At 57.6% G+C, this 57671-nt stretch carries 49 protein-coding genes and 4 pseudogenes (1 of these 53 running past the window's edge); 25 read left to right on the plus strand and 28 right to left on the minus strand.

Annotation, left to right across the window (positions count from 1 at the left end; translation table 11 throughout):
- A pseudogene (locus tag AC1DRN_RS19910) lies at positions 1–137 on the minus strand (IS4 family transposase); the annotation flags it as partial.
- A gap of 712 nt (positions 138–849) precedes the next feature.
- Here AC1DRN_RS19910 and AC1DRN_RS19915 point away from each other — a divergent pair.
- The 3 genes from AC1DRN_RS19915 to AC1DRN_RS19925 all read left to right on the plus strand — a co-directional run bounded on the left by AC1DRN_RS19915 (position 850) and on the right by AC1DRN_RS19925 (position 5815).
- The gene (locus AC1DRN_RS19915; RefSeq protein WP_457266028.1) at positions 850–2307 is read left to right on the plus strand and encodes an NAD-dependent succinate-semialdehyde dehydrogenase; all 1458 of its coding nucleotides are present in this window, start codon (positions 850–852) and stop codon (positions 2305–2307) included.
- A 41-nt stretch (positions 2308–2348) separates the two neighbouring features.
- On the plus strand, positions 2349–3428 hold the full coding sequence (locus AC1DRN_RS19920; protein ID WP_223458813.1) for a tartrate dehydrogenase: 1080 nt from the start codon (positions 2349–2351) through the stop codon (positions 3426–3428).
- Positions 3429–3688: 260 nt separating this feature from the next.
- The gene (locus AC1DRN_RS19925; protein ID WP_457266029.1) at positions 3689–5815 is read left to right on the plus strand and encodes a TonB-dependent siderophore receptor; all 2127 of its coding nucleotides are present in this window, start codon (positions 3689–3691) and stop codon (positions 5813–5815) included.
- Positions 5816–5866: 51 nt separating this feature from the next.
- Here the strand turns inward: AC1DRN_RS19925 and tatA are convergent, their stop codons facing one another.
- From tatA to AC1DRN_RS19945, 4 genes are all read right to left on the minus strand, one after another.
- On the minus strand, positions 5867–6091 hold the full coding sequence (gene tatA, locus AC1DRN_RS19930; protein ID WP_457266030.1) for a twin-arginine translocase TatA/TatE family subunit: 225 nt from the start codon (positions 6089–6091) through the stop codon (positions 5867–5869).
- 84 nt (positions 6092–6175) lie between these two features.
- Entirely contained in the window at positions 6176–6883 is a 708-nt protein-coding gene (locus AC1DRN_RS19935) for a cupin domain-containing protein (RefSeq protein ID WP_457266031.1), read from the minus strand.
- A 57-nt stretch (positions 6884–6940) separates the two neighbouring features.
- Positions 6941–7798, minus strand: a complete 858-nt coding sequence (locus tag AC1DRN_RS19940) for a GNAT family N-acetyltransferase (RefSeq protein ID WP_457266032.1) — start codon at positions 7796–7798, stop codon at positions 6941–6943.
- Between the two features lie 413 nt (positions 7799–8211).
- Complete coding sequence (locus tag AC1DRN_RS19945) at positions 8212–9138, minus strand: 2-hydroxyacid dehydrogenase (RefSeq protein WP_223458824.1); 927 nt, start codon at positions 9136–9138, stop codon at positions 8212–8214.
- A gap of 287 nt (positions 9139–9425) precedes the next feature.
- Here AC1DRN_RS19945 and gabT point away from each other — a divergent pair, with 287 nt between their 5' ends.
- The 3 genes from gabT (at position 9426) to AC1DRN_RS19960 (ending at position 12007) form a co-directional block, all read left to right on the plus strand.
- Positions 9426–10718, plus strand: a complete 1293-nt coding sequence (gene gabT / locus AC1DRN_RS19950; RefSeq protein WP_457266033.1) for a 4-aminobutyrate--2-oxoglutarate transaminase — start codon at positions 9426–9428, stop codon at positions 10716–10718.
- Between the two features lie 93 nt (positions 10719–10811).
- Complete coding sequence (locus AC1DRN_RS19955; RefSeq protein ID WP_223458828.1) at positions 10812–11468, plus strand: HAD family hydrolase; 657 nt, start codon at positions 10812–10814, stop codon at positions 11466–11468.
- Between the two features lie 47 nt (positions 11469–11515).
- The gene (locus tag AC1DRN_RS19960) at positions 11516–12007 is read left to right on the plus strand and encodes an Lrp/AsnC family transcriptional regulator (protein ID WP_108219348.1); all 492 of its coding nucleotides are present in this window, start codon (positions 11516–11518) and stop codon (positions 12005–12007) included.
- An 18-nt stretch (positions 12008–12025) separates the two neighbouring features.
- On the opposite strand, the gene AC1DRN_RS19965 is transcribed toward AC1DRN_RS19960, so the two are convergent.
- The 4 genes from AC1DRN_RS19965 to AC1DRN_RS19980 form a co-directional block, all read right to left on the minus strand.
- The gene (locus tag AC1DRN_RS19965) at positions 12026–13219 is read right to left on the minus strand and encodes an MFS transporter (RefSeq protein WP_457266034.1); all 1194 of its coding nucleotides are present in this window, start codon (positions 13217–13219) and stop codon (positions 12026–12028) included.
- A 127-nt stretch (positions 13220–13346) separates the two neighbouring features.
- Positions 13347–13889, minus strand: coding sequence for a histidine phosphatase family protein (locus AC1DRN_RS19970; protein WP_223458994.1), 543 nt, complete (start codon positions 13887–13889; stop codon positions 13347–13349).
- Between the two features lie 170 nt (positions 13890–14059).
- Positions 14060–15127 carry an SDR family oxidoreductase gene (locus tag AC1DRN_RS19975; RefSeq protein WP_457266035.1) on the minus strand — a complete coding sequence of 356 codons (1068 nt, stop codon included), beginning with the start codon at positions 15125–15127 and terminating at the stop codon, positions 14060–14062.
- Positions 15128–15130: 3 nt separating this feature from the next.
- Positions 15131–15550, minus strand: a complete 420-nt coding sequence (locus AC1DRN_RS19980) for an ester cyclase (protein ID WP_457266036.1) — start codon at positions 15548–15550, stop codon at positions 15131–15133.
- Between the two features lie 117 nt (positions 15551–15667).
- Between AC1DRN_RS19980 and AC1DRN_RS19985 the strand changes: the two genes are divergently transcribed.
- From AC1DRN_RS19985 to AC1DRN_RS19995, 3 genes are all read left to right on the plus strand, one after another.
- Positions 15668–16585, plus strand: coding sequence for a LysR family transcriptional regulator (locus AC1DRN_RS19985; RefSeq protein WP_457266037.1), 918 nt, complete (start codon positions 15668–15670; stop codon positions 16583–16585).
- 91 nt (positions 16586–16676) lie between these two features.
- Positions 16677–17219, plus strand: a complete 543-nt coding sequence (locus tag AC1DRN_RS19990; protein ID WP_457266038.1) for a DinB family protein — start codon at positions 16677–16679, stop codon at positions 17217–17219.
- A gap of 332 nt (positions 17220–17551) precedes the next feature.
- Positions 17552–18088, plus strand: coding sequence for an NADPH-dependent FMN reductase (locus AC1DRN_RS19995; RefSeq protein ID WP_223458840.1), 537 nt, complete (start codon positions 17552–17554; stop codon positions 18086–18088).
- Here AC1DRN_RS19995 and AC1DRN_RS20000 read toward each other — a convergent pair.
- Together AC1DRN_RS20000 and tnpB are read right to left on the minus strand one after the other, a co-directional pair.
- Positions 18088–18324: pseudogene (locus AC1DRN_RS20000) on the minus strand (IS66 family transposase); the annotation flags it as partial. The gene AC1DRN_RS19995 and the pseudogene AC1DRN_RS20000 sit on opposite strands and share 1 nt — an antisense overlap.
- Positions 18260–18616 (minus strand): IS66 family insertion sequence element accessory protein TnpB, encoded by a 357-nt coding sequence (tnpB, locus tag AC1DRN_RS20005; RefSeq protein WP_317851113.1) that lies wholly within the window; start codon positions 18614–18616, stop codon positions 18260–18262. The gene tnpB and the pseudogene AC1DRN_RS20000, both read right to left, overlap by 65 nt.
- 400 nt (positions 18617–19016) lie before the next feature.
- On the opposite strand from tnpB, the gene AC1DRN_RS20010 reads away from it, so the two are divergent.
- On the plus strand, positions 19017–20201 hold the full coding sequence (locus AC1DRN_RS20010) for a CBM20 domain-containing protein (protein ID WP_223458842.1): 1185 nt from the start codon (positions 19017–19019) through the stop codon (positions 20199–20201).
- Between the two features lie 208 nt (positions 20202–20409).
- Here AC1DRN_RS20010 and AC1DRN_RS20015 read toward each other — a convergent pair whose 3' ends face one another.
- Positions 20410–20685 carry a DUF2798 domain-containing protein gene (locus AC1DRN_RS20015; protein ID WP_223458844.1) on the minus strand — a complete coding sequence of 92 codons (276 nt, stop codon included), beginning with the start codon at positions 20683–20685 and terminating at the stop codon, positions 20410–20412.
- Between the two features lie 131 nt (positions 20686–20816).
- Here AC1DRN_RS20015 and AC1DRN_RS20020 point away from each other — a divergent pair, with 131 nt between their 5' ends.
- The 4 genes from AC1DRN_RS20020 to AC1DRN_RS20035 all read left to right on the plus strand — a co-directional run bounded on the left by AC1DRN_RS20020 (position 20817) and on the right by AC1DRN_RS20035 (position 28445).
- The gene (locus tag AC1DRN_RS20020; protein ID WP_223458847.1) at positions 20817–21758 is read left to right on the plus strand and encodes a LysR family transcriptional regulator; all 942 of its coding nucleotides are present in this window, start codon (positions 20817–20819) and stop codon (positions 21756–21758) included.
- A 426-nt stretch (positions 21759–22184) separates the two neighbouring features.
- On the plus strand, positions 22185–22664 hold the full coding sequence (locus AC1DRN_RS20025; protein ID WP_457266039.1) for a GNAT family N-acetyltransferase: 480 nt from the start codon (positions 22185–22187) through the stop codon (positions 22662–22664).
- Between the two features lie 200 nt (positions 22665–22864).
- On the plus strand, positions 22865–24022 hold the full coding sequence (locus AC1DRN_RS20030) for a response regulator (RefSeq protein WP_223458849.1): 1158 nt from the start codon (positions 22865–22867) through the stop codon (positions 24020–24022).
- Between the two features lie 43 nt (positions 24023–24065).
- Entirely contained in the window at positions 24066–28445 is a 4380-nt protein-coding gene (locus AC1DRN_RS20035) for a response regulator (protein WP_223458850.1), read from the plus strand.
- A 387-nt stretch (positions 28446–28832) separates the two neighbouring features.
- On the opposite strand, the gene AC1DRN_RS20040 is transcribed toward AC1DRN_RS20035, so the two are convergent.
- The 12 genes and pseudogenes from AC1DRN_RS20040 to AC1DRN_RS20095 all read right to left on the minus strand — a co-directional run bounded on the left by AC1DRN_RS20040 (position 28833) and on the right by AC1DRN_RS20095 (position 41362).
- The gene (locus tag AC1DRN_RS20040; protein ID WP_223458852.1) at positions 28833–29132 is read right to left on the minus strand and encodes a hypothetical protein; all 300 of its coding nucleotides are present in this window, start codon (positions 29130–29132) and stop codon (positions 28833–28835) included.
- 142 nt (positions 29133–29274) lie between these two features.
- The gene (locus AC1DRN_RS20045; RefSeq protein WP_457266041.1) at positions 29275–29622 is read right to left on the minus strand and encodes a hypothetical protein; all 348 of its coding nucleotides are present in this window, start codon (positions 29620–29622) and stop codon (positions 29275–29277) included.
- Positions 29589–30098, minus strand: coding sequence for a response regulator (locus AC1DRN_RS20050; protein ID WP_477786782.1), 510 nt, complete (start codon positions 30096–30098; stop codon positions 29589–29591). Before AC1DRN_RS20050 ends, AC1DRN_RS20045 begins: the two co-directional genes overlap by 34 nt.
- Before the next feature lie 363 nt (positions 30099–30461).
- The gene (locus AC1DRN_RS20055; RefSeq protein ID WP_457266162.1) at positions 30462–30833 is read right to left on the minus strand and encodes a LuxR C-terminal-related transcriptional regulator; all 372 of its coding nucleotides are present in this window, start codon (positions 30831–30833) and stop codon (positions 30462–30464) included.
- Between the two features lie 11 nt (positions 30834–30844).
- Positions 30845–31087 (minus strand): annotated as a pseudogene (locus AC1DRN_RS20060) (transposase); the annotation flags it as partial.
- A gap of 34 nt (positions 31088–31121) precedes the next feature.
- On the minus strand, positions 31122–31751 hold the full coding sequence (locus AC1DRN_RS20065) for a LysE family translocator (protein ID WP_457266161.1): 630 nt from the start codon (positions 31749–31751) through the stop codon (positions 31122–31124).
- Positions 31752–31983: 232 nt separating this feature from the next.
- Positions 31984–35085: an efflux RND transporter permease subunit gene (locus tag AC1DRN_RS20070; RefSeq protein ID WP_223458862.1), complete on the minus strand. Its 3102-nt coding sequence runs from the start codon at positions 35083–35085 to the stop codon at positions 31984–31986.
- Positions 35082–35285 carry a hypothetical protein gene (locus AC1DRN_RS20075; RefSeq protein ID WP_457266160.1) on the minus strand — a complete coding sequence of 68 codons (204 nt, stop codon included), beginning with the start codon at positions 35283–35285 and terminating at the stop codon, positions 35082–35084. The genes AC1DRN_RS20070 and AC1DRN_RS20075 overlap by 4 nt, the downstream gene beginning before the upstream one ends.
- A gap of 12 nt (positions 35286–35297) precedes the next feature.
- Positions 35298–36149, minus strand: coding sequence for an efflux RND transporter periplasmic adaptor subunit (locus tag AC1DRN_RS20080; protein WP_457266159.1), 852 nt, complete (start codon positions 36147–36149; stop codon positions 35298–35300).
- Between the two features lie 75 nt (positions 36150–36224).
- On the minus strand, positions 36225–37742 hold the full coding sequence (locus AC1DRN_RS20085) for an efflux transporter outer membrane subunit (protein ID WP_223458999.1): 1518 nt from the start codon (positions 37740–37742) through the stop codon (positions 36225–36227).
- Between the two features lie 117 nt (positions 37743–37859).
- The gene (locus tag AC1DRN_RS20090) at positions 37860–38075 is read right to left on the minus strand and encodes a hypothetical protein (RefSeq protein ID WP_223458866.1); all 216 of its coding nucleotides are present in this window, start codon (positions 38073–38075) and stop codon (positions 37860–37862) included.
- Positions 38076–38464: 389 nt separating this feature from the next.
- Positions 38465–41362 carry an ATP-binding protein gene (locus AC1DRN_RS20095; RefSeq protein ID WP_457266158.1) on the minus strand — a complete coding sequence of 966 codons (2898 nt, stop codon included), beginning with the start codon at positions 41360–41362 and terminating at the stop codon, positions 38465–38467.
- A gap of 276 nt (positions 41363–41638) precedes the next feature.
- Here AC1DRN_RS20095 and mhpA point away from each other — a divergent pair, with 276 nt between their 5' ends.
- On the plus strand, positions 41639–43297 hold the full coding sequence (gene mhpA, locus AC1DRN_RS20100; RefSeq protein WP_457266157.1) for a bifunctional 3-(3-hydroxy-phenyl)propionate/3-hydroxycinnamic acid hydroxylase MhpA: 1659 nt from the start codon (positions 41639–41641) through the stop codon (positions 43295–43297).
- A 2-nt stretch (positions 43298–43299) separates the two neighbouring features.
- On the plus strand, positions 43300–43944 hold the full coding sequence (locus AC1DRN_RS20105) for a TetR/AcrR family transcriptional regulator (RefSeq protein WP_223458873.1): 645 nt from the start codon (positions 43300–43302) through the stop codon (positions 43942–43944).
- Positions 43945–44146: 202 nt separating this feature from the next.
- Here the strand turns inward: AC1DRN_RS20105 and AC1DRN_RS20110 are convergent, their stop codons facing one another.
- Positions 44147–45382 carry an NADH:flavin oxidoreductase/NADH oxidase family protein gene (locus tag AC1DRN_RS20110; protein ID WP_457266164.1) on the minus strand — a complete coding sequence of 412 codons (1236 nt, stop codon included), beginning with the start codon at positions 45380–45382 and terminating at the stop codon, positions 44147–44149.
- Between the two features lie 238 nt (positions 45383–45620).
- Here AC1DRN_RS20110 and AC1DRN_RS20115 point away from each other — a divergent pair, with 238 nt between their 5' ends.
- The 7 genes and pseudogenes from AC1DRN_RS20115 (at position 45621) to AC1DRN_RS20145 (ending at position 52997) form a co-directional block, all read left to right on the plus strand.
- A complete protein-coding gene (locus tag AC1DRN_RS20115; protein ID WP_223458878.1) occupies positions 45621–46235 on the plus strand; it encodes a TetR/AcrR family transcriptional regulator in 615 nt (204 codons plus the stop codon).
- Between the two features lie 85 nt (positions 46236–46320).
- Entirely contained in the window at positions 46321–47412 is a 1092-nt protein-coding gene (locus tag AC1DRN_RS20120; RefSeq protein ID WP_223458879.1) for a VOC family protein, read from the plus strand.
- 175 nt (positions 47413–47587) lie between these two features.
- Entirely contained in the window at positions 47588–48544 is a 957-nt protein-coding gene (locus AC1DRN_RS20125; protein WP_223458881.1) for a fumarylacetoacetate hydrolase family protein, read from the plus strand.
- 2 nt (positions 48545–48546) lie between these two features.
- On the plus strand, positions 48547–50448 hold the full coding sequence (locus tag AC1DRN_RS20130) for an acyl-CoA synthetase (RefSeq protein ID WP_223458883.1): 1902 nt from the start codon (positions 48547–48549) through the stop codon (positions 50446–50448).
- 152 nt (positions 50449–50600) lie between these two features.
- Positions 50601–51920 carry an outer membrane protein transport protein gene (locus tag AC1DRN_RS20135; RefSeq protein WP_223458885.1) on the plus strand — a complete coding sequence of 440 codons (1320 nt, stop codon included), beginning with the start codon at positions 50601–50603 and terminating at the stop codon, positions 51918–51920.
- Positions 51921–52111: 191 nt separating this feature from the next.
- Positions 52112–52294 (plus strand): annotated as a pseudogene (locus AC1DRN_RS20140) (MCP four helix bundle domain-containing protein); the annotation flags it as partial.
- 319 nt (positions 52295–52613) lie between these two features.
- Positions 52614–52997, plus strand: a complete 384-nt coding sequence (locus AC1DRN_RS20145; protein WP_223458888.1) for a c-type cytochrome — start codon at positions 52614–52616, stop codon at positions 52995–52997.
- Positions 52998–53620: 623 nt separating this feature from the next.
- Here the strand turns inward: AC1DRN_RS20145 and AC1DRN_RS20150 are convergent.
- On the minus strand, positions 53621–54238 hold the full coding sequence (locus AC1DRN_RS20150) for a TetR/AcrR family transcriptional regulator (RefSeq protein ID WP_223458890.1): 618 nt from the start codon (positions 54236–54238) through the stop codon (positions 53621–53623).
- Between the two features lie 139 nt (positions 54239–54377).
- On the opposite strand from AC1DRN_RS20150, the gene AC1DRN_RS20155 reads away from it, so the two are divergent.
- Positions 54378–54971 (plus strand): carbonic anhydrase, encoded by a 594-nt coding sequence (locus AC1DRN_RS20155; RefSeq protein ID WP_223458892.1) that lies wholly within the window; start codon positions 54378–54380, stop codon positions 54969–54971.
- Positions 54972–55099: 128 nt separating this feature from the next.
- Here AC1DRN_RS20155 and AC1DRN_RS20160 read toward each other — a convergent pair whose 3' ends face one another.
- Both AC1DRN_RS20160 and AC1DRN_RS20165 read right to left on the minus strand, forming a co-directional pair.
- Positions 55100–55399: a DUF1330 domain-containing protein gene (locus AC1DRN_RS20160; RefSeq protein ID WP_223458894.1), complete on the minus strand. Its 300-nt coding sequence runs from the start codon at positions 55397–55399 to the stop codon at positions 55100–55102.
- Between the two features lie 199 nt (positions 55400–55598).
- A complete protein-coding gene (locus AC1DRN_RS20165; protein WP_223458896.1) occupies positions 55599–56402 on the minus strand; it encodes an HD domain-containing protein in 804 nt (267 codons plus the stop codon).
- A 604-nt stretch (positions 56403–57006) separates the two neighbouring features.
- Between AC1DRN_RS20165 and AC1DRN_RS20170 the strand changes: the two genes are divergently transcribed.
- A protein-coding gene (locus AC1DRN_RS20170) for an NmrA family NAD(P)-binding protein (protein ID WP_223458898.1) crosses the window boundary here: on the plus strand, positions 57007–57671 show its 5' portion. The gene runs 217 nt beyond the window's last position; 665 of the gene's 882 nt are visible here — the first part of the coding sequence; the start codon lies at positions 57007–57009; its stop codon lies beyond the right edge, outside the window.

Below are 57671 nucleotides of genomic sequence, written 5' to 3' on the forward strand. Positions count from 1 at the left end.
CCCAATGAAACAAGGGACATCAGCTCAACGATGGTCGAAAACAACAGCTCACGCGGGTACTGGCGTTGACGGTGTTCTTCAAACACCTGATCAACCCATTCGGCAGGAACAGCCTGCTCCAGTATCAATTTCGTCATGACACTGGCCGGTGTCTTTTTTTCAAACCGCGCTAGAACTTCTGCCCACATCGTTTTCGTCACCCTGACTGGTTTTTAGGGGATTCTAAACGAAGACCTTGAAAGGGCTGGCCCTTACGGCGGGTCACTTGGAAAAGCGCCAAGTAACCAAGCGCTCTTGCCCCTTTCGTTCGGTGCCTCGCCTAGGCTCGGCATGCCCTCGCTCCGGTCCTGCTCCGTGGGCCCGCCGCGATCGGCCATCCATGGCCGTGCGCGGCTAACCCGGCATCCATGCCGGGTTGCCCACTGCGCAGAACCTCCACTCGGCCTCTCGAGGGGGCGGTGCATCAAGATCAAAAGCTGCAGGCGAGCTAACGCTCGGCCTGTTGGGTGGTGAAAAGCAGAGCGGATGTGTTCTGATTTTTTGTGGGGTTGGCTTGTCGGGTCGCCGCATCGCTGCGATGGCGGCCTGTCAGCCGATCAATCTTCTCCGGATGTACCCAGTCCAACTGTGGGAGCCTGCTCGCGAAGCTGTTGATCTTGGCCTGCGAACTGAACGGCATCGTCAAGCACTACATCGTCTGACCGCGACAGTATCCATCACCCCACCAACAGTAGAGCCTGCCGTCGAATGCCGATTTTCAGCGTTCGAAGGCTGTCGGGGCGGCGCTTTCAGCATCCTCGTCTGTGGCGACACAATAGACTGAAGGCTGTCTCGGAACAGGACTCGACCATGCTCAACAATCGCCTGAAAGACCCCAGCCTGCTGGTAGAACTCGCTTACATCGACGGTCAGTGGATCAGCGCCGACAACGCCGCCACCCTGGACGTTATCGACCCGGCCAGCGGCCAGTTGCTCGCCCGCGTACCCGCGATGCACGGCAGCGAAACCCGACGCGCCATCGAAGCTGCCGAACGCGCCTGGCCGGCCTGGCGCGCACGCCCGGCGGCAGAACGGGCGGCGCTGCTGGAGCGCTGGTATCAGGCGATGATCGACAACCTGGACGATCTTGCGTTGATCATGACCTGCGAGCAAGGCAAGCCACTCAACGAAGCCAAGGGCGAGATCCGCTATGGCGCCAGTTTCGTCAAATGGTTCGCCGAAGAAGCCCGCCGGGTTTACGGCGAAACCATCCCGGCACCCGGCGGCGACCGCCGCTTGCTCACGCTTAAACAGCCGGTTGGCGTCTGCGCCGCGATCACCCCATGGAACTTCCCCAACGCGATGATCACCCGCAAATGCGCGCCGGCCCTGGCCGCCGGGTGCCCGGTCATCGTCAAACCCTCGGATCTGACTCCGCTGTCCGCCCTGGCTCTGGCGGTGCTTGCCGAGCGCGTCGGCATTCCGGCCGGGGTGTTCAACGTAGTGACCGGTATGCCCGTCGGCATCGGTGAAGAACTGACCGGCAACCCGACGGTGCGCAAAATCTCCTTTACCGGTTCCACCGCTGTCGGTCGGCTGCTGATGCGTCAGAGCGCCGAACACATCAAGCGCCTGAGCCTGGAACTGGGCGGTAACGCGCCATTCATTGTGTTCGACGACGCTGATCTGGAACAGGCAGTGGCCGGCATCATGCTCAGCAAGTTCCGCAACGCTGGCCAGACCTGCGTTTGCGCCAACCGGATCCTGGTGCAGGAGGGTATTTATGAGCGCTTCGCCCAGCGCTTGGTGGAGGAGGTGGGCAAACTCAAGGTCGGCAATGGCCTGGACGCAGATTCCACCATCGGCCCACTGATCAATGCAGCGGCGGTGAGCAAGGTCGCTCGACATATCGACGACGCTTTGAGTCAGGGAGCCCGTCTGCTCTGTGGCGGCGTCCCCGAGGGCGACAGCCAGTTCGTCCAGCCGACGGTGCTCGGTGAGGCCCATGCCGGGATGCTGCTGGCCAACGAAGAAACCTTCGGCCCGGTCGCACCGCTGATGCGCTTTACCAGTGAAGAAGAAGCGCTGGCCCTGGCCAATGCCACGCCTTATGGTTTGGGCGCTTATTTCTTCACCCAGGACTTGCGCCGTTCATGGCGGTTCGGCGAGGCGCTGGAGTTTGGCATGATCGGTCTAAACACCGGGCTCATCTCCATGGAAGTCGCCCCATTCGGCGGTATCAAACAATCGGGTCTGGGTCGTGAAGGCAGTAAGTACGGCCTGGATGAATACCTGGAAATCAAAGCCTTCCACATCGGTGGGCTGTGATCCGGTCACCGTTTGAACAGGACATTGAGGAGCCACGATTGATGAGTAAAACATTCAGAATCGCCGCGATTGCCGGCGATGGTATCGGCAAGGAAGTCTTGCCTGAAGGGCTGCGGGTACTGGAGCAGGCCGCGAAGAAATGGCAGCTGGATTTGAGCATCGAAGTGCTCGACTGGGCGCACTGCGATTACTACCTGGAACACGGGCAAATGATGCCCGCTGACTGGTTCGAACAACTCAAGGGTTTCGACGCGATTTACTTTGGCGCCGTGGGCTGGCCGGACAAAGTGCCGGATCACATTTCCCTGTGGGGTTCGCTGCTGAAGTTCCGCCGTGACTTCGACCAATACGTGAACATCCGTCCGGTGCGGTTGTTTCCCGGTGTGCCGTGTCCGCTGGCCGGACGCGAAGCCGGGGATATCGATTTCGTGGTGATCCGCGAAAACACCGAGGGCGAGTATTCCTCGGTCGGCGGCAAGATGTTCGAAGGCACCGAGCATGAGTTCGTGCTGCAGGAGTCAGTGTTCACCCGGCGCGGTGTGGACCGGATTCTCAAGTTCGCCTTCGATCTGGCCCAGACCCGGCCGCGCAAACGTCTGACCGCGGCCACCAAGTCCAACGGCATTTCCATCAGCATGCCGTACTGGGATGAACGCACGGCGTTAATGGCACAGCAGTACCCGGACGTCACTTGGGACAAGCAACACATCGACATTCTCTGTGCGCGCTTCGTGCTGCAGCCAGATCGTTTCGATGTGGTGGTGGCGTCGAATTTGTTCGGCGACATTCTGTCCGACCTGGGACCGGCCTGCGCCGGTACCATCGGCATCGCCCCCTCGGCCAACCTCGATCCGGAGCGGCGCTTTCCCTCGCTGTTCGAACCGGTCCATGGCTCGGCGCCGGATATCTATGGGCAGAACATCGCCAACCCGATTGCGATGATCTGGTCCGGTGCCTTGATGCTGGATTTCCTGGGCAATGGCGATCAGCGTTACCGTGCGGCCCATGACGGTATTCTCAAGGCCATCGAGCAGGTCATCTCCGAGGGACCGATCACCCCAGATCTGGGCGGGCAGGGCTCGACCCAGGATGTCGGTATGGCAATCGCCGCGGCGCTTTAAATCCGGATAACAACAGGTCGGCTGGAAAGCTCCACTCACTCTTGTGTCTCACCCTTTTAGCCCGTCCACACTGCGGGCTTTTTTTGATTCGACCTTGGTTCCCGAAGCGATGTGTTCCGGGATTGCTTGTAAAACCGCAGGCAGCGTTCAGAAAATATAAATGCGAATACGTATCAAAAGCTGATGATGCGATATACCATACGCCGCGAATTATTGGCACGTATGCCGTCCCATTTGGCTATTTTCTCAAGGTTTCTTCGATGCGTCGTACTCTGGTTTCTATCTGTGTGCTTCAGGCGTTTTCCGCTTCCTCCTGGGCGGAGCAAGTCACAACCGATAAAACCAGTCTGGAGTTGCAAGCGACAGACATCGTTGGCACGGCTGACTTTGAAACGGCGTTGGGGCCGGTTGATGGATATCGTGCGACGCGTTCGGCCAGTGCAACGCGTACCGACACCTCGATCCACGAAATACCACAATCCATCACTGTGGTGCCCAGGGATGTCGTGGAGGACATCAGTGCCACCCGGTTGCAGGACGCGCTCGATTACGCCGGCGGGGTGGGGCGGGCCAATAACTTCGGTGGCCAGGGCTTGACCACGTTTACCGTGCGTGGCTTTACCACTGGCGAGTTCTACCGCAACGGCTTCCCGATCAACCGTGGTTATCCGAACATGCCGGATGCGAACACCATCGAGCGACTGGAAGTACTGCGAGGGCCGGCGACCATGCTCTATGGCCGAGGCGATCCAGGCGGCACATTCAACGTCATCTCCAAACAACCCTTGGCCATGCCAACGGTGACGCTGGGTAGCCAACTCGATGACCATGGAATGAAGCGTGGCACGCTGGACGCCTCCGGCCCGTTGGATGAAGAAGGCCGACTGGCCTATCGCCTGAACGTGGTGGGTGAGGGCGGTGATACCTTCCGCGATCATGTCGAAACCGAACGTTACGGCGTGACGCCGGTGCTTTCCTGGCAGGCCACCGACGACACCAAGGTGATTTTCGAAGGCGACTTCATGCGCAATAACCACCCGCTCGATCGCGGCGTGACCCGCTTTCCGAATCAGATTGGCACCGCGTCCCGCGATACCTTCTTCGGTGAAAAAGACGTTGGCAAATTGCACAACGACAACAACATGGCGCAATTGCGGTTCGAGCATCTGCTGAGCGATAACTGGACGTTGGGCGGCGGATTCCAATGGCTCGACGGCACCCTCGAGGGGAACGCGGTCGAAGCCAACGGTGTGGCCGCGGACGGGCGAACCCTGGGCCGTAACTTCAACTACCGCAAGCTGGAGTGGACGGACAAGGACACCCAACTCAACCTCACCGGACATTTCACCGCAGGCGGTTTCGATCACACCTTGCTGACCGGCGTCGAATATGAGGATTACGACTACCAGGCGATCATCCAGCGCTCCAGTGGGGCTGTGAGTGCGTACCCGATTGATATCTTCAACCCGGTATATGGTCAACCTCGTCCAGCTTTGACCCGAACCCCGACTAACGACAAAGAAAACCTCAAGACCTACGCTGCTTTCGTTCAGGATCAGGTGGCCTTGACCGAACGTTTGAGAGTCTTGGCCGGGGCCCGTTTCGAGCGCTTCGAGCATGACTACGAAACCTTTGTGCCAGGCGGCAGAAGCTGGGATGCCAGCGACAATGCAGTGACGCCGCGCATAGGGGTGACCTATGACCTGACCGACACCGTGGCGATCTATGCCAATACGGCGCGCTCGTTCAAACCCAATACCGGTGCCAGTCGCCAGGGCGGTGGTTTCGAACCGGAAAAGGGCAAATCGTATGAACTGGGTCTCAAGTGGGAAGCGCTGGACAGTCAATTGAGTGTCGACGCGGCGATCTACCACATTGAAAAGCGCAACGTGCTCACCACCGATCCTGTGGACTCGACCTTCAGTGTCGCGGCAGGCGAGGTGCGCAGCCGTGGTCTCGACCTGAACGTCGCCGGCAATCTGACCCCGCAATGGCGAGTGATTGGCGGCTACGCCTATGTCGATGCCGAAGTGACCAAGGACAACGTCATCAAATCCGGCACCCGACTGATGAACATTCCACAGAACAGTTTCAGCCTGCTCAATGTCTACGAGTTCCAGGATGGCGCACTCAAGGGATTGGGTCTTGGGACAGGCCTCAGGTACGTCGATGAGCGCGCAGGACAGACCGCCAATACAGCGTTTTCAATGGGCAGCTACACGGTTGTCGATTTGCTGAGCTACTACAAGGTCAACGACAAAATCAGGCTCAATCTGGATGTAAAAAACCTGACTGACGAAGACTATGAGGAAGGGGCATTCGGCAACGTTTACGCCTATCCAGGGGTGCCGAGAACCGTGCAGGTTGGTATTTCTTACACCCTCTAGGCGATCCAGTGAATCCTGCAGCGGTTCGCTAAAGCCGATATAAATCAGGGGTTAGTATTTTTTTACCGAGCCTTCGAGTGTGCGCGCCTGAGCGTCAATGGGCGGGTCCCTGGACTCCTCGGTGACTGGCGTATCGTCGGCCATGGATTTGCGGAACCCCCTGATCGTGTCACCGAGATCCGACCCCAAGCCTTTCAGGCGCCTGGTTCCGAACAGCATGACCACGATCAACAGGATGATCAGGAGTTTTCCGGTACTGAAGCCACCTAATCCCATTGTCTGTACTCCGCAACTGATTGATCGATTTTGTGGTGGGGCCGGCGGAGGAAAACTCATCTGCCGGCGCTAACGCGGTTCGAGTTACTTGACGACGTAGAACTTGCGTACATAGGCGCTGCTGTTCCAGGCGCATGGTGCGCCTCGGGGCACGAACACTGTATCGCCAGTGTTGACCGTCAGATGTGTCCCGTCCGCCACCTGGAGGGTGACGCTGCCTTCGAGCAAGTGCATCAGTTCATGCAGCATGTGCGGCCTCGCCTTGCGGGTATAGGGTGTCGAGTCCCAGACGCCGATACGCAGGTTGGTCGCTTCTTCGACAAATAAATTGTGCGAGCGACATTGCGGTGCCGGGCTTAGCAGGATTTCTGCATCCGGTGCTGCCGAGGGAGAGAGCAGGGTTAGCTGGGGGAGAGGCGTTAACCCGGGATTGCACGCCTCAACGAGCTGGGTATCGGCGCAGAATGCCCAGAGAGAGTCGGGTTGCGCTTCGACTTGAAGAGATGTGCCCCGGGCAATCACTGCGCTATCACCGGGATTGAGTTGGAGCGTGCCATCCTGGCTCTGCAGGGTGACTTGTCCTGCGTGTACCACGATCATTTCGCTGTAGGGATATTCATCGACGCTGAATTGTCCGCTCGCCTGGACCACGCCGGCAGCTATGTCATCCGTCCCGACATATGCAATGTGCCTGTCGAACGGATCGTTGGCTCCTAGCGAGCCGGGGGTAAATTTTGTTGAAACGGGACTGCCGTCGGCGTGTGCCAGCAGCACTGCAGTGGGCTCTTGCATGAAGGAGTTTCTCCAGAAATATGCGTCGTGTGGCGTTGGATGGATCTGTGGGGTTTGTCAGGCGATGGCCTGAGTCACCAGCGCAAACTGGCGCACTGCGCCGATAGCCTGCGGTGGGGTGCCACGGGCCATTTGCGCAACGGTGTCGACCTGCTTCAGCCCGGCCTCTTCCAGCCAATGGGCCAGTCCGCTATCGGACGATATATCCATGCGCACGAATGCGTCCGGCACTTGGGCCAACAACACCGCGATCAAGTGTTTGGCCTGCTCTGGACTTTCCGCGATGACCGGGCCGATGCAGCGACCACGGCCGAATGGGCGCAGCATGGCGAAGGCACGTAGCTGACCCTCGCGCTCGATACCGACCGAGTGTTCGACACTATCGAACAGCTCATTGAGCACGGCCTGTCTGTTCAGGCCGCTGCCGGCGTTGGCCAGTTCGATTTGATCGCTTCGATCGGCTTCGGTCAGCGGGCGGCAGCGCTCACCGGCTGGCAGATCATTGGGTACTGGAGACAGCGCTTGCCCCTGATGTTGTTGAATATGTCCAAAGTCAATGAATCCCTGACTGGCATAAAGTGGGGCGCCGGCCAGCGTCGCATTGAGCATGGCGGTACGTGAACCGCAAGCCTCAAGTGCCAGTTCCATCAGCTTGCGACCGATACCCTGGCCCTGGTACTCATCACTGACGATCACCAGGCCGATAGTGGCGTAATCTCCCTGCACGCAGGTGAACGCGGTACCTATCAGACGACCTTCATGTTCTACGACAAAACCCTGCGCGATGCGTTGCAACATGGCCCATTCCTCCAGGCGGTGGGGCCATTTCAACTGTACGGACAAGGCGTGGGCCAGCGGCACATCGGCCGGGGTGATGGGGCGATAGGTATATGCAGGGCGTTGCGAGTTGGACATGACAGATCTCCGTAGACGGGGAGCGTGACCGGTCGGATTTCTCCGCTGAAAGTATTGGTATCTCACCTGCTGCGAGGCCTGACAAGAGGCCCCCATTGATTCGGTAGATTCTTTAAGCGACAGCTCTGTACGCCACATTTACTGCTCAAATGAGAAGCAGGATCGGCAGCAAATACTGGATCGGCTTTCAGGATGCAGAGCAAAGCAAAAGGCACTGCTGATGGGGGAAGTTGCTTAAAGAAAGGCGCCCGGATGGGCGCCTCAAGGCTAAGGGAGCGCGGAGCAGACCTTCAACAAAACCGGCCGGTCCACAGATAAAACCGGCCAGGACCAAACGTTACAGAATGCTCAGCGGATACTCGATGATCAGGCGCACCTCGTCGATATCGCTCTCGAACGAGGTCGCGCGTTGCTCAGTAACTTCGCTCGCGGTCAACCTGGCCAAGCATTGATTCACCACGTTGATGCCGGCGGATATTCTCCAGCAACACGCTAAACGCACTTTCCGGTTGGGTCATCGCAGCGATATGCGGTGTCAGCAATATCTGCGGATGGTGCCAGAAGGGATGGTCCGGCGCCGCCGGCTCCTGTTCCAGTACGTCGAGCACCGCCGCGCTGAGCTGGCCGCTGGCCAAAGCCTCCAGCAGATCCTCTTCTATCAGGTGCCCACCCCGGCCCATGTTGACCAAGGCAGCACCCTTGGGCAGGTGCTGGAACAACTGTCGGTTGAGAATCCCTTTAGTCTCCTCGGTCAATGGCAAGACACAAACCACGATGTCGCAACGGCCGAGGAAGGCCGGAAGTTGCTCAGCGCCCGCAAAGCAGTCCACCCCGGCAATGCGATGCTCACTGCGTGCCCAGCCTGACAAGTCGAATCCAAAGGTCTGCAAGGTGGCTAGAATCTGTTGAGCCTGCGTGCCGAGCCCCATCACACCTACCCGACGTTTGGCTGCCGGTTGCAGCAGGTGAGCCTGCCAGCACCGAGCCATTTGTTGCTGGCGATAACGGAGCATATCCCGGTGCAGGCTGAGCACCGCAAAACTGGCGTACTCGCACATGCCCCGGGTGATGCTCGGGTCGAGTAAACGTACCACCGGCAGGGTCGTTGGCAGACGGTCAAGGTCAAGTTGGTCGACCCCGGCCGACAAGGCGAACAGTACCTGCAGGTTTGGCAACAATGTTTCGAGATCGTCCGGCGCCTGCCAGGCTGCCAGGTAGCGAATATCCTTCGGATCGCCGATGTCCGGCCAGGCACGCCATTCGATATCCGGAGCGTGCTCAGCGAATAGGCGTTTCCATTGTTCGCCGCGCACCGGGTCAGCTTTATAGAGCAGGGCCATGGGTAACTTCTCGCTTCAGATTGGGAGTATCCAGCATGCCCGAGTGGCAGAGCAGGATATGTCGAAAGAATCGGCGTAAACGCATAACGTTGCGTTGTATGGGGTGCACGTCGGCAGATTCCATGGGAGCTGGCTACAGCTGAAGGATTCTGCTGTTTACCGGGGTGAAAACAGTCGATCCGAATTTCTCAGAGGCCAAGTTCGGCTTAGACAATTGCGTCGAAAGCTTAACCTTTGGAACACATCGCAGCCGTTTCCCGGTTGCCAGGTTCACTATGGGAGATGCCATGAACAGTAAAGTCGAAGAAACCCCGAGTTTGCTCCGTCAGCGCGATCAATTCGTGCCACGGGGTTTGGTCACGGCACACCCGCTGGTCATCGACCGGGCCCAGGGTTCTGAAGTGTGGGACGTGGACGGGACGCGCTACCTGGACTTCGTCGGCGGCATTGGCGTTTTGAACATCGGTCACAATCACCCGAAGGTGGTCGCGGCAGTGCAGGCCCAATTGCAAAAGATCAGCCATGCTTGCTTCCAGGTGGTGGCCTACAAACCCTACATTGACCTGGTACAGCGCTTGTGCGAGTTGGTGGGTGGCCAAGAAGCCTACAAGGCAGCGCTGTTTACTTCCGGTGCAGAGGCGGTAGAGAACGCGGTGAAGATCGCCCGCGCGCATACCAATCGTTCAGCCGTTATCTCCTTTCGTGGCGGTTTCCATGGGCGTACTTTACTGGGTACGACGCTGACTGGCATGAGCCAACCCTACAAGCAGAACTTCGGGCCCTTCGCTCCAGAAGTCTTCCATACCCCATACCCTAACGCCTATCGCGGTTTCAGCAGCGAGATGGCTTTGCAAGCGCTTAACGAATTGCTGGCGACTCAAGTCGCTCCGGATCGAGTAGCTGCGATCATCATCGAGCCGGTGCAGGGCGACGGAGGCTTCCTTTGCGCGCCGCCGGAATTTCTCCAGGCACTGCGGGCTCTGACCGAACAACATGGCATCGTGCTCATTCTCGATGAAATTCAGACCGGTTTCGGCCGTACCGGCAAATGGTTCGGTTTCCAGCACGCCGGAATTCAACCGGATCTGGTCACAGTCGCCAAGAGCCTGGCCGGTGGTTTGCCAATATCGGGCGTGGTAGGTCGTGCGCACATCATGGACGCGCCATTACCCGGTGGTCTCGGCGGTACCTACGGCGGTAACGCCCTGGCTTGTGCGGCCGCGTTGGCGGTGATCGAAACTTACGAGCAGGATCAGTTGCTCGAGCGTGGTGAGGTATTGGGTGAGCGGCTGCGTCAGGGCCTGCTGCGCTTGCAGGCGCGTCACCCTCGTATTGGTGACGTGCGCGGCACCGGCTTCATGCTGGCAATCGAATTGATCAAAGACGATGAGGCCCGCAGCCCCGATGCAGAACTCACCCAACAACTGATCGATCAGGCCAGGGTTGGTGGGCTGTTGGTGATCAAATGCGGGGTGTACCGAAATGTGCTGCGCTTCCTGGCTCCTCTGGTAACCGAAGAAAATCAGATCGACGAAGCGCTGACAATTCTTGAAGCGGCATTATTACGAGTGTTGGATTAATCTCAGGTCTCGGTTGGCGCAATGTAGCAATGCGCCGACCGAGGGCATTTAGCGCACATGGATTGATGAATGCATCATGGGAGGCTACACACCATGTACCTGACTGATTATCGTGCACTGCTGATCGATTGCGACGAAGTCCTGGTCGATCGGGATTCCGGTATCTGGACGGCCCTGCAACCCTTGCTCGAAGACCATCCGGGCATGCCAGGCAGGGAAGAGGTATTGGCTGATTTTGACGAGGCGGTGCGCACGCTCTACCCACGTTTTTCCGAACTGGGTTTCAGTGGCTTATTGTGCTTTGCTCATCGTCAGCTGGCAGAGCGTTTTGGGCTCAAGGCCAGTTGGGAAGAGGGCATGAGTTTCGCCCGTTCGGCATGCAACTGGTCACTGTTCGAGGACGCGCCCGGTGCCATGTTGTATCTGCGCAAATTCTATCGGCTGCTGGTGTACTGCGATCGAGATGCCGAGGATCGCGAACAGCTCTGCGAGCGTTTGGGGATTGTGCCCGAAGACCTGCATTCCCGAGCCAGTAATCCATTGGAGGACAGCGAGTGGTTGCTGGCCAACAACCTGGAGCCCAAAAATATTCTGCAGATTTCCAGACCTCCTGCGCAGCCGCCAAAATCGGCTGGATTGTGCCTGATCCGCCGTGGCCATGAGAATTATACTCAGGAAAATTCCGCAGATTTTTACATCACTAGCATGGCTGACCTGGTCGCTCAGCATCAGCTATCTTTGCGACGTTGAGTTTGCTAAAACCACTGTCTATCTGAACGGCAATCAAGAGGTACCCGATGGAAGGTTTAATCAAACTAGACCGAATTGATATCAGTATCCTGGTTGAACTTCAAAAAGACGGTCGAATGACCAACGTCAGTCTGGCCGATGCGGTGGGCCTGTCATCCAGTCCATGCTTGCAGCGGGTCAAACGGCTTGAGTCGGCCGGCTATATTTCCGGGTATAGAGCTCATCTAAACCTTGCCAAGATCACCGACTCGGTCACGGTATTTACTGAGATCACGCTCAGCGACCATAAACGAGAGGACTTCGCCAAGTTCGAGTCCAATATTCGTTTGGTCGATGAGGTACTGGAGTGCCATTTAGTCAGCGGCGGTTACGATTACCTGGTGCGTTTCATGACCTGCAGCATTCAGCATTATCAGGAAGTGATCGAAGGGCTGCTGGACAAGAATATCGGTATCTCCAAGTACTTCAGTTACATCGTCATTAAATCCCCAGTACTCAAAGATGGGGTCCCGCTTCGTAGGCTATTGCGCCACCATTAAATGGTTCGCCGACGGCACCTAGCTTGTGCGTTCCTGGATTGAACGCCAGACGCGATGCTCGCTCAATATCAACGTCGCTATGGCAACCAGCACAGGTACAAAGGCAAGCCCACAGATAACGGTCCAACCGTATCGATTCAATATACCTCCCGATGCAAACGAGCCGAGCACCACGGCGCCAAAGACAATGAAATCATTGAGCGCCTGGACACTGTTTCTTTCGCTTGTTTTATGACACTGAAGGACGAGCGCAGAGGCGCCGACAAAACCGAAATTCCAACCAATACCTAGAAGCACCAAACACAGATAAAAGTGGTAGGACTGCACACCGGCAAGCCCGACAGCAATAGAAGCGCCGGTTAACATCAACCCCATCAGCACAACGCGGTTTGCCCCAAAACGGCGGATCAGATTTCCAGTGAAAAAACTGGGTGCGTACATTGCAATGACATGCCACTGCAATGCCAGATTCGATGATTCCAGTGAAAGATCCTCATGCTTCATTGCCAGTGGGGCCGAAGTCATCAGGAAATTCATCAAGGTGTAAGTTATGACGCCATAGAGCATGGCGTTGATGAGTCGAGGCTGCCGAACAATCGCCGCAAGCGGGCGACCTGGAGTACGCACAGCCGCCTCATGGCGTGGCAAATCGACACCTGACAGCACCGCCGCCGAAACCACTGCCATTAATGCGGCTGCAACATAAGTAGCGATAAACAGGTGGGACTCCCATAGGTCCATCGTATAGGTGACCGTCTGCGGACCTAGTACACCCGCCACTAGGCCGGCAGCCATGACGATTGAAAGCGCCCAGGGCTGCCTGTTTTCTGGAACGCATTCTGCGGCGGCGAAACGAAACGTCAGCACCACAGCGGCATAAGCGCCACCAAACAGCATCGCAGCGCAGAAAATGAAGAAGGAAGACAAGTAAATGCCAGTCGCAGCCAGCACTCCCATCAGGATGCCGCACAACGCTCCCAGCATAAATACGAGACTGCGCCCATAGCGCTGCGCAATGGCGCCGGCAGGTAGCGTGCAGCTCGCCATGCCCACGACAAAAATGGAGATAGGCAGCGTCGCCAATGCTTTATCCGGTGCAAGCATGTCTCCCACGATAGCACCGGTTGCATAGACGATGACTGAGTTACCACCCGCCAATGCCTGGGCGGTTGCCAGGCGAAAAATGTTGCTGTTCCCGGATGTGGCTGACACGACTTCTCTCCCATGAATGAATCGTCCCTTAATGCAGCTGCCGCTGCATCGCCAAGACGGTTTACCCGGATGACGATGAACGCAGTGCTGCATTTGACAGGCATCTCTGCCGACCCGTTAGCGCCTCTTACACACCGCCGTACTGATACACGGTCGCACTCCAATACTGGTTGCCGTTACCTTTTTGGCGAGCCCATCCGTCGGCAACCAATTGATTGGCGATCATTCGATTCATAAAGCCATGACCGAGCAGCAGAACCGGTCCATCGCTGGCAAGGGACTGCAATCGTTTGGCTGCCACGCTGGCGCGCATCCTCGCAGTGCCGGCGGATTCGACGTTGCGTGAGTAACCGCACAGCCATAAGACTCGAAGGATAAATGCCCAGGTAAACGGCGATAGTCGTGGCCGTTTCCAATGACCACAAGGCAGTTGTGCTTCGCAGAAAAGTGCGTCGACCAGCGCAGGCTTCAGGCCGAGCGCCTGGACGGAGGTCAGCGCACGAGGCGCGCTGCTTGAAACAATCACCGTGGCGGTTGCGGCGAGTTGCAGACTGGCATGCGGGACCGGGTGCTGGGTAATTTCGGATCGGTCGTATTGCTCGATCCAGTCTTTCATCTCGAGCGCTGAGATCCTGTCGGTTGCGGCCAGTTGTGGCTGGCCGTGACGCATCAGGATGATTTCCCTGTTCACAAATTGACGTCCTTGTTCTGGTGTGTGGTAAATGACCAGCAAGTGCGGTTTCGGGAACTCAAGGTACGCCTCCCGTACCCGCATAAAACCGCACAATGAGGCTCGAGATTATCGGCTTTTGGACTGGACGGTAATCCCGTCTGCGAAAGTCAGTTGTCGACCATGACCGATGAGCTTTTTTTCTTCGAGGCGCGCGCACTGTGGTTTTCAAACCAGCCGTGATCACGGTACCACGCCACGGTGTCAGTGATTGTCAGCTCCAGTGGCCGGAAACTCATGCCAAGCTCCTGCTCGCTCTTGCGGTGGTTGAAGCAGGTGCGGTCCTCCTCTCGTATCAACAGGCGCAACGTAGCCATGCTTAGCAGAATGGGCTTGCCGGTCAGGCGCGCATAGATCTCCTGCACAGCCGCCAAGGTGTAAAGAAGGGGGAGCGGTAGTTGTCGAACGGGTGTCTTTACGCCCGCGATACGTCCTAGAACAGGTACCAGCTGACCCATCGTCATATGCCGGCCCGCCGCGAGATAGCGCTCACCTCGTCGGCCCTGTCTGGCGGCAGCAATCAGCGCCCCTGCCACATCACGGGCATCGACAACGGAGAAGCTGCCAGGGATCAGCCCGGGCAACTTGCCGTTCACGACATCGTTGACCAACTGTCCCGAGGAGGTCGGGCCAATGTCGGCAGGGCCCCACATCCAACCGGGCAGGACCATGCAGGCATGCATCTCGGGATGTGCTTCCAGGAACGACAGGACGACACGGTCGGCGAGGATCTTGCTGCGGTAGTAGTCATCCGCGTCGGCGTCGGCCCGCAGACATGTCTCATCGATGGACGAGCCAGGTGCGCCGTCGAGCACGGCAATGGACGACGTATGGACGAACCGTCGTATACCGGCGCGGTAGGCCTGGTCAAGCAGGCGCCGCGTACCAGACACATTGATCTTTTCGAGTTCTTTCCAGTGGCTGCCACCCTTGTAGTTGTCGCGAAAGAACGCCGCGGTGTGAAACACCGTATCGCAGCCTTGCAGCGATGCCGCGAATGCGTCGACATCGGCCATGTCACCCACGACCAGCTCCACCCCCGGCAGATTGTTGAATTGCTGTTCACCTTTGGCTCTTGAGCGGACCAGGCCTTTGACCGCGTAGCCACGAGCGACCAACTCACGCACCAGGTTGTTGCCCAGCAAGCCGGTTGCTCCAGTAACAAATGCGCTACGCATGGCTCAACCCTCACCCTGTTCGGCTGACGGCATCAACACCGCACTGTCGAAGAAGACCTCTTCACGGATGGCCAACCCGTTTCTGAAGGTGAAGTGTGCGGCGTAGTGCACGGTAATATGGCGTCCATGGGGTGCGATCACCCGGCCTGGCAGCACCAAGGGTGCGGCGAAGGTGCCGGTCAGTTTGGCAGTCAGCGCCAAAAGATTGCCAGCGACCATGAATGGGGTGAAGGTCACGTGGGCATCGGGGAACGCTTCGAACAGCGCAGTCTCTCGTTTGCTCATGGCGTCGCGACCGGTTTGAATCCCCATACCGTCGAGGTAGATGAAGTCTTCGCAAACCAACGCAAGCATCGCCTCCACATCACGGCGATTGAAGGCTCTTGAGGCGCGTTCCGCGTAGTCGTTGGGGCCAGTAGTCATTACAGTCCATTCCATTCGTGTCGAGGGTCTGTAGATATACCTTTGAGGCCTCCCCCGAAAAACAGCGACTACTGCATAATGGATTTGCACATATGCAGACCAGGGAGGACAGGACGCATGGCGTTGCAAGCAAATTGGGACGATCTTCGTCTGCTGTTGGCAGTCTCGCGGCGTGGCAGCTTCCTTCAAGCTGGCCAGTTGCTGGGTATCGCGGCGTCTACCGTGTCCCGCCGCCTGACCCAACTTGAGGTCGCACTGGGCGAGCCACTCGTCGAGCGGGGCGTTGAAGGATGCTGGTTGACCTCGCGGGGCCAATCCCTCGTGGAAGTTGCCCTGGCGGCGGAAGCGGGCTTGAGGCGTCAAACCGCTGCAGGCATAACCGAGCTGCACACAGAGCTATCTGGCAGTGTCCTGGTCAGTGCAGGCGAGGGGTTCTCGTCTTGCGTGCTGGAGGCCGCGAGTCGTTTCACTTCTCTGCACCCGCGTTGCTCGGTGGAGCTGATGGTCACAGCCGACTTTCACAAGATCGTCCGCGGCGTGGCAGACATTGCCGTACGTACAGCTCATCTGGGTGAGCCGTCGCTGATTTATCGACCCATAGGCCGGCTCGCCTACGGTGTCTTCGCTGACGCAGGTTATCTGAAGCGGTTTCCAGGGGTGACCCCGGCCACTGCGGTCAATGTCGCCTTGCTTCCCCCGCTGGACATGTTGCCGCAAATGCGTGCGGCGAAGGCCGGTGGTCTGGACCGCGCGCAGATCAGCGTGAATTCGTTCGCCGTGCAACTCGAATCGGTGAGGCGAGGTATGGGGGTGGCCGTACTGCCCCGTATACTGGCGAAGGATCTGATCGGGTTGTTCCCGGATCTCCACCTTCCAGATATGGAGGTCTATCTGGTGACCCGGCCTCAGGCATTGAAGCAGGCCCACATCAAATGTTTTTTTGCCATCCTGGAGCAGGTGCTGCTCGAAGCCCTGTCCATGGAAAATGTCGAAGGTTACCTCTTGGAGGGCGACCCGCGAGTATCGGAGCAATAACGATCTCTACCGCGTACGGGTCGCCGTGCAATAGACTGGTTTTGCGGTGAGCGTGGAGCGCTTGTCAAATACCCACTCAAAGGATGAGCACATGAGCCGTACCGGCCATATCTGCCTGATGGCGACCTATAACAAATGGATGAACGAAAAGATCTATGAAGCGGCCAGGTGCTTGTCCGATGATGAGCTATCAGCTGATAGAAAAGCGTTCTTCAGGTCGATTCTCGGGACGCTGAACCACGTGGCAGTCGGAGACACAGTGTGGCTAAAGCGATTCGCCAAACATCCAGCGAACCACACGGCATTGGAGCCGGTGAGGCGACTTCCTGATCCGAAAAACCTTGACCAGGCGTTGTTCTCTACTATTCGAGAACTCTCAGTGTATCGAGAGAGGCTTGATCAGATAATCGTCGAATGGGCCAGCTCTATTACAGAGTCCGATCTGGACCACACCCTCCATTACGCCAGCTTGAAGGGTGTCGTGTCCGACAAGGACTTTTACGGCCTGGTGATGCATTTCTTCAACCATCAGACTCATCACCGTGGCCAGGTTACTACGCTGCTTTCACAGGTTGGTCTCGACATAGGTGATACAGATTTAGTCGTCCTCATCCCATCCCGATCCAGCGTATGAAGAAAAGCGGGATACCGGTATTGAGAATTCACCGCCAAAAGGGGTAATTCGATTCGGATCGCACTGATTGCATCGCTGTCGCCCTGGTTTGATCCATGACGAACACCTCGCACCGCTGGTGGTGAACGTGCGGTGTCCCACCGCATCGTTGCCTACCTGATAGCTGATCCCGGGGGTAGGGTGAGCTTGCGACACAAGCGTCTGGTAAAGCCATCTGGTCATCGCCCAGAAACCAGGACACGGGATTGACTCCGGTGGCAGGGCCAATGATGGTGCAGTCAGTGGCCCTCATGCGACACTCCCCGCCCTACAAATCAGGGAGCGTGTTGAACATGGTGCGTTTGCTTGCAGTTTCAGGGAGTCTTCGTGAGGCCTCCTCCAACTCAGTGCTGTTGCGTGCAGCTGAGGTTCTCTGTCCCGAAGGGCTGTCGATAGCGCATTATCACGAGGTTGGCCAGTTACCTCATTTCAACCCGGATTTCACGGAAAATCCTCCTGAATCCATCAGGGGCTTACGCTTGAGTATCGCCCACGCGGACGGCGTTCTGATCTCTTGCCCTGAGTACGCTCGCGGAATTCCCGGCTCATTCAAGAATATGCTGGACTGGCTCGTTAGCTCTGAGGAGTTCCCAGGTAAACCCGTTGCTCTTTTCAACGCTTCACCTCGGGCTTCGCACGCGCAGGCGGCACTGCGGTTGGTTCTGGAAACAATGTCGGCTCGTATCGTGGAGCAAGCATCAATATCCGTAAATTTGCTTTCCACGCAATTGAGTGCAGAAACTATCGCAAATGATCCAACGATCCGCCCACTGATCGTTTCGGCACTTGAAGCATTCAAGCAGCAAATCGATGGTAAAAAAGCGGGCTGATACACGTACGGATCATGGCCATTGAGCCGTGCAGACTGGATCAAACTCATGATCGCCGCCGCCCGTTTTCCGCTGCGTAGAGATCCTGAAAAGAGCCAGTTCTTGCGTCCAGGAGCTCATGGTCGGATCTGGTTGTCGGCCCAATTGTTGTCAATGGGAACCGCCCCGTCATCAAGGTAGCGCGATAGCGCTGCCCAGCGTTTCAGGCTGTAATCCAGTGCTCTGCTGATAGCCGAAACCGTCATGCACCAGAACTTTCATACGAGTAGCGCGCCGGTTGGCGAACAGATAAGCACAGTGCGGCTTAGCCGCGCCGAATACCGCGATCACCCTGGCCAACGCAGTCTCGGTGCCTGCACGCATGTCCATCGGCTCGGTGGCGAGCCAGATGGAATCGATGCGGATCATCGCAGCAGATCTCGCAGAAAAGTCGCGCAGGCAGCAGCACTTTCGGTTGGCCAGTTCACTTTTGCGAAATTGCACTCCACTTGACCAGTCATTTGCATTCGTACTGACCACCAATTGCATCGGATTTGACCAGCTTGCTTCGAGGCCATGACCGGCAGAGAACGGCCGATTCTGTTGAAAAAGTCGACCATGGTTTGCGCAGCAGAAAARTATGCGTCCGAGATTGAAATTTTTACTTTCGGCAGAGGCTTCCGGACTCGGATTTCACGTAGCAGTGTGCAAAAAAAGGCGTTTTAACCAGTCAATGACCAAGCTGTGTGGGCGAACCGACTTTTTCAACAGAATCGGCCAAAAGCAGACGGTGGGCGGAGTGATGGAAAAGAGTAGCTATGCTTGGTTTGCTGACGGAAATGATTGAGCTAAATGGGCTTCCGTTCTGTGAAGGCGTTATCACCTCACGTGATGTGTCGAATATTCCTTGCGACTTTTGACCCAAGCCTTTCAGGAGTCCTTTCATTTCATGGCGAAGCTAATAGCCTTCACCGCGCTTCTACTGGTGTGGATTCCTCTCGAACAAGCCGCAGCCGGAAATGCAGCGCTGAGAATATTCTGGTCAGAAACCATTCCTGAAGGGAGAACCTCGCAAGACGCTCTCGCTATTCGAGGAATCTCACTCGACGCCAGCGGTTCAATAGTCGCGCTAGGAAATAAAGGGGTATCGCAATCGATTCTCTTGCGGCCCAGCGAAGCAGGTCCTGGATCTATCATTGAACCAGCAACTCAAGGGCAGGCCTTGCACATTGTGCAGGGCCCCGCTGAGACTCTTTGGCTTGCCGGTTTAACAAACAGGCGAATGTACGTCCCCGGCGGAACGATGGCAGATGCCTATCTCGGAAAGCTCGACCCACAGGGACGAATCGTTGCGGAATACTCTTTTCACTCGTTCCGGTTTCGTTTTATTCAGAGTGTGACCATGCTTGATTCAGGCGAATTGGTCGTCGCCGGCCGTGACGGTGCCGAAAATTGGCTGGCGGCCGTATCGACTCAGGGCAGGCTCTTGTGGCAACGAAGGTTAGGACTCGGAAAAGGGGTGGCGGTTTCAGCAGTAGGTGACCAAATCGTAGCGGCCACCATTGCAGGTAGGCGCGAGGACGACAACAAAAAGTACAGGGACGATGTGAATGTCCTGAGTGTTGACCGCACGGGACACGTGATTGGCTGGCAAACTGTTAGAGCGAACATCAACAGCCATTCGGGATCACAATACGTAACGGTTGCAATGGTAAAGTCACGAACTGCGTTTTATGTACTATCGAGTTGGCACGATACTCAGAGCGTGAAGTCGCTGGAAATCATTAAGCTCTCCCTCGACGGTTCTATCTCCTGGCGCAAGGAGCTTTCGCACTCAATATCGCAGGAGAGGAATAAATCCTGGAGATCCTGCGATCAAGGGCAGATGGCTCTTGAAAATGACGACCTCTTGGTCGTGTGTTCTATCGAAGCGCAGATTCTGGTTTTCCGGCTCGACGCAAAAAATGGTGATGTGACAGTTATGTCCGTGCCATTGCCCGAATGCCATGAAGGCCGGCCGGCTGCGCTCTTTCCGGTGCAAAGGAAGAATGGGGCGATCTGGATTTTTGGTTCGAGGCCGGACAGTAACATAGGGAAAAGTTGCACGTGGCTTGGAGAGCTATCGCTTCCATGACGTTTATCTGTTTGGTTTTGTAGACACCTCCAAGCCTTAAAGTTGGGCCATGAGGAAGTTAATTGGCCCCGCCTCCCTCGACATAGGAAACATAGGAAGATGTCTGACGGGCAGCAATGGGTCGACTCCGGCCTGTGACAACCGGCAACAGTCGACCCAATATGGCTGCCCCCAACGCCCCATCAATTGGGCCGCTGAGAGGCCGCCCTTAATGATGTGGGTGTACAGTTAAAGACACCAGTTTGAGCACAATGGGGCGAACGACGAGTATGCACAGGAATGCCACGGGCATAGCCAATTTATAGGCGTGCAGCGTATTACTTAGGTAATCAGTCTCAATGCCGGAGTTTTCCGCAGTGATCACGAGAGACATCAACAGCCCCATAATTGTGGCCATATACAGTGCGAAAACATAAGGAGTAGCGCGAGCCGAGAGCTTGCGCTGGTTGAAAAATCGAGCTTTAGAGGATGCCTTGGGATTCATATCAGACCTTTTTGATCTTCAATTGATAGGTGATGAGCACCATAGCAAGATCAAAAATTAGCAACTAGACGGCTAGCAGTGGCTGCTTTATAAAGAAAATCTTATGAATAACTCTTCTCGCTGGGCCAAAGATGAACCTGTTAGGGGCGATTGCTAGCTTTATCAAGGTGGTTGAAGCGGGCTCCATCGTGGGCGCAGCCAAAACCCTGGGCGTCAGTGCCGCAGCTGTTAGCCAGACCATAAATCGCTTGGAAGCCCACCTGGGCACGCGCCTTCTCCAGCGCACCACACGCAGCATGGCGTTAACCGAAAGCGGCGTGGTGTACTACGAAAAAGTGAAACGCATAGCGCGTGATCTCGAATCGGCGCAAAGCGCGATCACCAGCGCGCAGACTCAACTCCAAGGGCGACTGTGCATCGCTTCTACCTCCGCATTCGGGCGGCATGTGTTGGCATCACTAATCGCCGGCTTCGCTGCACGTTACCCACGTCTGACACTTGAACTCTCAACCACAGATCGCAAAATTAATCATATTCAAGAAGGCATTGATCTGAGCCTGCGGATCAAACCACAACTAGAAGAGGGGATCGTCGCTCGCAAGATCGTTTCAGTCCCTTTTATCATCTGCGCGTCGCCCACCTATTTGGATCGAGTCGGCTGGCCACGCTCCCCTGAAGAACTTCAACACCATGCCTGTCTAGCGTTTCGCTACCCGCTAGACGGACGCTTTCTACGTTGGGGTTTTATCCGGGATGGACAACGTTACGACGCTACTCTCAATGCGACCGCAATCAGCGACGATATTGACGCTCTAGCCCAAATGGCCATCCACGGCGCGGGAATTACCCGCTTGGCAGAGTTCGTGGCGGCGCCCTATATCGAAAGTGGCCAACTCATCCCTCTGTTTGAACATCGCCACGCTTCAACTTATGCCTACGCTGAACCGCTGGATATTTATGCATGCGTCCAGGAGCGCGCCGCCATCACACCCAAGGTCAAAGCTTTTATGAATTATTTGACTGAATATCTGGAAATGCGTTGGCCGATGGAAAATACCTTTACAGCGTCCTGATACGGTGCTTTGCCGCCTTTATAAATTCAATGGTCGAGCTTTGCATGGGGCAACAGTTACGAACTGCAGCTTGCAGGTGACTACAACCGGTTGCAGTCTGATTCAACGGGCAGCTTCGGGACGGATTCAGCCGGTTGTGGAAGGCAGCAATCGGCCGATTCTGTTGAAAAAGTCGGTACGCCCAAACAGCYTGGTCATTGACTGGTTAAAACGCCTTTTTTGCACASTGCTACGTGAAATCCGAGTCCGGAAGCCTCTGCCGAAAGGAAAGATTTCAATCTCGGACGCATATTTTTCTGCTGCGCAAACCATGGTCGACTGTTTTCAACAGAGTCGGCCAAAAGCAGACGTACGCGACGCGAGCCTGGTTGCCCCCCAATCTTTCTTGTGAGAATTTGAGGTGAAGCTAATCCATCAAGGAAGATCATGGACATTCGATCGACGGAAACAGAAGACTGGATGCTATTAAAGCAAGTCCGACTCGCCGCGCTTTTGGACACGCCAACGGCATTTGGTGTCAGTTATCAAACTGCCGCCGCATACACTGACGAACAGTGGAAAGTAAGAGCCTCATCAACCGGAACAGCATTTTGGCTGGCATTCAAGAAAGACAGGCCTGTCGGAATGATTGGTGCCGTGGTCAGTAGCGCGCATCGTTTTAACTTGATCGGAATGTGGGTTGAACCTGCTGCAAGGGGCTCTGGCGTGGCAACTCAGTTAGTAGATGTAGTGAAAGTTCGCGCTACCGCGGAAGGCTTTGATCGCGTTTTTCTCGACGTATCACCCGACAATGCAAGAGCCTCGAACTTCTATCTCAAGCAGGGGTTTGCTTTCATGGACGAATGGGAGCCGTTAGAAAGTCATCCGCATATTACGGTTCAGACGATGCTCTGGATCGGAAACTGATTCACGAGTTCTCTATTAGACGGATGTCCATTACGGGTCGAAAATGGCCCCTCGTGACAGGCAAACATCGGCCAGAAGCCGACATCCATAAGCTTCCTACTCTCTCCTAGCGATTGCAGATTTTTCTAGCTACGCTTTCCAGCAAAGGAATGGCGTAGGTGCGGCCTTTCCCTAATTGTCAGGCAAGGGAGCCAACATCTATGGATAGCATGCAGGGCGTTAATCCATCAGCCACCGTTCTGGTGGTCGACGACACCCCCGACAACCTGATGTTGATAGCCGAGCTGCTCAAGGACAGATATCGGGTCAAGGCAGCCAACAGCGGCGAGAAAGCGTTGCGTCTTCTCCAGAGCGACCCACTTCCCGACCTGATCCTGCTGGACATCATGATGCCGGGCCTGCCCGGCTACGACGTTGCCGAGCAGCTCAAGCTTGACACCCGCACTCGCCACATTCCGATCATTTTCCTTACCTCTATGGCTGCCACAAAGGACGAGATTCGCGGCTTGAGTCTGGGCGCCGCGGACTACATCACCAAACCGATCATCCCCCCGGTGCTCATGGCCAGGGTCGAGACCCAGATCAAGGTCAAGGCCGCTGCGGATTTCCTGCGCGACAAGAACGAGTTTCTGGAGCAGGAGGTGCAGCGCCGCACCCGCGAGGTGACTGCAATCCAGGACGTCACCATCCACGCCATGGCATCGCTGGCCGAAACCCGCGACAACGAAACCGGCAACCACATCCGCCGTACCCAGCACTACATCAAACTGCTGGCCGAGCTACTGCGCGAGCATCCTCGCTTCCGCCACTTCCTCGACGAGGAAACCATCCAGCTGCTGTTCAAGTCGGCACCGCTGCACGATATCGGCAAGATCGGCATTCCCGATCGCATCCTGCTCAAGCCGGGACGTCTCACTCTGGAAGAGTTCGAGATCATGAAGACCCACACTACGTTGGGGCGCGATGCCATCCAACACGCCGAGGATCAGTTAGGGATAGGTGTCGACTTCCTTCATCTGGCCAAGGAGATCGCATACGGCCACCAGGAAAAGTGGGACGGCAGTGGCTATCCGCAAGGGGTGGGCACCGACGACATCCCCATCAGCGCCCGTTTGATGGCCGTGGCGGATGTCTACGATGCGCTGATCAGTCGCCGCGTGTACAAGCCCGGTATGCCCCATGAACAGGCGGTGGAAATTATCCGCGAAGGCCGGGGTTCGCATTTCGACCCAGACATCTGCGATACCTTTCTGGCCAATGCCGAACGGTTCCGGGAAATTGCCGAGCGGTTCACCGACAGCGATCAGGACATGGCCAAGCAGTTGGCCTCACTAGAGCAGATCGCTGAGCAGCCCTGAGCCCTTTGCATCATTCTGCACACCAAGCTAAACGAGGCGGTATATGAACAGACTGTTCGAGCTGCTCGAGCGCCTGTCCCTGCGCAGTAAATTGATCATCGGCTTCGCTGCGTTGCTGATATTGATCCTGATGCTGGGCGTGCAAAGCCTACGCACCCAGTATTCACTCAGGTACGAAATGCAGCAGTTGTACCAGCAGGATTTGGTTGGTATCCAGCATGTGCAGGAGGTTCGGGTGCAGCTGCCGCATCTGTTGCTGGCACTGCAACGCGCCGTCGCTACCAGCAACGCGGACATCCGCATCAGCGCCGGGGCCCAGATGGACGTCGCCCAAGAGCGTCTGCACGAGGCCCTGGAGCAGGTTCGCCCAACGCTGCGGCGACAGAGCAGCCTCAACAGCTTGCTGGAGTTTGAGGTGGTATTGCAGCGCCTGCAAAAAAATGGCGATGAAGCGCTGGAGTTGGTCGGCAAGGGCTCCCTGGGTCAGGCGCTGATGTTGCTCAACAGTAAGGAGTTTCTCGCGCTGGAGCAGGAAAGCGACGGGCTTCTCATCCAGATTGAGAAAAACAAGGAAGCCGACATCCACGATACGGCGAAGAATCTGGCCGAGTATGCGCAGCGCAGCAGCACGACCACTTATGTGTTGCTGTTGGGCGGTTCGACACTGGCCTTGCTGTTGACCTGGCTGGTAAGCCACTCCATCCGCGTGCCGCTGAACCGCGTACGCGTGGCAGTTGACGAGCTGGCATCCGGCAAGTTGGACGGTCAGATCCCTCACACAGACCTTCGCAACGAAACCGGCGACCTGGCGCGCGCCATCGCCACGCTGCAACTGGAGGCTTGTCAACTTGAGCGCCAACGCTGGATCAAAGCCCACGCCTCGCTCCTGCAAGTGGATCTGCAACAGGCAGAGACGCCGCAGCAGTTGGCCCAAGCTTTTTTTTGCCGCATCGCGCCACAGCTGGGCATGTGCCAGGGGGCGCTGTACGTTCTCTATGAAGGCGCACCACGCCTGCAATTGCTGGGTGGTTATGCGGTGGACAGTGAGCACCCACTGCGCGCGGAGCTCGAGCTCGGTGAAGGGCTACTTGGCCAGTGTGCACTGGACCGCCAACCCCGCCAGCTCAAGGATCTGCCTGAGCAGTTCTGGCGTGTGCGCACACAGTTGGGTGAAGCCCCCGCCAGCCATCTGCTGGTTCAGCCTGTGCTGCGTGGCGAGCGTCTGCTCGGGGTTATGGAAATGGCCGGCTTTCGCCCATTGGAAGAGAACGAGACGTTGCTGCTGCAGGAAGTGCTACCAAGGCTGGCCGGAGCCATGGCCATTATGGAACGCAGCGAGACGGCCCAGGCGCTGCTGCAGGAAACTCGCCGTCAGGCTGACGAGATGGGAGCCCAAACCTTGCAACTGGAACACCAGGCCAGGGAGCTGGAGGCCCAGCAGGCGGCACTGCGCGCCACCGAGGCGTGGTACCGCGGCATTATCGAGGCGGCACCGGACGGCATGCTGGTGCTGGGTGCCGACGGACACATCCTGATGACCAATCCGCAAATGGACACTCTGTTTGGCTATGAGCACGGCGAACTGAACGGTGCCAGCATTGAGCGTCTGGTGCCGCAGGCTGCTCGCGAGCGGCATGCCAGGTTACGTGACGGGTTCATTGCCAGCGGCGGAACCCGGCAGATGGGCGGCGATTTAAATGACCTGCACGGCGTGCGCAAGGACGGCAGCCTGTTCTCCGTGGAAATTGGCCTGTCCCGTCTGCCCCGCTTGGAGGGGCGTGGCGTCTGCGTTTGTGCCTCGGTGCGCGACGTGAGTGAGCGCAGGGCGATGGAGGCCAAGCTACGTACTGCCAGCGATCGTCTGAATCTGGCGCAAGAGGCCGGTGACATCGGTCTATTCGACGTTGACCTGGTCAGCGGTAAAAACTATTGGACGCCACAGCTCGAAGCGCTGTTCGGGCTTGAGCCTGGCGGATTCGGTGGCACTCTGGAGCACTGGAAGGCGTTGGTGCATCCCGATGACGTGGCGCGTATCAGTAGTACGTTCGAGAGCGCAGTCCAAAGTGGCGATGATCGCGTCGAGTTCGACTTCCGCATCGTGCGGCAAAACGATGGGCTGGTGCGCACGTTCAAATCGCTTAACCGATTCTCACGCACGCCTGATGGCAAGCCGTTGCGCGCAACCGGCATTAACATCGACGTGACTGCACTGGCAGAGGCCAGGTCAGCGGCCGAGGACGCGACCCAGGCCAAGAGCGAGTTCCTCGCCAACATGAGCCATGAGATACGCACGCCAATGAACGCCATCATCGGCATGAGCCACTTGGCGCTGCGTACCGAACTGGATAATCGCCAACGCAACTACATTGAAAAAGTGCACCGCTCGGCGGAGAGCCTGTTGAGGATTATCAACGACATCCTCGACTTCTCCAAGATCGAGGCCGGCAGGATGAACCTCGAACAAACCCCCTTCCACCTGGAGGACGTACTCGACAGCTTCTCTGCCATGATCGGCCTTAAGACTGAGGACAAGGGCCTGGAGTTGTTGTTCCAGACCCAGCCTGAGTTACCCACCGCACTACTCGGAGACCCCTTGCGCCTGGGGCAAGTGCTGATCAATCTGGGCAACAACGCTGCCAAATTCACCGAGCGCGGCGAGATTGTGGTCGGCGTGGAAGAAGTTGGCACACACGAGGAGCGCGTGCAGCTGCACTTCTGGGTACGCGACACTGGCATCGGCATGACCGTCGAGCAGTGTTCGCGCATGTTTCAGTCGTTTAGTCAGGCCGACAGCTCGACCACGCGCAAGTACGGTGGCACTGGGCTGGGCTTGTCCATCTCGAAGAAGTTGGTGGAGCTGATGGACGGCCACATTTGGGTTGAGAGCGAGCCGGGGGTCGGCTCCACGTTCCATTTCCAGGTATGCATTGGCGTGCAGCAAGGCGTTCAGCCGCGTCGCATGTTCAAGGCCGACGAACTGCTGGGTATGCGGGTGTTGGTGGTGGACGACAACGCTAGTGCTCGTGAAATCCTCTCGGGCATGGCGCGTAGCTTCGGCCTGGAGGTGGATGTCGCGGAGAATGGTAGCCTGGCGCTGCACATGCTGGCCGATGCCGAACATAAAGTGCTGCCCTACGATCTAGTGCTGATGGACTGGCGGATGCCCGGCATGGATGGCATAGAAGCCGTGAGTAGAATGCATTCCGCCAGCCTGATGCATACGCCGTCGGTCATCATGGTCACCGCCTTTGGCCGCGAAGAGGCACGCGAGGAAGCCGAGCGCCAGGGCATCCAGTTACCGGTGGTGCTGACCAAGCCAGTAACACCGTCCTCTTTGCTCGAAGCCATCGGTATGGTGCTGGGTAAAGGCCCGCAGGGCGATACTCGGGCCGGCGAACGCTCCCAACAGAATGCCAGCACCGTAGCCAGCCTGAATGGAGCCCGGCTGTTGCTGGTAGAAGATAACGAGCTGAATCAGGAACTAGCCTGCGAGCTGCTGGAGAGTGTCGGAATACAGCTGCGACTGGCCAGGCACGGCCAGGAGGCCCTGGACATCCTGACCGAGGACGGCAACTTCGACGGCGTGCTGATGGATTGCCAAATGCCGGTGATGGACGGCTACACCGCCACCCAGCGGATTCGCCAACAGCCGCGCTTTAATGCTTTGCCGGTGATCGCCATGACCGCCAACGCCATGGACGGTGATCGCGAGCGAGCCCTGAGCAGTGGTATGAACGACCATGTATCCAAGCCACTCAATGTCGATGACATGTTCGCCACACTGGCAAAATGGATCAGGCCACAGGCCGCTCCAGCATCGCCAAATGTAGGCCTGTCAGATGGGCTGCCGGATCGTCTTGGGGGCATTGATATGGTTGCCGGCCTAGCGACCTGTATGGGCCGGCGAGAACTCTACCTGCGCCTGCTCTGCAAGTTTCGCGACACTCAGACAGGTTTTGCCGAGCAATTCCAGGCCGCACTGGCCGACTCGGATGTTAGCGCGGCCGGACGTGTGGCCCACAGCCTGCGCGGCACGGCCGGCAACATCGGTGCCAGGGCCGTGGCGCAGGTCGCCGCTGTGCTGGAGCTGGCCTGCCAGAACGGCGAGCCCGCAATGGTGGTGCAAGAGCTGGCGACTAAGGTCGAGCGTTGCCTGCTGCCGACCCTGGCCGCCCTCGCTGACCTGAGCACAAACGCCCCGGCATCGATGAGCGATGGCCTGCAGGATGGCCCCGAGTTAAGCGAGCAACTGAACAGGCTCAAAGGTCTTTTGGCCGAAAGTGACACGGCGGCTATGGAAGCGCTTACCGAACTGCGCAATCTGTCACTCGATCGGGCCTTGGCCAAACGTCTGGTTCTGGTCGCGGAGCAGGTGGAGCTGTTCGACTTTGATCGTGCCCTGGAACTGTTGCAGGACGGGTGAGTTTTGCCAGGAAAGGAGCTACTGACCTCTTCTGGCAACTAGAGACCGACTGGCCGGTTTGGGTCGTAATGAGCCTCCCAGCTTTGTCTAGTCGGTCAAATGCTCTACAACCGGAGGTCGAGTCCGAGGCAAATGCCTGGCCAGGTCGAATGCAAATGGATGGTCAAGTAAATGCAATTACACAACTACGTAAAATCCGCCAGTGATTGATCAGCGGACCTGAAATGTACCTATGCAGGTAACGCACCGTTTGGATGAAGGATGCTGTGGCTGCCAGCGAGGCTGCGGCTATTTAAATGCTGAATTGAGCGCCTGACCGGCGGAGTTTCTCAGCCAGCCGACGATAGTGAAATATCAGTTACCCGCAGTCGTCATGGAGCCAGGCATCTAGCGCTTCCCCTTCATGCAGACAACGGAAAGATAAGCACCCCAAAGCACACCACACAGGGCAAGCATGAGTTCTGGATTGAAAATGCCCTGATCGACCGGCGCCACCAGGATTTCGCTATAAAGGCACAAGGCGCCCGCGATCAACGCCATAAAGTAGCCGGTCCGGGTTCTGGTCCGGCGCAGCAACAGAACCTTTTTCAGCCCTTCGTCTTTCCATTCTTGAGGGGGTATGCATTGGATCTCTTCCAGCAGCACCCAACCCCAAAGCAACGCGCACAACCAATAACCTATCATCATGATGTCCTCCACTTAGTACATTGATTAAACATGAATACAGCGCGCACTCCGCGCTCAACTTACGAAGATCGATTCCAGAGTCTTTTCCGACTCGTGCAATTTGCTCTCATGCATATCCATATCCTGAAGCAGGTGAGAAGGTTCAAGCGACTGCCATGGACGGGGAGTCCGAGCGGAGCACGCCCGGTCTCGTTGCCAGTGGTCGCATCCCGCTGGACCAGGTCGGCGGCGGCGAAGTCATACTCCCAGCGGTGTCCCATGCGCGTTTGCACAGATGGAAGAGAACTATCAAGGTTGAGGCCAGCATGATTTCTGTCACAAGCAGCAGATTGGCGTTCAGCTCCACGCGTGGCCACCATACATAGAGAATGAACCGTGCGGCATACGGCGTGGCAAACGCTATGGCTACTGCCAGCAAGGTGATGACGCCATGCGACATGACGTGCCGCAGCACGGCTAGAAAGTCGTGTTCTTTGCTGATTGGTTCCATGGGGTACTGCTCCCRTTTGGKRATGATTGCCAGCAGGAAAAATCTTCYGGTRACAGGKACTTGGCTAAACGCTCCAACATGCGGCGCATGATGGCCAGTTCATGGTTYTTGTCGTAGAACGCGTAGGCACCCGCTTTTGTGAAGTACTTCCAATGTGTCGGWTCAGCGCAATTGCTGACCACGATGACTTTTGTCAGCGGATACTCGGCTGCGACCACACGCAATACTTCCATGCCCTGACCGTCGCCGAGGTTGACGTCCAGCAAGACAACATCKGGCGGTTCACGCCGAATGGCGACGATGGCGGCCGTTGCGCGGTGGAACACCCCGGCAAGTGACAGGCCAGCGATCCCTGGCGACACCGTGCGCCTCAGTGCTGGCACGGCGTTCGAATCCTCAACGACAAACAGGCGCAAAGGGCCTGAATCTCTGACTGGCATCAGTGCAGTCAATGGTTCTGTGCTGGTGACCTGCATGATTTCACCTCTCATTTTTTGACATGGCTGTACAAGACGCTGACGAAGACAACTCCATTCAGCGGACGAAATCTTGCAGAGAGGTCAGTATGCTTAAGTGGAGCGGCTCCCACTATCGACGTTAGCAGGAGTTCTTTGTGGCGATATCGGCCAGCCTGCTTGTAGTGATTCCACTACAAGCAGGCTGGATCGGGTGACGCTTCGGCGAAGCCGGGCATGTGCTGGGCATTATTGCTGCACAGTTCGTTAAACCGTACCTGACGTTCAACCAGGACGATTCATTGATGCCGATGCGTTTACCGCAGAGCGTGGAGGATGCCGAGAACGATTGAGTGGCCCGGCTGCGTCGGATGACGGGGCGTTCTAAGTCAACAGGCCGTTTTCGAGTGCATGGCGGGCCAGTTTCGCGTTGCTGTCCATCCCTGTTTTTTCCAGGATGCGTGCCCGGTACGTCGTGACGGTACTCGGGTTCAAGTGCAATATCTCAGCGATGCGGACAATTCTCTCGCCTGAAGCGAGGAGCTTCAGCACTTCAAGCTCCCGGTCGGATAGCGCTTCGTGGAGTGCCCCGTTGCTTCTACCGATAGCGTTGACCAGCTTTTCTGCCAGCTCAGGACTGACGTGCTTGGCGCCTGAGGCCACCTTGCGAACTGCCGTAACCAGGGTGGCTGCGGAAATATCCTTGGTGAGGTATCCCGCTGCGCCGTGCTTTTCTGCGCTTGTACCCGAATCCATTTGTGTACGAGGTTCGCGTTGAGGCTATGGCTGAGCGCAATGCTGGCAATCGAAGCGGCGGGCCGGGCACACGCTTGAATGACCTGGGCCTTGAAGGACTTGGAGTAGGAACGGCGTTGTGGCTGCAAGAAAATACCCGCTTGAAAGGCTAGAGCTGGTGCGCAATTGAATTTAAGTGCGCACCTGTCCTGGCCGTGCGGGGCTGGGCAGATGACTTGGCCGGACGGATGCCGTGTGACGATCCTCCAGTGCACCCGATGCGCCAACCGCAAACAGCCCGGTTCAGCGTCATCCTTCGACGGTCATGCGCATGGCCAAGCCCGCGAGGACCGTCCCCATCAGCCAGCGCTGCACGGTCTGCCACACGGGCCTGCTGGCGAGGAATGTCGCAATGGAACCCGCCATGATGGCAATCAGGGCGTTGACGCTCACGCTAATGACGATCTGCGTAAAGCCAAGCACGATGGATTGCGCCAGCACGCTGCCGTGGCCGGCGGGGTCGATGAACTGGGGCAGCAGCGACAAATACATGACCGCGACTTTGGGATTCAGCAGGTTGGTGACAAACCCCATCATAAACAGCTTGCGCGGGTTGTCCTTGGGCAGCTCGCGCACCTGGAACGGAGAACGGCCGCCAGGCTTGACCGCTTGCCAGGCCAGGTAGAGCAGATAGAGCGCGCCGCCGAGTCGCAGGGCGTCATACGCATAGGGAACCGCCAGGACCAGGGCTGTGATGCCCAGTGCGGCGCAAAACATATAAACGACGAAACCCAACGCCACGCCACCCAGGGAAATCAGTCCGGCCATTCGCCCCTGGCAGATCGATCGCGAGATGAGATAGATCATGTTCGGGCCGGGAGTCAGCACCATGCCGAGTGAAATCAGGCCGTAGGCAAGCAGGTTGGACAGTTCGGGCATGGCGTAACTCCTGAAGGAAGAGATAACGAATTGAAGCTGCGCTAAATCCGTATAAAACGATTTTCGCGATCTCTGAGGTATGCATCTGGATGGTGAGGACGATAGTAGGGCGGCCAAAGGGAGAACGTTAGATACAGATTGACTGACAAAACGTCATACAGCGGTCGCAGCACTTGATGTCGGTGGCTCGCGCCAACCGGGCGATGGCCGCCGTGCGCGGCCATGGTCCGGTTCACGCTGGACAACCGGTATTGCGCGATGGCGAGCTCACCGGCAGGGTGCCAGCGGCCGTCTGGCGACCGACCTTGAACCATGCAGCGTACAACGCCGGGACGAAGAAAATCGTCAGCAGCGTCGCCACGGTAAGGCCGCCCATGATCGCAATTGCCATCGGCCCCCAGAACACACTGCGCGTTAGCGGGATCATTGCAAGCACAGTGGCCAGCGCCGTCAGCATCACCGGACGGGCCCGGTGAATGGCGGCATCCAGCACGGCATTCCACGGGTCGCGCCCTTCGGCGATCTCGATCTGAACCTGATCGATCAGGATCACCGCGTTGCGCATGATCATGCCGCCCAGTGCGATGATGCCCAGGATCGCGACGAAGCCCAGTGGCGACTGGAACACCAATAGCGCCGGCACCACACCGATCAGGCCCAGCGGTGCGGTCAGCATCACCATCCACATGCGGGAGAAGTTCTGCAGTTGCAGCATGAGTAACAGCAGGATGGTGATCAGCATCAACGGGGCCACCGCGAGCAGCGCCTTGTTCGCCTTGTCACTTTCCTCCACCGCGCCGCCCACGTCGATGCGGTAACCAGTCGGCAGCTTGGCTTCGATATCCTTGAGCAACGGCTGGATTTCCTGCGTCACCGATACACCCTGCTCTCCATCCTTCACGTCGGCACGCACCGTGATCGCCATGTCGCGGTTGCGGCGCCACAGCACTGGCTCTTCCAGTTCAGAGCGCACCTGTGCGACCTGCGACAGTGGCACCACCGTGCCCTGGCGCGTGTAGAGGTTGATGTCTTTCAGTGTGTCGAGGTTCAAGCGTTCCTCTGGTACGGCACGGGCCACGATGTCGATCAGGTCCTCGCGCTCACGCAGCTGCGACAGGGTTGCGCCGTTCATCACGGTCTGGGTCGCCAGCGACACGTCGGTCGGTGTAAGGCCAAGCGCGCTCGCCTTGTCCTGATCGAGCTCTACTTTCAGCGTACGCACCGGGTCGTTCCAGTCGAGCTGCAGGTCGCGCACCTTTTGGTTGGACGCAACCACCTTCTCCACGTCGCGGGCGATCTTGCGCACCACTTGGGTATCGGGGCCTACGACGCGAAACTGCACCGGGTAGCCGACAGGTGGCCCCAACTCGAGCCGGGTCACGCGCACCCACGCCTGCGGGAATTGTTGGTCAGCCGAGGCCACCAGCCGCGCACGTACTCGCTCGCGTGCATCCAGATCCTTGGTCATCACGACGAACTGGGCAAAGCCTGGATTCGGCAGCTCGGGGTTGAGCGAGAGATAGAAGCGCGGTGCGCCGGCGCCGGTGTAGGCGGTATAGAAACGCACGTCCTCGTCCTTCGCCAGGATCTCCTCCATGTGCTTGACCTGCTCGGTCGTCGCGGCGAACGAGGAGCCTTCCTTGACGCGCAGGTCAATGACCAGTTCAGGACGCGAACTGTTGGGGAAGAATTGCTGTGGCACTAGCTTGATACACACCAGAGCAAGTATCAGGGCGCCAACCGTCGCACCGATGACCACCCAGCGGCGCTCGATGGCGGCGTCGATCAAGCGGCGCAGGCTGCGGTAGAACTTCGTATCGTGCAGATCACCGTGCTGGTGCTTGCCCAAGTCGTTGGGCAGCATCTTGACCGCCAGGTACGGCGTGAAGATGCCGGAGCAGATCCACGAGAACAGTACCGCGGCACCGACGATCCAGAAAATGCCACCCGCGTACTCGCCGGTGGTGGACTTCGAGAGGCCGATCGGCAGGAAGCCCACGACGGTGATGAGTGCACCGGTCAGGCGCGGCATGGCAGTGGACTGATAGGAGAAGGCGGCCGCCTTCACGCGATCCATGCCGGTCTCCATCTTCGCCACCATCATCTCGATGGCGATGATGGCGTCATCCACCAGCAGTCCCAGCGCGATAATCAGTGAGCCGAGCGAGATGCGCTCCAGGTTCCAGCCCATCGCCAACATCACCAGCGCCACGCCGCCCAGTACCAGCGGCACCGTGGCCGCAACCACGAGGCCTGCGCGCCAGCCCAGGCTGGCCAGGCTCACCGCAATCACGATGATCAGCGCCTCGATCAGCGCGTGTGCGAAGTCGTGGATAGCATCCTTCACCGTGGTGGGTTGGTCGGCCACGAGCTCCAGCTCCACGCCGTGCGCAAGTTCCGACTGGATCTTGGCGACGGCCGTGTCCATCGCCTTGCCAAGGTCCACGATGTTGCCGTCGCTGGTCATTGTGATGCCGAGCATCAGCACGGGTTGGCCGTTGTGGCGGACCGTGTAGGTCGGCGGATCTTCGAAGCCACGGGTAACGGTCGCGATGTCGCCAAGCTTGATCAGCCGGCCGCCCGCGGCGATGGGCACATTGCGGATGGCCTCTTCGCTGGCGAATTGGCCACTCACGCGCACCATGACGCGGTCGCCGCGGGTGTCGATCTGGCCTGCGGGCAACATCGCGTTCTGGCTCTTGAGGCTTTCGGCGATGGCCAGCGGTGTAATGCCCAGCGCTGCCAGGCGCTCGTGCGAGAACTCGACGTAGACACGCTTGGCCTGCTTGCCGATGAGATCGATCTTCTTGACCATCGGCACCTTCAGCATCTGGCGCTTGATGTCCTCGGCCGCGTCCGACAGGTCGGCATGGCCGACACCGTCGCCCTTGATGGCGTACATCAGGCCATACACGTCGCCGTACTCGTCGTTCAGGATCGGGCCGATCACGCCGTCAGGCATCTCCAGGCTCAGGTCGTTGAGTTTCTTGCGTGCCTGGTACCAGGCCTCGCGCTGGTCAGCCTTGGAGGTGCCGCCGCGCACGGTGAGCGTCATGCCCGCGTAGCCCTGCCGCGCGTAGGTGACCACCTTTTCGAAGTTGTCGATTTGCTCGAATTTCTTCTCCATACGATTGAGGACCTGGTCCTGCAATTGCTGGGCGGTGGCGCCCGGCCAGATGACCATGGCGGTCATGGAAGGCACCGAAAAGTTCGGATCTTCGAGCTGACCGAGCCTGGTGAAACTGAAGGCGCCGGCCGCCGCGACAATGAGGAGCATGAACAGAACGATGGCGCGATGGCGCAGCGCCCAGTCGGTGAGGTTGAAATTGTTCATCGGGTGGCCTGCTGCGTAGTGTTAGTGTCAGCGATCGCCGCACCGGGGAGCGCGACCTTCAGTCCGGATGTCATCTTCTGGACACCGGCGGTGACGATCGATGCGCCAGCCTGCGGCCCGGAGACGAGCACCTCGTCATTGCGGTAGCCCCACACCGCCACACGCTCCAGTTCGACGATGCCTACCGGATCCTTGCCCACAGGCGTGACTACTCAAAGTGCCGGCTGGCCGCCGCTTTGGGTCAGTGCCGTCGCCGGCACCGCCGCCACCGAGACGTTTGTCATCACGCTCTTGGCCATTACAGTGGCGGTGGCGCCCAGCGGCAGCGCCTGCATTGGCTTGAGCCGCGCGCGATAGGTGCGCGTCTGCGCCGCAGCCTGCGGCGACAGCTCGCGCAGCGTGACATCGAAGGTCTCGTTCGGCGCACTGGCCAGCGAAGCCTTGAACTGCGCGTCCTTGAAGACGGACAACTGATCCTCGGGCACGTCGATGACGATCTCGGATTCATCCGGATTCGCAACCGAGACCACCGGTTGGCCCTCCGCCACGACCTGGCCTGCCTCGAAGCGCACAGCCGTGACAACACCGCTACGGGAGGCGCGCAGCACGGTGTACTTGAGCCGGTTGCGCGCGAGCTCGAGTTTTCGCGCCTCGGCCTCGGCAGTCGCATGAGCGGTCTGGGCATTGGTATGCGCACGCTCGTCGTCGGCCGCACTGACCGAGCCGTCAGCCTTTAGCGCGGTAAGGCGTTGGTGGTCCGAATCGGCCTGACGAGTCTGCTCGACGGCAACTGCCCACTGCTGTTGCGACGCTTGCTCAGCGAGGCGGTAGTCGCTGTCGTCCAGCACAGCCAGTACGTCGCCTTCGCGCACAAACTGACCTACATCGACCTTGCGCTGGGCTACCTTGCCGCCCACGCGGAAGGCTTGATCGACTTCATGCCGTGACTGCACGGTGCCCACGTAGCGACTACTTTCGCGGGCATTGTCGTAGTTGATTTCAACGGTGCGTACCGGTCGTGGGGCCTGCACGGACGGCTGATCCGGGCTGCACGCACAAAGCATGGCGGCGACGGCCAAAACGCCGGCCGTAGTAAGGGAATTCTTCAAGACGGTTCCTCTTTGGAAAACGACAGATTCTCAGGAAAGTGGTGGCCGGTCGGCTTTGGCGGATGCGGTTGGGTTGGAGGGTTGTTCGAACACCTGCCAGCCCCCGCCCAGTGCCTTGTAGAGCTGCACGCTGTCGAGCAGCAGTCGGGTGTTGCTTTCGTTGGAGTTCAAGCGTGCCGCCAGGCGCGCCCGCTGCGAATCCAGCAGTGGCAACAGGTCGATCTGCCCGCGGTTATAGAGCGACTGGGCGCGGTTCTGCGCAGCCTCGGAAGATGCGGCGGCCAATTGCAGCGACCCGGACCGGCGGCGTTCCTGCGCAAGCGTGACGAGGGCGTTTTCCACATCCTCGAGCGCCCGTACGATGCCGTCTTCGGCGCGCAGCAGCGCCTCTTGTTGAGCGCTTTCGGCCGCTTCGTTGATCGCTTGCGTGCGCCCGGCGTTGAAGAGCGGCATCGCCAGCAGGCCCGCGACGTTGGTGAAGCGCGCAGCGCCGAGATCGGCACCGTTCAGGTTGAGACCCTGGCGGCCGAAGGAAGCGCCGAGAAAGAGCTGCGGGAACCACTCAGCTTTCGCTTGCTGGCGACGAGCATTGGCGGCGTCGAGTTGTGCCATCAGCGCCAGTACGTCAGGTCGGCGTTGCAGCAACTCGGCGGGCTGGCCGGGCTTGGCCTCGGGCACGTCGATCAAATCACCGCTTGAAGGCTGGATGTTTGTGGTGTTGAAAGACTGATCTGCGATCAGCACTGCAATACGGTGACGTGCCACCGCTACTTGGGTTTCCAGCGGCGGAATCTGCGCCCGCGCCGACAAGGCGTCGGTCTGCGCGCGTTCGACGTCGAAAGCGGATGCCAGCCCCACCTGTTGGCGTGCGGTGACCAGACGCAGCGTCTCGTCCTGCATCGCCGAGATTGCGCGAAGCGTCGCGACCTGGCGCTGCGCACCGACCAGGGTGAAGTAGTTGCTGACCACGTCGCTCATCACCAGCAGGCGCACGCCACGCATGCTGTGTTGCGCGGCCAGCGCATCGGCGTCAGCCGCCGCCGCGCCGGCGCGCAGACGGCCGCTCAGGTCGAGTTCCCACGAGACGTCCAGACCCACACTGGTGGTCCTGGTATCCGGATAGCCCTGTTTCGTGGCCGAGTTGTAACCGCTGCGGCGGTCACTGCCGGAGACGGATGCGCCGACACTCGGGAGCAGCCAGGACTGGCTGACCGTTTCTCCGGCACGCGCGGCACGCAGGCGCTCGGCGGCAATCTTGACGTCGCGGTTCTCACGCGCAGCCCGGTGCACCAGATCCGTCAGCAACGGGTCGTGGTAGACCTCCCACCACGCCGCCTCGGGTTCCATTTCGGAGGCCGTGCTCGCAGCGAAGTTGCTCGGCAGGTCGACCGAGGGCTTGACGACCGGTGTGGAGCAACCGGAAAGGGCGAGGGCGATCGAAGTGGCAAGGGCTGCCGCAACGGCGAGCCCGGCCGGGCGCTCGGCCCGTTTCAAGGTTGTCCGGGCGGTGAGGAGGGGCAGTGGAAAGGAAACTGGAAGTCGCGGCATCGCATTGGACTCGTGTGGATTCGAGATGGCATCAGCGTAAGGCCCGGTGTGCACGAAGTCGTCAGCGAAGCGTCGCCGTTCGGTCGCCATATCGAGCGCACATTCAGGTGGGAGACGTCACTCGCCGTCGGCATCTGCCGCATGCTCGCCGGCCGCCGACCTGAGGTCCGAGTCGATCGACTCCAGCAACTCTTCGGCGGACGAAAACTCGCGCTGACGTCCGGTGACCAGGTTCTCGAGGCGGCCCACCAGGGCCCCCGAAGCGGCATCGCTACGCAGCTTGATTACGTATGAGCGGCGGCTCGGGTACTTGGTTTCAGAGTTAAGGATCATCACAGTCCAGGGGGGCAAGAAAGTTCGACGACAGAGTAGGCGGCCCCCTGAAGCGAGTCGTAAGCGAAAGGTCAGACTTCGGTCGGGACAGCGCCGCTCCCTCAGAAATTGATGTCGATAAAAGGCAAGGACTTGAACACCGCAGCCCTGTGGGAGCGAGCTTGCYCGCGAAGAGGCCGGCACATTCAGCATCGATGTCGGCTGACACACCGCCTTCGCGAGCAAGCTCGCTCCCACAGGTTCAACGGCTGTACGCAACATCTGCGAACTAACCAAATCACTGTGGGAGCGAGCTTGCTCGCGATAGCGGCCTGGCAGTCACTTCATCGGTGGCTGGCATGCCGTCATCGCGAGCAGGCTCGCTCCCACAAGTTTGCGGCCTTAACTCATCAAGCCGACTTTGCGCCCTGAATCAGCGAGCGCGCACGTTTCGCCAGCTCGGTTCCGTCAGTTTCGGGTGACTGGTCAACCAGCGTGGCCAATGCCTGTTGGTCCTCGGCCGTAGCGTCAGGGTGCTCGCACAGTTCGACCAGCGCTTGCAGCTCCAGCCACGGTGCTTCCTGGGCGCGAGCTTCTTCAACCGCGCGCCTCACCGCAGCGATGCCGGCGTCGGGCTGACCCTGTGCTCGCGAGATCGCTGCCTCCAGCAGCAATAGCTGTGGCAGGTATACGCGCTCGCCCAGTTCCTCGCCCACCCGAAATGCTTCCTTCAGCTCGACTTGCGCGGCGGTGCAATCACCTGCGAGCAGCAGCGCCTCGGTGGCGTAGCCGAGCACCTCGCTGGCACCGGAGCGCATTCCAAGCCCGGTGTGTTCTTCATAGGCCTCACGGATGCGACGGTAGCCGTCGCGGGGTGCACCGTTGCGGGCGTCGGCCCAGCCGCGCCACCAGCGGCAAGCCGTGCGCCCGAGTGCGAGCGAGTGCTCATCCACCAGCGTCTGCATGTCGTCAGCCAGCGCTGCCACACGCACGTGGTTTCCCATCCGCACCTCGATCAACACCTCCTGCCAGGCGGCGACCAGCCAGGTCATGGGCTGGCGCAACGCCTGCGCGCGTACCCGTGCCTGCTGCATGTGGGCTCGGGCTTGCTCAACCAGACCAGAGCGCAAGAGTTCTATAGCCAGCATGCCGTGCAGCATGACCTGGGGATCAGCCGCAAAGATATTGTTTGCCCCGATGTCCAGCGGCTCAGCGATCGCGAGGGCGAGCTCTAGCCAACGGCGGGTCGTCTGCGTGCGCCCCTGGAGGTGATGCACCTCGGCATGCACGATGCACGCCGCCAGCATGAGAGCTGGATCGTTTGTGTCGCAGGAGAGGGCTTCGGCACGTTCCGCCACCTCCAGCGCCAACGCATAATCGCCGCGCAGACCGAGCAGATAGCCGAATCCATGCAGCAGGCGACCACGCATTGGATGCACGGGTACATCTGCTAGCAGCATGTACGCGCGTTCGAACGCATTTTTGGCTTCGCTGCCGACACCGAACGTGTGGAAAGCCGATACGCCCTGCAGCGTGGCCAAGGTAATTTCGAGCGCATCGCGCTCCATCCCTTCTGGTGCCTGCATGAGTAGGACCAAGGCGCGCTCAGTGAGGCCGTAGCACAAGTCCGGGCTGAAGTGCAGCAGCGCAGCCTCCGCGGCATCGGCGTAGTAACGCAGCGCAATCATCGGCTGCCGAGCCCGGTCAAAGTGCATCGCCAGCTCCGAGGCAGCAACCGGTACGCCGACCGTGCGCTCGCGTTCGAGGGCTGTGCCAACCTGGTGATGGAGGTGGGTGCGCAATGAGCGCGGCGTGCGGTCGTACAGAACCTGGCGGAAGAGAGCATGCCGGAACGAGTAGGGCTGCTCTGCCGTCTCCTCAACTTCGGTGGTCCGCGACCGTATGAGCCATACCTGCTCGCGTATCAGCTCCTCACAGGTGTGGGCCACCGAAGCGAGGTCGCGCTCGAGGGCCAGTGAAACCGTCTCGATTCGGAATTCGGCCCCGCACACCGCTGCGACCGAGAGCACCGCACGCTGCTCCGGCCCAAGCTTGGCAATGTAGTGATCAATGATGGCTGCGAGGTTTTCGGGAACTGCCAGATCTGCGAGCCGAGCCTCGATGGTGGCATCGTCGTCCGTTGGGTCCATCACTTCACTGATGACTGACGATACGAACAACGGCACACCGTCAGTGCGCTCATGCAGGGCACGCACGAAGGTTTCATCGCGCGCCAGCGAGGCCGAACTCTGCGCAACATAGTCAGCGACCTCGGTTTCCGAGAACGGATCGAGCACCAATTCCTCGCACAGACGTTGCAGGCGCAGTTCGTGGCGCAACGAGCTGAGTGGATGATCGAGCGCAACCACCTCGGCGAGGCGGAAGCTCGATAGCCACATCAGCCGCGTGTTGCTACGTCGCCGCGCCACATAATTGATGAGCTGGACCGTCGCCCGATCGCTCCAGTGCAGGTCTTCGGTCACCAGCAACAGCGGTCGCTGCTCCGTGTAGCGGTCCAGCAGTTCGCCCATTTCCCGGAGCATGCGGTCCGGACCGACGCCGGCAAGCTCGCGCCGCAACGCGTCTCGCTCCGCCGTGGTGCTGAGCCACGGCAGTTGCAGCAGCCAGGTTGGCGCCACGTCGCGCAACAACGCCGGCAGGGTGGGGTCACTGCGGCACAGATCGGCCAACGCCTCCAGCACCGGCAGGTACGGTTCGCCGGTGCCGTAGTGCTCCACGCAATGGCCGCGTGCGCAGGTGATGCCGCCAAGGCTGGCAAGGAAATTTTCGATTAACGTGGTCTTGCCAATCCCCGGTTCTCCAGCGAGCCAGACCACGGCTCGCTGACCGCCATCCGCCCGCTCCCATGCCCGTTGCAGTCTTGAGATTTCGTCGGCGCGACCGATGAATGGCGGTGACGGATGCGCGCCGGCCGCCGGCACCGTCGCGGATGCAGGCGGCATCGAAGGTGCAGGGGAGGGCGCGGCGATGAAGCGATAGCCGCGCCTCGACACAGTCTCGATATAGCGGGGCTGCCTGGGGTCGTCGCCCAGCACCTTGCGCAGATCGCTGATGGCCGTCTTCAGCACCGAATCGCTGACGAACCGATGCCCCCACACGGCATCAAGCAAGGCATCCTTGGTCACCAACGATCCCGGCTGGCGTGCAAGGACGCACAGCAGTGTGAAGGGAGTTGGCGCCAACGCCACAGCTTCTCCGTTGCGTGACAAGCAGGCGTTGGCTTCGTCGAGTTCGAACTCGATGAAGCGGAGCTGGACTGGGTTCGGTTGGGGCTGCGGACGTGCCACGTTGGTTTCCTGAAGACTAAAACATGGGTGTGCCCTCGTGAGGCATGGCACGTGGTCACTCCAATAACAACGCTGATCGACTCAGAAGCCAAGCCTCACCGGTCGGAAACTGGCCCTGCGCATAGCTCACATGTCCTCGTCACGGTACGGTAATGATCCCAAAAAATTAATGACAAAAACATCAATATTGAAATATCTCTCAATTTTGCATACCTTGACTCTGCCTGGCGATGAGGCCTGTACGCCTCACGACTTCAATCACAACAAGGGCTCGAGATGAACAACAACAAGAAAGTACCCGAATTGACTCCCTCCGCCGTCGATGTGCTGGTCGTCGGTTACGGTCCGGTAGGCGCGACGATCGCGGCGCTGCTCGGCCGCTATGGGGTTACGACCCTGGTGCTGGACAAACTCCATGAAATCGTACTGATGCCCCGTGCCATTGCTCTGGACAACGAGGCCCTGCGCATCCTGCAACTCGCCGGGTTGTCGGAAGACGCCTTCGAGAAGATCGCTATCCCTGAAGTGAAGATGCACTCCCCGGTCCTCGGGCAATTCGGTCGAGCCAATACTGAGGGCTGTATCGACGGCCATCCCAAGCTTGTGACTTTCTATCAGCCCGACCTCGAACGAGCGATGCGCGGCCAGGTTTCCCGGCTGAAGTCAGTGACCAGTCTGGGCGGTTTCGAGCTTGCGAATCTGGTCGAGGAGTCGGATTGCGTGGTTGCCACCGTACGGGATCAAAATGGACACTCGCATTGCGTTTGCGCCCAGTATGTGATCGGTGCGGATGGCGCAAGCTCCAGGGTCAGGGCACTGATTGGCCAGGAGTTCGAAGGGCAAACCTATGCAGAGGATTGGCTGATTGTCGATGCCAGGAACCGGCATAAGTCAGCCATTGATCACATCGAGTTTATCTGTGATCCAAGGCGTCCAACACCGCACATGCCCGCACCCGGCGGAAGGGAGCGTTGGGAGTTCATGCTGCAACCAGGTGAATCCCGGGAGGAGCTGGAGAGCCCGGAAAGCATCGCCCGGCTCATCGCGCCATGGATCAACCCGCAGGAACTGGAAATCGAGCGCAAGGCGGTGTATCGATTCCACGCGCGCTGCTGCAACAGATTCAGCAAGGGACGTATCTTCCTCGCCGGGGATGCCGCGCACATCACCCCCCCTTTTGTCGGGCAAGGCCTCGTAGCGGGCCTTCGAGATGGCGCCAACCTTGCCTGGAAACTGGCCTGGGTCCTTCGCGGCCATGCCACGCCTGCAATACTCGATACCTATGACGTAGAGCGCCGCCCTCATGCCCAGGCGATGATCAATCTGGCGAAACTCATGGGCCGCCTGGTGATGCCGAGAAACAAGGTCGCAGCTTTCTTTATCCACGGCCTGATGCGCACGCTGGCGTTGACTCCCGCTACCAGAAAGTACTTCGAGCAACTGGACATCAAGCCAAAGAACATCTTCAAACAGGGGCTGTTCGTGCAGCATCATCGTGGCGACAAGCTGGTTCGTGGCAGTCTGTTTCCCCAAGCCTGGGTTCGCGACATGCAAAAGCAGATCAAACTGAGCGACGATGCTCTTGGAGACAACCTGACCCTGGTTGGATTCGGTGTTGACCCGTTGTCACTGCTAACCACCGATCAGATCGTTTCCTGGGAAAAAATGGGAGGCCACTTCCTGGAGATCAGAACACGCGGACAACGCTCCGGCGGCAGTTGTGACTTCATCGAAGATATGAACCATGACATCCTGCCGCTGGCTGCCAAAGGAACGCTCGTCGCGGTTCGTCCCGACCGTATCGTCATGCACCACGCCCCTGGCGCGCAGGCAGGCAGTCTTCTTCGGGACTGCAGGGGCCTGCTGGTCAGCGAAGACGCCACTCCTGACAGCATTTCCATTACCATCAACGAGCCCCCTCGATTAAGAGCCTGAAGATGCCTTCCCCCACTTTCCCTTCAGAAGCAACTGAGCAAGAGCCTCTCACTCGAGGCCACAAGAAGCGTGAACGTACCCGTCGCGGCCTGGTGGACGCGGCCTTGCGTCTTGTCGCACGTAAGGAGGTGGGGGAGATTGCACTGCTCGATGTCGCCTCGGAGGCCGCGGTATCCAACGGCACCATCTACAACTATTTTCGAACGCGCGACGAAGTACTCGAGGCGGTTGGCATCGCCATGGCGAGTGAGTTCTCCGATGCCATTTCCGCCCTGAGTTCGGACGTGCACTGCGGTGCACAGCGGCTTTCGATTGGTGTGCGCATGTTCGTATGCCGGGCCGCCTACGACCATCAATGGGCTAACGCACTACTGCGTATCATCCATTCCGATCAGACCATGCGCTCGCGTTTGGCTGCACATGTGCTGGGCGACCTGCGTGAGGGGCTGCGCGCGGGTACTTTCGCTTATGAGGACGAGGGGATCGCCCTGGACATGGTCGTATCCTGCACAACCGGCGCCATGCGCTCGGTTGTCGAAGGGCGTGCGGTGGCGGAGCACGATCAGCGGGTTGCCGAGATGATTCTCAAGGCTCTGGGTGTAACACCTGCCAGAGCCAAGAGAATCGCCGGTAAGCCGCTACCCTAGTCCTGATGTCATCATTGACCGGCTAAACCCTAATGCCAGTCAGTTAACGCTTTGAACACCGCAACTCCTGTGGGAGCGAGCTTGCTCCGGGCGGCGTTCCGACGATGACGATCGCATAGTCGACACCTGCGTTGCCTGACAGTCCGCTATCGCGAGCAAGCTCGCTCCCACAGGTTTTGCGCCTTAACTGACTGGCATTAGGCTAAACCCGGCCAATCCATTGCCGATAGCTCTTCGCCTGGCGACGAGACTTCAGCTGATTGCCGATCAATGCCATGAGTGGCGACGTCCCGGGTTTTGTCCGTTTGCCTTGGCTCAACAAACCGAGCTGCTTCTTGATCACCGACGCCACTGCAAGCGATGCCAGCGCCTTATTCTTCCAGCGCACGACGATGGGCTCCACTTCGGTGTCCTTACCTTCCATCCACTGGCTTGGCAGGGCCGGTTCGATTGCCAACGCAGTGGCCAGCCCCACCATCGACACCGATCCGCTCACCACTCGCTCCGCCACCTCCTTTCTACGCACGCCGCCGGTGACCATCAGCGGCATGCGCGCTATTTTTCCTATTTTTTCCGCGCACTCGAGAAAGTACGCTTCTCGAGCCAAGCGGCTGCCGTCGCGGGTTTGCCCCTGCATTGCCGGGCTTTCGTAGCTGCCGCCGGACAACTCGACCAGGTCGACCGCCTTGGCGTTGAGCATTTCCACCACGCGAGCGGCATCCTCGGCATCGAAGCCACCGCGCTGAAAGTCCGCGGAATTGAGCTTCACAGCGACGCAAAAAATCGGTGCCACCCGCTGACGTATTGCGTCGATGGTTCGCAGGAGAATTTGCGCACGATTTTCCAGGCTGCCACCCCAGCGGTCGCTACGCCGGTTGGTCAAGGGCGAAAGGAATTGGCTGAACAGGTAGCCATGCGCTGCATGAATCTCCACGCCGGTGAATCCGGCACGCTCGGCCAGCACCGCCGCCTGGGTATAGCGCTCGATCAGCTCTTCGATCTCCTGCTCCTCCAAAGCCCTGGGCGGCACAAAAGCTTTTGATAGTCCGGGAATGTCGACAGCCACTGCAGAGGGGCCCCGTGCCGATTGCCCCATTGAAGCCAAGAGCTGCCGTCCGGGATGATTGATTTGCATCCAGGCCTGGGCTCCACGGCTGCGGCAAGCATCGGCCCATAACCTGAATTCGCCCAGGTTGCGATCGTCTTCAAGCACCACGCCAGCGGGGCCGGTCAAGGCGTGGCGGTCAACCATGACGTTGCCAGTGATGATCAGGCCGGCACCACCCTGGGCCCAACGCCGATAGAGCTTGACCAGCGCTTCCCCAGGAGCGTGATCCTCATTGGCAAGGTTCTCCTCCATGGCGGCCTTGGCGATCCGGTTCGGAATCACCGTGCCGTTAGGCAAGCGAAGTGGTTTGAAGAGCTTTGAGCCGGTCATGTTCTGTCCTTCAACTGATGAAAATACGGCCAGCCCGCGCAGGGCTTGATGTGCCGAGAAGGCAAGCCTGAAACACAATTGAACACGTGTGTTCAGTTGTGTCAATGGCGCAGGGCTTTAATTGACCTGGCTTCAGGCCGATTTTCAGGCAGAAAAACCTACACGCTTAAAAATAGGGTTGACGTAAAATGAACACGAGTGTTCAATCGGTCCATAAGGTAATCCTGGAGAGAGAACCGTGGAATCCCTGAATCCAACACAGCGCCGCATTCATCAAGCCGCCTTCCGCCTGTTCGCTGAAAGAGGCACCTCACAAGTGAACATTCTCGACCTCGCCCAAGAGGCAGGCGTGGCGCGCGGAACGGTCTATAGCAACATCGACAGCATGGAAAGCCTGTTCGAGGCAGTCGCAGGTCATCTGGCCAGGGAGATGCATGAGCGCGTCAACAAGAGCTTCAATTCCCTCTCTGATCCGGCTCAGCGCCTTGCCAATGGCATTCGATTGTTCATTCGTCGAGCGCACGAAGACTCACAGTGGGGCGCGTTCATCCATAAGTTCGCCATGAGCAATTCTTCGTTACGCGAAATGTTCAGCAGCCAGGCGACTACGGATCTTCTGAGCGGGCTTTCCACTGGACGCTATACGTTTGCGCAGGAGCAATTGCTCTCAGTGCTGACGCTGATTTCGAGCAGCGTCCTGGGCTCGATTTTTCTGGTGCTGGAAGGGCACAGAACGTGGCGCGAATCGGGATCTGATACGGCTGAACTCGTGCTGCGTGCCTTGGGTGTGCCTTTGGAGGAGGCTAGAGCGCTGGCGACCGTAGAGTTGCCGGCACTTCCTCCTATCGACTAAGCGCGGTAACCGAAACAACGAAAAACCCCTGGCGTTTTCAGGGGTTCAGGGATCGCTTTGCCCTAAAAACTGGAAAACAAGAACAATGAATAACAAAAATCAAATGCCCCAGTTGGCAACACAACAGCCTGTCCGGTATCCGCAACCGACGGTTAAAGCCCAAGGTCTGACTCACCTGATCTTTCAAAGGCCAGACTTGAATGAGGCGGCGCATTTCCTGACAGACTTCGGCCTGGCCGTCAGTCATCAGAACGCCGAAACGCTCTATCTGCGCGGCACTGAACCGGCTCCCTATTGTTACCGTGTCCACCGTGCAGAAAATGCATGCTTTGTCGGGTTCGGGCTGGCAGTCCAATCGCTCGAGGATCTGGAAAAGCTGACGCAAATTCCAGGTGCATCATCGATCGAGACATCGACACATCCTGGCGGCGGGCATTACCTCAGACTGACCGATCCTTCAGGGTTTACCGTCGAAGCGGTTTGTGGCCAGACGCCAGGTAAAACCCTGGTACACAGAGCCCCACTTCCCTGGAATCTGGCGCAAGAGCAATCGCGAATCAACGCCACGCAGCGCCCGCCGATTGCACCGCCTGAAGTAATCAAGCTGGGTCACATCGTCATTGAAGTGGCCGACTATCAGGCGACCTGTGCCTGGTACACCCGGCATTTCGGGTTCATTCCCAGCGATGTGCAAGTACTCCCTGACGGCACCCCCATCGTCGCCTTCATGCGCCTTGATCTCGGTGACAGGCCTGCGGATCACCATACGCTCGCGATCGCCCAGGGGTTCATGGCGACCTATAGCCATAGCGCCTATGAAGTTGTCGATGCCGACGCGGTGGGCATGGGGCAACGGGTCCTGCGAGAGCGGGGTTGGGAGCACTCATGGGGAATCGGCCGGCACATCCTGGGCAGTCAGATCTTCGATTACTGGCAAGACCCTTGGGGTGATAAGCACGAGCACTACTGCGACGGGGATATCTTTACCGCCATACAACCTGTGGGCATCCATCCCGTGAGTCCCGAGGCAATGGCGCAGTGGGGGCAGCGCATGCCCAAGAGTTTTACCAAACCCAAGATGAGCTTCAGCAATGTACGAGCCCTGATCCGCAACCTGCGGCGCAGCCCTGACTTGACGATTGGCAAGTTGATCACGCTGATGCGGATGTTCGGGTAGAGCGGCTGCCATGTCGGCCAACGCTACACGATATGGCCGGCGAGACGTGCTCAAAGCCGGTGCCTTGATCGCCGGCGGCTCGTTGATCTACAGCGTCGCCAGCCCACCCTCAGAACAACACCACAGTTCTCGCGCCATCGAGCGCGGGACAAACGCTGCTCCAGGAGTACCTTCAATGTCTGCTGTACACGTAGTCCGCTTTGAGTTTGAGAACGGTATCCACTGGGGCGTGCTACGCCAAGACCGTATCACGATTGTCCCAGGTACTTTTGAGACCACGGGTGACTTCATCAACCAGAACAGTATCGATGATCTCGCTCAACTGAAGGGTACTCAGTTGGAGGCGCACCAAGTGAATCTGCTGTCGCCGGTAACCCGCAATCAACAGTTCGTCTGCCAAGGGGCCAACTACCGACAGCACATGATCGAGTCGGGCATGGACCCGGATGCGAAGAAATACAACATGATCTTCACCAAGGCGACCAGTTGCCTGGTGGCCGCAGACAGCGTCCTGATCAAGCCGCGCACCGTCCGTTTCCTTGACTATGAGATCGAACTTGGGCTGGTGATGAAGCGCGTGATCAGCGGCGCAGTGACCGTCAACGACGCCAACCTGCATGAATTCGTTGCCGGTGTGGTCATTGTCAATGACTACTCGGCACGCGACATTCAGATCCCCCAGATGCAGTTCTACAAGGGCAAGAGCTTTCGCACGTTTGGCCCGGTCGGCCCCTACCTCTGCCTGCTGGGTACCCAGGACATGCATTACCTGAAAGCATTGCAGTTGCGCCTGACGGTCAATGGCGAAGTGCGGCAAAGCGACAGTACGGCCAACCTGGTGTATGGCCCGGCTGAAACCCTGACCGAACTCTCCGCCGTGCAAGATCTTGCCCCCGGCGACCTGATCGCCACCGGTACTCCGGCGGGATGCGCGCTGAGCATCCCTTCGCCCGCCAAGCAGCGCATTGCGGCCCTGATGCCAGAAGCGACCAAGTGGAAGCTGTTCCTCAAAGCGCAGGAGGGGCGGACGCAGTATCTCAAGGCAGGAGACGTCGTCGAAGCGCGCATTCGCAGTGCCGATGGCGTGATTGACCTGGGTGTGCAACGCAACCGAGTCGTAGAGGAAGCCTGAAGATGATGGTGCGATCTCTGAACGACATTGAAAGTATCGAGCAGGTTCCGTTGTCGGAACGTGGCTTGGCTTCCAGCACCTATGAAGCACTGGCGCGTACAGCCGCGCTTAGCCCCAACGCGCCTGCACTGAGCTTCTTCGCCGACGCTACCTGCTTCAGGAACACCCATCACTGGAGCTATGCCGAACTCGTCGAAGATATCACTCGAGCGGCGAATGCTTTCCACGATCTGGGCATTACCCCGGGTGAAGTGCTGGCCTTCATCCTGCCCAACCTGCCGGAAACCCACTTCACCATCTGGGGGGGCGAAGCGGCCGGTGTCGTCATGGCGATCAACCCACTGCAAGAAGCCAAACAGATGGCTGCCTTGCTGCGGGCCGCCAAGGCCAGCGTGGTGGTAACGCTCGCACCGACGCCGGGCAGTGACCTGTGGCCGAAGTTGGCGTCGCAGCTGGATCAACTTCCCGAGATCAAGCACGTCGTTTGGGTTGGCATGGGACCCTATGTTGATGCAGCTCAGCGTGAATCCCTTGAATCCCTGGCAGAGAAAGAGCGTGAATTGCACAGGGGGGCCACGATTCACGAGTTACGGACGTTGATGGATGCTCAGCCAGGCACGCACCTGAAAAGCGACCGGCAATTGCGCCCTGAGGAGCGTTCCTCTTACTTCTGCACCGGCGGCACCACTGGGCTGCCCAAGATCGCGATGCGGACGCATGGGGCAGAGGTCTTCAACGCGTGGGCCATGGCTACGCACATGCAACCACATGGGAGTGGCCAGGTCATTTTCTGTGGGTTGCCGCTGTTCCATGTAAATGCACAGCTGGTGACAGGCTTGATGCCCTGGACCCAAGGTGATCATGTCATCCTTGGCACGCCGCAGGGTTATCGCGGTGAGGGGGTGATCCCACGCTTCTGGGAGATGGTCGAGCACTTCGGCATCAACTTCTTCTCCGGCGTACCCACCGTCTATTCCGCACTGTTGCAAAACGAGCTGGAAGGCCGTGACCTGTCCAGCCTGCGTTATGCCATGTGTGGTGCCGCGCCGATGCCGGTCGAACTTTTCCGAGAGTTCGAAGGCCGGACCGGGGTGAAGATCCTCGAAGGCTACGGACTCACGGAAGGCGCGTGCGTCTCCTCGGTTAATCCGCCCCATGGCGAGCGCTTCGTCGGCTCCATCGGCATACGGATTGCCTATCAGGGCATGCGTGCAGTCATGCTCGATGACGCTGGAGAGTATCTGCGCGACGCCGACACCGACGAAATTGGCCTGATCACCATCACGGGTCCGAACCTGTTCGAGGGTTACGTTGAAGAAAGCCATAACCGGGGCCTGTGGATCGACATCAATGGTCAGCGCTGGCTGAACACGGGCGATCTGGGTCGCCAGGATGAAAACGGTTACTTCTGGCTGACCGGGCGCAAAAAGGAGCTGATTATCCGCGGCGGCCACAATATCGATCCCAAGCAAATCGAGGAGGCTCTGCAAGCCCATCCAGCGGTGGCGTTAGCCGCGGCCATCGGCAGCCCGGACGTCTATTCGGGTGAAGTGCCGGTTGCCTACGTGCAACTGCGGCCAGGCCACGTTTGCGATGTCGAAGAACTTGAACAGTTTGCTCAACACCACATCAGTGAGCGGGCGGCCATTCCAAAGCGGATCGAAATCCTCGAAGCACTGCCGTTGACGGCGGTGGGCAAGATCTTCAAGCCCGCGTTGCAGCAGCGCGAAGTTGCCAGGGTAGTCCGGCAGGATGTGGATCGCATGTGTCTGAAGGACATTGCGGTCGAGGTGATTGCGCATGAACAACGTGGATTGGTCGTGTGCATCCGGGCCGGGAGACATCAAGAGTCCCTGGCCCTCCTTCTAGGTCGCTATAGCTTTCAGGTGGAGTGGCTCGATTGATCCTGACTTTGTAATTTCGGCACTACGGCCCTGGTACTAATCAGCCAGGGCCTTTTTCAAAAAAACGATGAACTTCAACCGGCACTGCCAAGTGCACCGGAAGGCGAAGCTTTGCCTGCGCACCAATCAATAAAAACAATACGAGGTGGAAAATGAACCTGAGCAACCGTGTAATCCCGTGTCTCTCAGCTGTGCGAGAAGTGTCTTCCTGGATCAAATTCACAGGTGCCGCGGCAATACTCAGCGTTTCAACAAGCGCGGGCGCCAATGGCATTGCCTTGAACGAGCAAAGTGCAAGTAGTGCGGGTACTGCTTATGCGGGGAGGTCGTCTTCTGCGCTGGATGCCAGCACCATCTTTGGTAACCCGGCGGGCTTAACCAAATTGAAACGTACCGAGATTTCCGGAGGAGCCGCGGTCGTCTCGGTGAGCGACGACATCAGTGATGCGCAGAGCAGTGCCCCGGGAACGAATAAAGGGAACTCGGTACCATTGGGGGTCGTGCCCTTCGTCTATATGTCGACGCCGCTTGACGAACGTTTTTCGATTGGTCTTGGCCTGTATGCTCCGAGTGGCCTGATCAATGATTACGAGAGCGGTTTTCAGGGCCGCTACCATGGTTCCTATAGCACGACCAAGGAAATAACCCTGCAGCCCACCATTGCCTATCGGATCAATGATTACGTGTCCATTGGAGGCGGACCGACCATAAACCGTTTCGATGCAAAGCTTCAGAATGACTTGGCCACCGGTGCCCTGAACAACGGCCAGGACACAGAGGTCACTATTAAAGGCGATGACACGGCACTTGGCTACAATCTCGGCATCTTGTTTGACTTGAGTGAGGCGACGAGTTGGGGGATTAACTATCACTCAAAAGTGGCTTATCACCTCAAAGGGCATACTGAGGTTTCCGGCTCTCCAAGCGTTATCCCGCTGGACGGAAACTATGACAACAAGATAGACATCACTATGCCCGAATCAGTGGACACGTCCATCACCCATCATTTCAACAGTCGCTGGACGGGATACCTGGGGACCACCTGGAAACGTTGGAGCCGGATCCAGAAGGTCGAGGCAGTCAACAGCGGTCTTTCCCCCCTGGGCCAGGCGGCCGGTCTGGGAAGTGTGACCGAAGAAATGAACTGGCGTGACACTTGGGCCACCGCAGTTGGGGCCTCCTATCAATTGAACCAACAATGGCTGCTGCGCGCAGGCTACGCCTATGATCCGTCGCCCATCAGAAATGCCGATCGCAGCGTGCGCGTTCCGGTTGGGAATCGCCAGGCCGTGACCTTGGGTGGTGCTTATTCGCCGAACTCCGATCTGACGATAGACTTTGCTTATGGTTATCTCTGGGATTCCAAAGTTTCCGTAAAACAGTCGAACAACTCCGGTCTTCAGCCTGAATACAGTGCCAAATATGACAATAGTGCGAATGGAATTTCAGTGCAGGCAACCTATCGGTACTAATCGACAGGACTCAATTTTTAATAGAGTCCATTTTTGCGAGCCTTCCTGAAAGTTTCCCTTTCATCGTTAATCAACTACTCCATCGGGACGTGATGCAGTCCTGCCTGTCAATCAGCACCCACTACCGAGAATACTTTCGCGGTAGTAGGTGGGTTGTCATTTAATGACCGCTAATCCATCGGGCTTTACGCGTGAACCTTCTGAATCAGTCAAAATTCTCGACCAGGCTTTTGACCTCGTTCGTCATTTGTGCCCTGATCACTCTAGCCGTGGGTGGGTTGGGAATGGTGGGGATCAATCGTTTGGCCACAGCGCTGTCTTTGACCTTTTCCAACAGCCTGGTCTCAGTGGGCAACATCAACGAGGTCATGACCAGAGCTTGTCGACAGGTTGGCAGTAGCCGCTCTGGGCGATCCTTGCAAGCAAGGGCGTCCCGAAGGAGAATGCCGGATTTCCAATGATCGTCATTAGGGTTTGTTCAGTAAAATTAACGAGTTGACATCAGGTTTTTAGGGTGAGCATGCCAAGCGAACCACCGTTTGATCTGAAGTTCAACTCCCGCGAAGTGAGCGCTGGGCATTGCTAATGAACAATCTCGGTTCAAATGTTATCGAGAAAACTGAGTGTTGCAGTGGCACCTCCGGGGTTTGCCCTCGATTCAGATCTGATTTATACAACAAGGCCACATGAAAAATGAAAATAAAATTATTATTCATCGCTTCGCTAGGGATTTTATCGCTAATTCAAACATCACTATCCTTCGCGGATAATGTCAATGGAAAAAATCTCTATTCACAGCGATGTGCCATGTGCCACGGAATAGATATCAAGGGAACAGGACCATTGGCTAATAAAAGCAATCCTCCTACACCTAATCTAACAACATCCGTTTTCAAGAAACGACTAAATGATTATCCTGGCGTTATTGTGTCATCGATAATACTTCGTCCAAATGGAGACTTGATTCCAAGAACTTTGCAAGAGAATGGTGTAAAGCTACCGCCGTACTCTTGGAGGGTTAAGGATTTTCGCGATTTAAATGAATACATGAGTAGTGTGATTTCAAAAAGTCGATGATTTTGAGAGGAGGGGTGGGCACAGAAATTCGAGAGCCATGAGCCAGTCGACCTCTCGCGGGTACATCGCTAATGAACAATCCAGGATGTTCAACTTTCCGTGAATGCGTGAATGCGTGAATGACCGGAAGGACCTTGGCCTTTGTCTCATAGTCCATAGGATACTCCAATGACGGCTTTTGGTCGATTCTGTTGAAAAAGTCGACCATGGTTTCCGCAGCAGAAAAGTACGCGTCCGAGATTGAAATCTTTMCTTTCGGCAGAGGCTTCCCGACTCAGATTTCACGTAGCAGTGTGCAAAAAAGGCGTTTTAACCAGTCAATGACCGGGCTGTTTGGGCGAACCGACTTTTTCAACAGAATCGGCCGTTTGCTGCCTGTCACCAAGTGCTGTAAACCACCAAAAACGGACTTCGGTTAACGTTTTCTTTTGAGTGAAAAAGTTTAGTTTCGCTACCGTAAGCTTCCGGTCTTGAATGGTTCCTGGACGAACCCTTAAACTGATCAATATAAGCTACTTGCCACTTGGGTTTGTTGGCGGATTTCCCAAGTGAAAATTATACTATGATTAATTAGAGAATTTTATTTTTTGGTAGGCGCCGAGGACCGGTCCACGCCTTGAAAGTTAAACTGCCCTCTCACTCAATAATGCTTCAGCTATTTGCTTGTTTAGTTGCGCGATTTTTATGTTGCCAGAGGCGTGTGCAACAACAGTTGTGCCGGTAATAAGGCTTAGAAACTGTGGGAGAACGACTTCTGCCTTGTCAGGTTCCACGAGTTGGGACAAGCGCGTTTTAATGAAATTTTCCCACTCATCGAAGTGCAAGCCTACTTTTGCACGCAAAATTTTCGATGCGTCATCATTGAAATCATTTAGACCACGAGCAAATGCGCAGCCTCTGAAGTCCTGCTCTGAAAACCAATACTCGAGAAAATCAAAAATCGCCAACAGCTCGGCTTTTGGGTCGCCGCCAGCTCGCGTGGCGTATTTGTTCAAGTTCGTAAATCGAAGCCAATGCCAAAAATCCAAATAGGCAGCGATAAGATCAGCCTTCGAGGGGAAGTAGTTATAGAAGGTTCTCTTCGATACACCGCTCTCAGCAATGATGCGATCAATTCCGATTGTGTGTACGCCACGTTCATTAAAAAGGATGATCGCTGTCTTTAAGATACGATCGCGTGGCTTGAGAGACGCGGTTTCCTCAAAACGGAGGTCTTTGAAACCTGAAGCAATATTTTTCATAAAAATTCTCCAGCATCAATCGTAGTGCTTGGCACACAGATCTGTCTACTTTTTTCTTGAGGTGGTAGACAGATCTGTGTACTTTTGACCGGCTGGTTCAGCCCAGTCACAAAATTCTCAAAAGCACTGGAGACAGAAAATGCCCAACTTCAATGATTTCTCGTTCAAAGCACAGCCCTGGTACAACGAGTCGGAGTTCCGCCCGCTCTTCGCCAAGGCAGTGAGCCTCAATACTATCGTCATCCATTGCTTCGATCCGCGTGCGTCGGAAATTCCGGCCGTTGTCGCCAAGCATTTCGGTGAGGTCTACCCGGGCGAGAACGTTCTCGATGAGGCTGGTAACAGGGTTGGGCATACCACCACCTTGTTCCCCGTATCAGTCGCCGGTGGTCGGGCTGTTGCAGGCGTGCAGTCTATCGCTACTATGGTCCATCTCTTCGGTATCGAAAGAGTAGTGGTCGTACACCATTCTTTCTGCGGTGCTACGTCCTTCACCACTGATGGCATCATCGACGCATTCAAACATGAGCACGGCAGCGATATTTCGTCGGCGTTTGACCATGACAGCATTTGCATTTCGGATTTCGAGACTTCACTGAAATACGACGTCGGAGTCGTTCGCGCAAACCCAGGGGTACCGGCGCACGTGAAAATCTACGGGTTCTTCTACAATATCGATTCCCTCGAACTGACAGAGGTGGTGAGCGACATTCCTGACCAAGCAGAGGCTTGATTCAGGAGCGGCGGCCAACAGCCCGCTGGTCGCCGCTTATTTTGCCAGCGAGTTGAATTAGCGCCTTTTCCGTTTCTAAGCTTTAAGTACCGCTCACTACGCTAGGGAAATTGCTCGCGTTCGTCTGATCACGTAACGTGCTCAATGCCATCGATAACAAACACTTGGTAATCCCCGCCCCTCAAGCGATGTTCGCGCGCTTCTTGATACGCGTCACTTGCATACCATTCATGGGCCTCCTTGATCGAGGGAAATTGAAGAATGGCAGCCGCTTCAATCTGCTGGCCGTCAAGGATGTCGAGATCTCCGTAGAACGCTAGCGGTGTCACCGGGCGCCCAGCAAGAGTCTGCGGACCTTTTTTCTGGTAAATATCTAGCTCGTTCGCATTGGTGGTCCGGACGCGGGACATGACAACGTAAGCAGGCATAGTAACTCCTTTGACATAAAGTTAATGGCGGGGCTGAGTCGGGCTGGCAACTACTTGTTAAGTAGTTGCCAGTCCGAGTTTTCTGTAAGCTGTGATGCTTCAATAGTTTACGATTGAAGTTGAGTTAGGTGGCTGTTGCGCCGTGTTAAAAAAACAATGGGGTCGCGTAGCCGTGTCCAATCAGAAATTGTTTTTTATTTTACACGTAAGGAGCCAAATCAAGTGCATGCGGAACTGTCTCCACCAGTCCATTTGTTACTGCCTTGAAAGACACTTCAAAGCGTGTGCCGACCAAATGTTCGAATGCAGTCGCGCTGAATACACTGTAGAGCTCGTCTCGAGAGTATTTGGAAAGCACCTCTTTTACTGATCGTTGTGACATTCGTGAAACACCTGTTCCAAAGACATCGCAGATAGCGCCGCGAGTTACTAAGAACGCCTCTGCACCATGTTCCTCAGATGGAACATGATAATTAAGATGAACGGCAATTGCATGCGCGACGATATCCGCGTGCTCGCGACAGAACCCTTTTCCGAGCAAGAAGTCTCGTGCGTGCACGCCACCATTGACGGCGAAACAACAGTCGCATGGTTGCGGGTTAGCTGTGGGCGTCAGGCCCAGGTCGTGAAGCATGGCGGAGGTGAAGCCAAGTTCGCGGTCGAAGTCGATTCCATCGTGCAGCGCGATCAATGATCCAAAGTAGTAGGTGCGCCAGCAGTGTCGCATTAAAGTTGGCTTATACAGATCTTGAACATAGGCCAGAGACTCTCTGACCATCTTTGTGTCGGGCGGTACAAGGTCATCTATAGAAATATACTTCGGGTTTAAAAGGCCAAGTCGGTGGCGCTCTGCATCAAGCTTTTCCTGGCTGAAGATAAATTTCAAGTTGTCGATAAGTTGTACTTGTTCGCTCTCACGAAGGACTCCTTTGGTGGACTCTCCCCATTCTACGGAACCGACTGAAATATCGAGAGCGCTTGACGAACTAGACACAATCTTCATTCTTAACTCCTAGACGTTTTTTCCGTCACAGTGTTGCAACCACCACTTATCGCAAATCATCAGAGTGCTATAAGTGGTACTTGCGATTCTTTACTTTCTTTGCCGAGGTGAAGTGGTTCGCTAGCCTCAGTCGGTCTACGTTCCGATCTCGCATCGACAGAGGTTTCGACCGACAGCTGTCCGCATTACATATCGAGCGGGCGATCCCACGTAAACCCCTGGAAGAGTCGGAGGTGAGAGTTGCGACAACGGTCGCCCGGGCCTCAGCCACCTAAGCGCAGGGGGAAGCTAAGGGCTATAACCGCCCGCTTCAGGCACAGAGTACGGTGGCAATTGCAAGACAGCCATTGGCGATATCGACATAATTAAGGTCGATATCGACACTGGTTGGGAGCGGCTTCCTATCAACACCGATCAACGTTAGCGCTGCTGCACAGTGCTCGCGGATCGGAAAATGGCGAGTACAGAATTGTCGAACCGCTGAACGGTCATTGCCGTCAATTGACAATAGGAGCACATGCTCCTATCTTAAATCGCATAGGGGCATATGCTCCTATCGTGAATTAAAGAGCATAGGCTCTAACCAATTGAGAGGACTACGATCATGAGCGCAGCTGAAATTCTTGTAAGCGGTGCAACCGGGCGGACTGGTGCTGCAGCAATCGACGAACTGCTTAAGTTGGGCAAGAGCGTCCGCGCGTACGTGCGTTCGGACGACGAAAGGGCAGCAGCTCTGCGCCAGCGCGGAGTTGAAATTGCTATTGGCGATTTCACCGACATCGATGCCATTCGTGCAGCGATGGAAGGCATTCGCTCGGCCTATTTCCTTTATCCACTCGCACCGGGAATCGTCGAAGGTGCGGCCTATTTTGCCCAAGCAGCGAAAGAGGCCGGGGTAAAGGCGATCGTGAACATGTCGCAGATCTCCGCGCGGCGTGATTCCAAAAGCCATTTGGCACAGGACCATTGGATCTCCGAACGTGTATTCGACTGGTCGGGTGTACCGACAACGCACCTTCGCCCTACCTTCTTCGCGGACTGGCTTGCGTACCCTCACTTCGCAAAGGAAATCCGGGCCAAGAAGAAAATCGAGTTCCCCTTCGAGAATGGTCGCCACGCTCCTATTGCTACTGACGACCAAGGTCGGGTGATCGCCCACATTTTGGCCAACCCTGCAGGGCATGAAGGTAAAATTTACAGCCTTCATGGTCCGATCGAGATGAATCACACCGAGATCGCTGCTGCCATGAGCGAAGTGCTTGGCGCGGA

The sequence above is a fragment of the Pseudomonas sp. P5_B3 genome, assembly GCF_056400405.1.

What these genes read in the sequence shown, in the direction of transcription:
- AC1DRN_RS19915 (WP_457266028.1), top strand. Translation starts at nt 850, where the DNA reads ATGCTCAACAATCGCCTGAAAGACCCCAGCCTGCTGGTAGAACTCGCT.
- AC1DRN_RS19920 (WP_223458813.1), top strand. Translation starts at nt 2,349, where the DNA reads ATGAGTAAAACATTCAGAATCGCCGCGATTGCCGGCGATGGTATCGGC.
- AC1DRN_RS19925 (WP_457266029.1), top strand. Translation starts at nt 3,689, where the DNA reads ATGCGTCGTACTCTGGTTTCTATCTGTGTGCTTCAGGCGTTTTCCGCT.
- tatA (WP_457266030.1), bottom strand. Translation starts at nt 6,091, where the DNA reads ATGGGATTAGGTGGCTTCAGTACCGGAAAACTCCTGATCATCCTGTTG.
- AC1DRN_RS19935 (WP_457266031.1), bottom strand. Translation starts at nt 6,883, where the DNA reads ATGCAAGAGCCCACTGCAGTGCTGCTGGCACACGCCGACGGCAGTCCC.
- AC1DRN_RS19940 (WP_457266032.1), bottom strand. Translation starts at nt 7,798, where the DNA reads ATGTCCAACTCGCAACGCCCTGCATATACCTATCGCCCCATCACCCCG.
- AC1DRN_RS19945 (WP_223458824.1), bottom strand. Translation starts at nt 9,138, where the DNA reads ATGGCCCTGCTCTATAAAGCTGACCCGGTGCGCGGCGAACAATGGAAA.
- gabT (WP_457266033.1), top strand. Translation starts at nt 9,426, where the DNA reads ATGAACAGTAAAGTCGAAGAAACCCCGAGTTTGCTCCGTCAGCGCGAT.
- AC1DRN_RS19955 (WP_223458828.1), top strand. Translation starts at nt 10,812, where the DNA reads ATGTACCTGACTGATTATCGTGCACTGCTGATCGATTGCGACGAAGTC.
- AC1DRN_RS19960 (WP_108219348.1), top strand. Translation starts at nt 11,516, where the DNA reads ATGGAAGGTTTAATCAAACTAGACCGAATTGATATCAGTATCCTGGTT.
- AC1DRN_RS19970 (WP_223458994.1), bottom strand. Translation starts at nt 13,889, where the DNA reads ATGCGTCACGGCCAGCCACAACTGGCCGCAACCGACAGGATCTCAGCG.
- AC1DRN_RS19975 (WP_457266035.1), bottom strand. Translation starts at nt 15,127, where the DNA reads ATGCGTAGCGCATTTGTTACTGGAGCAACCGGCTTGCTGGGCAACAAC.
- AC1DRN_RS19980 (WP_457266036.1), bottom strand. Translation starts at nt 15,550, where the DNA reads ATGACTACTGGCCCCAACGACTACGCGGAACGCGCCTCAAGAGCCTTC.
- AC1DRN_RS19985 (WP_457266037.1), top strand. Translation starts at nt 15,668, where the DNA reads ATGGCGTTGCAAGCAAATTGGGACGATCTTCGTCTGCTGTTGGCAGTC.
- AC1DRN_RS19990 (WP_457266038.1), top strand. Translation starts at nt 16,677, where the DNA reads ATGAGCCGTACCGGCCATATCTGCCTGATGGCGACCTATAACAAATGG.
- AC1DRN_RS19995 (WP_223458840.1), top strand. Translation starts at nt 17,552, where the DNA reads ATGGTGCGTTTGCTTGCAGTTTCAGGGAGTCTTCGTGAGGCCTCCTCC.
- tnpB (WP_317851113.1), bottom strand. Translation starts at nt 18,616, where the DNA reads ATGCAATTGGTGGTCAGTACGAATGCAAATGACTGGTCAAGTGGAGTG.
- AC1DRN_RS20010 (WP_223458842.1), top strand. Translation starts at nt 19,017, where the DNA reads ATGGCGAAGCTAATAGCCTTCACCGCGCTTCTACTGGTGTGGATTCCT.
- AC1DRN_RS20015 (WP_223458844.1), bottom strand. Translation starts at nt 20,685, where the DNA reads ATGAATCCCAAGGCATCCTCTAAAGCTCGATTTTTCAACCAGCGCAAG.
- AC1DRN_RS20020 (WP_223458847.1), top strand. Translation starts at nt 20,817, where the DNA reads ATGAACCTGTTAGGGGCGATTGCTAGCTTTATCAAGGTGGTTGAAGCG.
- AC1DRN_RS20025 (WP_457266039.1), top strand. Translation starts at nt 22,185, where the DNA reads ATGGACATTCGATCGACGGAAACAGAAGACTGGATGCTATTAAAGCAA.
- AC1DRN_RS20030 (WP_223458849.1), top strand. Translation starts at nt 22,865, where the DNA reads ATGGATAGCATGCAGGGCGTTAATCCATCAGCCACCGTTCTGGTGGTC.
- AC1DRN_RS20035 (WP_223458850.1), top strand. Translation starts at nt 24,066, where the DNA reads ATGAACAGACTGTTCGAGCTGCTCGAGCGCCTGTCCCTGCGCAGTAAA.
- AC1DRN_RS20040 (WP_223458852.1), bottom strand. Translation starts at nt 29,132, where the DNA reads ATGATGATAGGTTATTGGTTGTGCGCGTTGCTTTGGGGTTGGGTGCTG.
- AC1DRN_RS20045 (WP_457266041.1), bottom strand. Translation starts at nt 29,622, where the DNA reads ATGGAACCAATCAGCAAAGAACACGACTTTCTAGCCGTGCTGCGGCAC.
- AC1DRN_RS20055 (WP_457266162.1), bottom strand. Translation starts at nt 30,833, where the DNA reads ATGGATTCGGGTACAAGCGCAGAAAAGCACGGCGCAGCGGGATACCTC.
- AC1DRN_RS20065 (WP_457266161.1), bottom strand. Translation starts at nt 31,751, where the DNA reads ATGCCCGAACTGTCCAACCTGCTTGCCTACGGCCTGATTTCACTCGGC.
- AC1DRN_RS20070 (WP_223458862.1), bottom strand. Translation starts at nt 35,085, where the DNA reads ATGAACAATTTCAACCTCACCGACTGGGCGCTGCGCCATCGCGCCATC.
- AC1DRN_RS20080 (WP_457266159.1), bottom strand. Translation starts at nt 36,149, where the DNA reads ATGCTTTGTGCGTGCAGCCCGGATCAGCCGTCCGTGCAGGCCCCACGA.
- AC1DRN_RS20085 (WP_223458999.1), bottom strand. Translation starts at nt 37,742, where the DNA reads ATGCCGCGACTTCCAGTTTCCTTTCCACTGCCCCTCCTCACCGCCCGG.
- AC1DRN_RS20090 (WP_223458866.1), bottom strand. Translation starts at nt 38,075, where the DNA reads ATGATCCTTAACTCTGAAACCAAGTACCCGAGCCGCCGCTCATACGTA.
- mhpA (WP_457266157.1), top strand. Translation starts at nt 41,639, where the DNA reads ATGAACAACAACAAGAAAGTACCCGAATTGACTCCCTCCGCCGTCGAT.
- AC1DRN_RS20105 (WP_223458873.1), top strand. Translation starts at nt 43,300, where the DNA reads ATGCCTTCCCCCACTTTCCCTTCAGAAGCAACTGAGCAAGAGCCTCTC.
- AC1DRN_RS20110 (WP_457266164.1), bottom strand. Translation starts at nt 45,382, where the DNA reads ATGACCGGCTCAAAGCTCTTCAAACCACTTCGCTTGCCTAACGGCACG.
- AC1DRN_RS20120 (WP_223458879.1), top strand. Translation starts at nt 46,321, where the DNA reads ATGAATAACAAAAATCAAATGCCCCAGTTGGCAACACAACAGCCTGTC.
- AC1DRN_RS20125 (WP_223458881.1), top strand. Translation starts at nt 47,588, where the DNA reads ATGTCTGCTGTACACGTAGTCCGCTTTGAGTTTGAGAACGGTATCCAC.
- AC1DRN_RS20130 (WP_223458883.1), top strand. Translation starts at nt 48,547, where the DNA reads ATGATGGTGCGATCTCTGAACGACATTGAAAGTATCGAGCAGGTTCCG.
- AC1DRN_RS20135 (WP_223458885.1), top strand. Translation starts at nt 50,601, where the DNA reads ATGAACCTGAGCAACCGTGTAATCCCGTGTCTCTCAGCTGTGCGAGAA.
- AC1DRN_RS20145 (WP_223458888.1), top strand. Translation starts at nt 52,614, where the DNA reads ATGAAAATAAAATTATTATTCATCGCTTCGCTAGGGATTTTATCGCTA.
- AC1DRN_RS20150 (WP_223458890.1), bottom strand. Translation starts at nt 54,238, where the DNA reads ATGAAAAATATTGCTTCAGGTTTCAAAGACCTCCGTTTTGAGGAAACC.
- AC1DRN_RS20155 (WP_223458892.1), top strand. Translation starts at nt 54,378, where the DNA reads ATGCCCAACTTCAATGATTTCTCGTTCAAAGCACAGCCCTGGTACAAC.
- AC1DRN_RS20160 (WP_223458894.1), bottom strand. Translation starts at nt 55,399, where the DNA reads ATGCCTGCTTACGTTGTCATGTCCCGCGTCCGGACCACCAATGCGAAC.
- AC1DRN_RS20165 (WP_223458896.1), bottom strand. Translation starts at nt 56,402, where the DNA reads ATGAAGATTGTGTCTAGTTCGTCAAGCGCTCTCGATATTTCAGTCGGT.